Origin of the sequence: Streptomyces sp. NPDC008125, assembly GCF_042957125.1 — a bacterium.
Classification (GTDB): Bacteria; Actinomycetota; Actinomycetes; order Streptomycetales; family Streptomycetaceae; genus Streptomyces.
The window spans coordinates 169,580-212,026 of record NZ_JBIBHR010000016.1 but is presented as its reverse complement, the minus strand read 5'-3'; the positions used below and the strand labels follow the sequence as shown (position 1 = coordinate 212,026).

The window sequence follows — 42,447 nt, the reverse complement described above, 5'->3', positions numbered from 1 at the left end:
GCGGTGGCTGGTCTGGTGGAGGGGGTGGGTGCTGGTCTGGTGGGTGTGGTGCATGCGGCGGGTGCGGGTGACAACGGTTTGGTGGGTTCGATGGACGGGGTCCGGTTGGATGGGGTGTTGGGGGCGAAGGCGGATGGTGCGTGGTATTTGCATGAGTTGACGCGTGAGCGTGAGTTGGCGTTCTTCGTGTTGTTCTCGTCGGCGGGTGGGTCGGTTCTCGCGGCGGGGCAGGCGAATTATGCGGCGGCGAATGTGTTCCTGGACGCGTTGGCGGTGCAGCGTCGGTCGGAGGGGTTGGTGGCCACCTCGCTGGCGTACGGGCTGTGGGCGGGTGCGGGGATGGGGCAGTGGTTGGGTGAGGCGGATCTGGAGCGGATGAGGCGGCAGGGTCTTCCGGCGTTGGAGCCGGAGCAGGGCCTGGCGTTGTTCGACGCGGGTGTGGCGTCCGGGCGGGCTGCTCTGGTCCCGTTGCCGATCGACGTCGCCGCGCTGCGGACTCGTACCGACACCATCCCCGCCCTCCTCCGCGACCTCGCCCCTCCCACCACCAGGCGGCGACCCGCCGCCTCCAAGGCCGACGCGACGTCTCTCCGGCTGCGGTTCACGCAGGCCGATGAGGCCGCGCAGGAAGCGCTCCTGAGGGAACTCGTCCTGGAGCGGGCGGCGGCGCTCCTCGGACACGGCAGCGCGGACGCCCTCGACGTACGACGGGACTTCCTGGAGGCCGGGTTCGACTCGCTGAGTGCGATGGAACTCCGTAACGCCCTGATGAAGGACACCGGACTGAGGCTGCCTCCCATGGTGGTCTTCGACAGCAAGAGCCCGGCGGAGCTCGCCCGGCTGCTGCGTACGGAGCTCCTGGCGGCCGGCCCGCTCGCGACCGGCGACAGCGCCGGACCAGGGGCATCAGCGGATTCGTCCGAGGGGCCCGGCGGGGCGCAGAGCGCGACCGGAACCGGTGAGGCCGAGGCTCCCTCGGCCGACAGGCAGCCGGAGACGCTCCGCGACATGTTCCACGCCGCCGTCGTATCCGGCCGGGCGGACAAGGGATTCGCGCTCCTCCAGGCGGCCGCCGACGTCCGGCCGGGCTTCGGCTCGGTGGACGAGATCGACCGGCTCCCCGCAGCAGTCCGTCTCGCGGACGCTCCCGAGGGACCGCATCTCATCTGCCTCAGTACCCCCATGGCCACCGGCGGTGTCCACCAGCACGCGCGTCTGGTGTCCCACTTCGGAGGCCGGCACAGGATATCCGCGCTGCCCGTCCCCGGATTCCTCGCGGGCGAGAGCCTGCCCACGTCCTCCGACGCGGCGGTCCAGGCCCTCGCCCGGAGCGTGCTGGACACGGCGGACGGGAAGCCGTTCCTGCTGCTCGGCTACTCCTCCGGAGGCACCCTCGCCTACGCCACCGCCGGCCACCTGGAACGGGAATGCGGGGTGCGCCCGGCGGGCGTCATCCTGTTGGACACGTTCAAGGTCCACGACGGCGGCAGCGAGGGCGTGCCCCTCGACGGCCTCGCACTCGGCATGTTCGACAAGGAGGCGGTCTTCGGTCGGTTCGACAGCAGCAGGCTCTCCGCGATGGGCCGTTGGGTGGAACTGGTCCCGCAACTGCCGCTCCATCCGGTCGAGGCCCCGGTGCTTTTCGTCCAGTGCACCCAGTCCTTCGTCCCGGACGGGGACGACATGTCTCCCGATCTGCTCAGCGGCCGGGCCGAGCCCTGGGAGGCGGCCCACACCCTGCGGACCGTCCGTGCCAACCACTTCACCATCGTCGAGGACTGCGCCGATCAGACCGCACACGTCATCGACGCATGGCTGGCGTCGCAGAAGTCGGCGCCTGCCTCCGAGTGACTGACCGAGTGACCGAGTGCGGCCGTACCCAAGACGGCCCGCACCGAATCGAAGCGATCGAAGCGAAGCGAGGCGAAGTGACGTGACCGTGGCACCCAGCGCCAAGGGAACCCTGCCGTTCGGCGAACACGAGACCTGGTACCGGGTGACGGGCGACCTCCGCTCCGACCGGCCCACGCTCGTGGTCGTGCACGGAGGACCGGGATCCACCCACGACTATCTGCAGAACCTCTCCGACCTGGCCGACGACGGCTGGTCCGTCGTGCACTACGACCAGATCGGGAACGGCGGCTCGACTCATCTGCCCGACCGAGGAGCGGACTTCTGGACGGTGGACCTGTTCGCCGCCGAACTCGACAACCTGCTCACAGGTCTCGGGATCGCCGACAACTACGTACTGTTCGGGCAGTCCTGGGGCGGCATGCTCATCACGCATCACGCGGCCGCACGTCCCGCCGGTCTGCGTGGGCTCGTCATCGCCAACTCGCCCGCCTCCTATCCGCTCTGGCTCCAGGAGGCCAAGGTCCTCCGGGACCAGTTGCCGCCCGGTGTCAACGAGACGCTGCTGCGGCACGAGGCCGCCGGAACCACCGAGACGGACGAGTACCACACGGCCATGCGGACGTTCTACGAGCGACACGTATGCCGTCTCACGCCCTGGCCCCGCGACTATCTGGCCTCGTTCTACGAGGTGTACAACGACCCCACCGTCTACTACGCGATGAACGGCCCCAGCGAGTTCCACGTGAACGGCACGCTGCGCGACTGGTCGGTCATCGACCTCTGCCCCGATGTCGCCGTGCCCACGCTCCTGATATCCGGCCGTCACGACGAAGCGACCCCCGCGACCGTCCAGCCGTTCCAGGACCTCATTCGGGGAGCACGCTGGGAGGTGTTCGAGGAGTCCAGCCACCTTCCGCACCTGGAGGAACCGGAACACTTCCGTCAGGTCATGCGGACATTCCTCGACGAGGTGGACCCGCCCGTACGGCAGCCGGACCCCCGCGGAGCGTAAGTTCGTCGACGCGGATGACCACCAGGATTGTCCCGGCGTTGTCGGCGCGGCCGGGGTACGACCCCCGGCGAAGCGCCGGCCGTCCTCGCCGACGACAACGTCCTGGCGTCGGTGATCGCCGGGACCGGTGCGATCTCGGCCCATCCGGTGAATCCGACCGGCTGAATCCTTGCGCTGTCTCCGTATCCGGCGTCCAAACGTGCGTCTTACACGTGCGTCTGTGCCGGGTACGCTGCTGCCATGGGACATCGTGAGGATCTGCTCGAAGGTGCCAAGCGCTGCCTGTTGGAGAAGGGATACGCCCGGACGACGGCACGTGACATCGTGGCCGCCTCCGGGACCAACCTCGCCTCCATCGGCTACCACTACGGCTCCAAGGAGGCCCTTCTCAACCTCGCCTTCATCAAGGTGACGGAGGATTGGGGCGACCTGCTGACGCATGAACCCGAGGGTGCGGTCGGCGGCGAGGACGGCTCCCGGGACCCGCTCGACCAGTTCCTCCAGACCTGGGAACGGGTGATCGGCAGCTATGAGCGGACCCGGTCGGTATGGCAGCTCCAGATGGAGGTCATCTCCAGGATCGACACCGATCCCGAACTGCAGAAGGCGCTGGTCGGCCCGCAGCGCGCGGGCCGGAACGGCCTCGCGGAGACGATGCTGGGCATCGATCCGGAAAAGGAACCCGAGAAGGCGCGGGTGGCCGGGCTGTTCTGTCAGGCACTCCTCGCCGGGGTCATGGTCCAGTGGATGATGGACCGCGCCTCGGCTCCGTCGGCGCAGGATCTGACGGAAGGGCTGAAAGCCGTTCTGGCGGGCCGGGAGCGTTCCGCGGACCCGGTTGAAGGGGAGAGCGGAACCGCTCGTAGCGAGGTCCCGGCTGCAGGTTCCGCGGTTTCGTGAACCGCGCGTCCCCGGCCTCGACGACGACGAGCGGACGGCCCGCGTCGAAGCCCTGGAACGGTCCGCCCGTTACTCCCTGAACCGTCCGCCATGCCGGCCGGTTCCTTGGTGCGCACCCGCTCGCGAGGTGCCCTGGGAGGCCGTCGAGTACCTGGCCTCGCAGCTCGGTGTCTTGGATGCCTCGTGCGTGAAGCGGTACGCCGAGCGGCGCTCGACGGTGTACGAGCAGGCAGACGAGGCCCCGAGGCGTTTCACGTACCGGGGCTTCACGGACCGGAAGTGGGGCCGGGAGTTCCGCGGTTTCCTGTACGGGCGGGCGTGGACGCATGCCGAAGGCCCGGTGGCGCTGTTCCACCACGCGGTGACACGGCTGCGGAAGAACCGGCTGCTCCTGCCCGGGGCTCGGTGACGGCCCGGCAGGTGGCGGGGGCCCGTCCGGCGGCCGAGCGCCGGCTGTACGACGTGGTGGCCCGGGCGACGTAAACCGGGCCGATCCCGTGCTCGCGCCGGCTTCGGCGGAGCTGCTGGTGGTGCCGGGGGCAGGCGGGTCTCGGAGCGGGAGAGGGGTCGCGCACGCCGCCGGTGAAATCGACGGGAACGGCGATGGAGCGGGTGGAGGACTCCTCCGCGTTCGCGCTGGGCCGGGTGCACCTGTCGCGGGTGCCGGTGAACCGGCTGTCCGCGCCGGCCCTGTGTGGGCAGCTGAGCAAGGCGCGGACGATCGAGCGGCGCCGGAGTCGCGGCGGACCGCGCTGCTGACGGCGGCGCTGCGTCGGCTGGAGGCGCAGGCGGTCGACGACGCGCTGGACCCTGGACACCACCACCCCCGGCGCCGGCCGACTCGTCTTCCTTCGCCGTCCTCGCCGAGTTCATCCGTGAACCCGTCGTCCAGGGCACCCGCGGGGCCCTGGACGCCCACCGCGCCCGCGGGGTCGGCGGGCGCCCCATCGTCGCCACCGGGGAAGTCATCAAGGCGGCCCGCGCCCTGCTGCCTGACCCCGGCCGCTCCACCACCTCGATCGCCAAGCTCCTCGGCGTCTCCCCGGGCATCCTCCACCACCACATCCCCGACCTGCGCGAACCGCGCGTCGGCACCCTCCGCCGACAGCGCGGGGCCCGTACGGGACAGGCGGACCCCAGCAAGATCGTTTCCACCGGGTTTTTCTGTGACTCAACTACTCACACCCGGGGACGCCGGCGGTTCTCGACGCGTACGCAACCGTCCGGTTCGCTACGTGGGTGAGGTTCCGGGAGTCTCCGCGGAGGGCATCGGACCGTCCGCGGCCCGGGATTTTTCCGACGAGGCGGAATCGCTCCCCGCCATGGCCGTCCGGGGCGCCTCGACGGGTTCGTCGACCAGACCCGCCCGGGTCAGGACGACACCGGCCTGGAAACGGCTGATGGCGCCCTGTTCATCCATGATTTGAGCGATATGCCTACGACAGGTGCGGACCGATATGCCAAGTCGGCGGGCCACCATTTCGTCCTTGTGGCCCATTGCCATAAGGTGAACAATCGACTTCTTGAGTGCATCGATCGTGTGCGTGGTGTCCTTCGTGTCGGGAATGAGCGGGCATGCGGTGTTCCACAGGTTTTCGAAAGCGCCACAGGCGAACGCCACCATTGCCGGGTCCCGCACCGCGACCGTCTCCGTCGTGCCGCACTCCTCGGAGAAGGCCGGGGAGTGGGGCAGGACGAGGGTCTCGCGGTCGAAGGCGACGAGCGGATCGATCAGCTCGGCGCTGGTCCTGACCTCGGCCCCGTGCTGGGTCAGCTCCCGCACCAGTGCCCGGGTGACCAGGTCGCCCCGTATGGCGTGCTGGTAGATGAGCCGTGCCCGCACCCCGCGGTCCAACAAGCCCAGGGTGATGGTCCGGGCGGCCGGGAACAGCTGGCAAGGGCGGGCGCCGCTGGGCAGGACCAGGAGGAACTCACGCCGACAGCGGGCGCTCAGTTCGCTGACCAGCGTGTGCAAGGCCGTGACGCTCGTGGGGCCGCCCGCCGTCGAGGCAGGGGCCGTCGAGCCGGGCAGGCTCGCGTCGCGGCGGAATGGTGACTCCTCCCCGCCGAACCGTGGTGCGCCATGGTCCAGTGGTGCGCGCTTCCCGACCGAGTGGGATCTTCCGGCTGTCGGCATTCGCTGCTCCCCCTTGCGCCCGACAGATCGTGTCAGGCGTCGACTCTAAGATATCCAAAAATGGAGCGTAAATTCACTCCGGGGTGATCCGAGAGTACGGCCGTGCGGGGAGAGGGAATCGGAAGGCTTCGGAATGTTGACGAAAAAGAACGCAAAAGTGCTCGGGGAGGGTGGCGTCCGGTGATGTCGGGCCGGAAGGCCGCCTCGGCCAGGATTTGTCGTCAGGAAATCCGATTCTTCTCGCTCGGTCATGCAGCGTAGCCGAGCGGATTGGTCACCGAGTATCATTTGCTGAATCAATGCGTGTCATTTACTTTTCCTTTACTTGAGTTCGCGTCGTGACGCCGTTTGGGTATGCCACCTCCGGGAAGGGGTAGGACGATTACGACGACTGCTCTGGGCGGGCGGACGACTGCCGGCCGGGCCGCTTCGGCCCGGCAGGACGATCGCGGTGGGGGCGGAGCCGCGTCCCGCGTTGCAGTGCGGCCGCGTTCCCGGTCCAGTGCAGCCGCGTCCCGCGCTCCAAAAGCCGCCCGGAGGGCGTGCTGGCCCCGAGGGCCGAACCGGAAGTCCGCCCCTGTGAGGTCGAGCCCGCGACGGGGCCGCGGACGCCAGGCCCTGAGCACCGACCCCTTGACGCTGAACAGCACCCGGTCCCCGTGCCGTCGGGGCGTTGGCGCCGCCTCCGCCGGGAAGAGCACGGGGCCGTCCATGGTCGCCAGGTCACCGAACGCACGCGCGGCAACCACCTCCGGGGGTAGCGCGGAGTCGATCATTCCGGAACTTCCGACGCGGGACTCGGAAAGATCTGACGCGGCGGCGTGCGGGGCACCCGGGAGCGCCACTTCCGCGGATGCGCGCTCGGGGGGCGCGGAAGTCAGCCCGTCCCTCGGAGCGGACGGAGCGGACGTGTGGGACCGGACCTGCCCGGTCGGCCGGGCAGTCGCGGCCCGGCAGGACCGGCCAGGCTCCTCAGACCGCTTCGGTCGCGGAGACCGCGAGGTGCAGGTCCACCGGGAGGTCCTGTCGGCGCGTGATGTTGAGCTTGCGGTAGACGCGCGTCAGGTGTTGCTCGACGGTGCTGACGGTGATGTGCAGCTTCAGGGAGATTTCCCGGTTGGTGTACCCGCTCGCCGCGAGCGTGGCTACCCGGCGCTCGGAGTCGCTCAGCTTCGTGTCGAGATCGGAGCCGAACTCCTCCGGGGCGCCGCGTCCGCGCATCCGGTCCTCAGGGCCGAGTTCCGGGCTGAACTCCTCGCACAGGGCCTCGGCACCGCACTCCCGCGCCAGGTTCCACGCCTTGCGGATCACCGCGTCCGCCCGGGCGGAGTCGGAGACCGCCCGCAGGGCGCGGCTCAGCTCGGCGAGTGTACGCGCCAGCTCCACCCGGTCTCCGGACCGGCCGAGCTCGTCGACGGACTGGTTGAGCAGGGTGAGCCGCTGGCGCGGGTCCGCTGTCACAGCGCGCGAACGCAGGCTGATTCCGCGTACCCACGGCCGGCGCGCGTCCGGATCGGCGAACTGCTGGTCCACGAGACTCCGGGCCCGCTGCGTCTCACCGAGCCGGAACAGTACGTCGGCCGCGTCCGTCCGCCAGGGGAGTACCGCCGGCCGGTCCAGGCCCCAGCTCGCGGCGAGCCGACCTGCTTCGAGGAAGTCGCCCAGCGCGGCGTGCAGTTGCTGCGTCGCCATCAGGTAATGGCCGCGTGCGCGCAGGTAGGAGAGTCCGTGAGTGCTCTTGAACAGCGTGTCCGCGACGGGCTGGTGAAGCTGGCGGGCGGCCGCCGCATGGTCGCCCATGAGGGTGCGTGCCCGGATCAGGGTGGCTGCCGGGCTTCCGACGAACGCGCTGCTGCTCTGCTCCGGCAGGCAGTCGAGGGCTCTGCGTGCGTAGTCCTCGGCGGCGGACAGATCGCTCAGGCGCAGGAGCACCGCGGCGAGAGCCGAGGAGAACAGCGCCTGCCAGGCGGGGGCCTTCTGCCGCTCGGCTTCGGCGATCAGCTCGCGGCAGCAGGCGGCGGCCCGTTCGGGGTGACCGAAGTAGGTGAGAGACCTCAGCGCGCGCATCACCGGTTCGAGCGTGTCGTCGGTGAGGACGACCGTGTGCAAGAAGCGTTCGGCGGCCGAGGTCTCCAAGCTGCTGCAAACTTCCTGGTCGGGTGCCCCTCCGCCGGGCCCTCGTAGGTGCCCTGCCCGGGCCCCGGGCGTGTCCGCAGTCTCGTCCGGGCGCGTTCCGAATCCGGTCCGGTCCCTGCTCCCCGTGCTGCTCGCCACGGTCTCCCGGAGGATCCTGGACACCACCTCGCCCGCCTCGGCGACCCGGCCCTGGCAGGTGAGAAGTCCGGCCAGCGGCGCCAGACGCTCCGCGGCCAGGCGGCCGGCTCGGAGCACCGCGAGCGGGGCGGACAGGTGCTTCTCCGCCAGCCCCGGGTTGACCCGCCAGGTGACGGCCGCGAGCCGGGTCTTGATGTCGACCCGCTGCTGCTCGTCACCGCTCAGTTCGTGGGCGAGTTCGAGTGCTTGGGTGGCCCGGCCGAGATCGCTCTGCGTCAGCAGATCCTCGGTGGCCTCCCGTAGGACGTCCACGACCCAGGGAAAGGCGGTGAGCGATCCGCCCAGCCGGGCGGCGTCCAGCAGATGCCCCGCGACACCGGTGACGGATTCGCCTTCAAGGTGGAGGAGTTCGGCGGTACGCAGGTGCAGGTCGGCGAGCACCTTGGCCGGAACCTGGTCCAGGACGGCCGTCTGGGTGTGCGGGTGCGGGAAGCGGTGTCCTCGGAGGATGCCCGAGGCGGACAAGGAGGCGACCGACTGTGCTGCGCTGAAGGCCGTGACGCCCAGGAGCCTGCCCGCCCGCTCCGGCGTGTAGGCGTCGCCCAGCACGGCCAGCGCCGCGCCCAGGTCCAGCATGCGGGGGCCGCTGTGGCGCAGGCAGGTCAGCACTGCCTGTCCGAACAGCCCGCCCTGCTCGGGGCGGAATTCATCGGTGGTGGCGGGCGCGGAGCGGTGCTCCTCCAAGAGAGCGCGCAGCAGCAGGGGGTTGCCCCCGCTGATCGCGAGCAGCTCGCCCGAAAGCGCTTCGCGTGGCGTGGGTCCGGGGGCGGAGGCCGCGACGCGTCGGCAGCCCTCGGGGGTGAGCCGCCGTAGCCGGATGCGCCGCACGTTGCGGCTGCGCAGCAGCTCCGTCCCGAAGGAGGCGTCCTGGGTGTCCTGGTGCAGGGGCATCGTGAGCGCCAGCAGCACCCGGGTGGAGCGGCTGTGCCGGACGATGTGCAGCAGATAGCGCAAGGAGGCGATGTCCGCGTGGTGCACGTCGTCGACGGAGATCACGACCGGCCTCGTGGCACTCAGTCGCTCCAACGCCGCCTGAAACTCGCGCATCGCGCTCACCTGCGGTGCGCCGTCCGGTGCCGCGGAGACCTCGGGGAGGGCGCCGGCCGGCGCGTCGCCGGTCAGCTGTCGCATCAGACCCAGGGGGAGATCTCGCTCGGTCGGTGAACCGAACGCCCTCAGAACCAGATCGTCCTCGTCGGCCCATTCGGTGAGGGAGTCGATGAGCTCGCTCTTGCCGCATCCCGCGGCTCCCTCGATGACGACGACGCGGGCTGCGCCGCCCCGGCACTCACCGAGTGCGGTGCGCAGTGTCCAGACTTCCCGTTCTCTTTCGATATAGTCCACAAAATCCCCCGTTAATATGCTGCGTTGAGATGTGCTGTCATGAGGAGAATCGCCCTGATGCTGCACGTGTGGCGTATATGGAACGCGCGTGCGTACGGTGCACGCCCACGAGTGTGGCGCACGCTCAGTGCATCCTCTAGTGGCCACAAGCTGCACGCTCGGGGAGCGGGGAGCGGGGAGCGGGGAGCGATCCGAGGCGACCGGCCGACGCTGCGCGGCCCTGGTCGGCGTACTACTGGCCTTGTTCCTGACGGCCCGTGGGCGGCGGACGCCCCGCTGCCGCCACGTCCTTCCCGTGCCCGGCAACCGCACCCCCCCGGCTCCGATCACTGCCTGATCGTCGACCGGCGCGGCGCACCTCCCGCCGTCACGCTCCTCGGCGGTACACCGATCTCGTTGAGGAGTGCGGCCGGGTGTAGGGGAAGGAACGGCCGGCCGGTTGGGCGGTCGGTGAGCCGTAACCTTTCGCGGAAGTGCCCTCGTTCGGTGGTTGGCGCCGCATGGCTTCCGTCCTCGGCCACGACGGCATGAACCCGGTGGAGGTGTGCAAGGGTTCCCTGGAGCTGGGACCCGACGCGCGCGCCGCCGTCGAGGCCGCGACCGGCTCAGCGCCGAGCGTGGACTCGGGCTCCCGACGACGCTGATCTTCGACCACCCCGACCTGAAGGCGGTCGCGGCGCGTCCGGACCGGTTCCCGGCGCCCGACGCCGGGGCCGTGCCGGGGATGGCCGAACTGGCGCGGCTGGAAGTCGGGATCGGTGCGGAGGATGCCGACCGGGAGACCGGGCGGGAGGTGGCCGTCCGGCTGGAGGCGCTCCGGGCCGGGTCCGTCCTGCAGCTGCAGTGGCCGCCGCTACCAGCGCCTCGACGGCCACGGGTAACACGCCACTCGGCCTGGGGCCCGTCGGCCCGGGCCGACGGGCCCCAGGCCGAGTGGCGGGCGGCACGGCCCCCCGTCACGTCCGGGAGGTCCCGGCCGCCGCTGCGGAGGTACTCGGTGGCGGCTCCGAAGGAGCCGCTGTGTCCGCCGTGGCAGACCTCAGGGCAGCCAATCAGACGCTTCGCTGCGACCCGCAAGTACGACCGGAGCATGTTCCTCCGGGGCAAACCATGAGTTCACGACCACCGTTCACATTCGACGTCGAGGCGTGAGTCGGTGCGCACCCACACCTCGCCGTCGGCGGCCTCGGCCGGGGCGTCGACTCGTTCGAGACCGAGGAATTCGATCAACCCGAGCAGCTCGGCTCGTTCGGCTCGGTCATCGCCGACATCGTGCGAGTCGAAGAAGACGTAGTACTGGTCGCTCGGGTCCACGATGCCCGAATCCGCCCAGATGCGGGCTACTTCCGCGATCGCCGCGGCCTCGGTCGTGATCGCGGCGGCGCGAGTGGTGCCGCGGGTCTCCGGTGACGCGTCGACGTCGGCACGGTCCGAGAACCACTGGCCGAAGTGGTCGAGGCCGGGGTATCCGTTCTCGAAGAACAGCATCGCGCTCGGCATGTAGCGATTGGCCCTGTCCACCTTGAGATGTTCGGACCGGCCTTGGCCTCCCGCGTCGATCCGGCTTATCACGCCCTGACCGGGCATGAGCACCAGTCTCTGGCCCGCCCGTACGTCTTCGACGGTGTACGTGTCCGCATCCCGCCCGCGGAAGAACTCGGAGAACGCCACGTACGCTTCCTGAGGGTCGCTCAGCAAGACCTGCTGGTCGTTACCGTCACCGGCACCGAAGACGAACTGCTTGGGTCCGGGGTGGTACGGACGGGCCATGTGTGTCCTTCGTTCAGAGGCGAGATCCCTCAGCGTAGCCACGTCGGACCCCGGGTGCGCCATGCGCGTCGGCGGTCTGCCGCGCCACGGCCCCATCACCGCCCGCGACACCGGCCGGCCGCCTGCCGATCCGCCCGGATGCCCCGGCCGCGCCGAGCGCCGCGGACGTACGGCTCCGAGCGGCAACCGCGTACGCCGCCGACCTGTCACTCGTCCCGCCCCGAGGAGACAGCCCGCACTCACCGGTGGCACTGTGGACATACGGGATTGGGGTGGAGTTCACCGAAGGGGGAGCGATGGACGGTTCGTCGGCCGAGGCCGAAGTGGAGCGTGCGGGAGCGCCCGGAGTCCGTTCAGCGATCGCCCAGTCCGCTCCGGAGGTCTCCGTGGTCGCCCGCCTCGCCCATCTCCAAGGCGTGGTGGGGAACAGTGCCGTCGTCCGCCTGCTGGGTGAGCGGACCACTGTCGGGGGCGGGGCCGTTGGGGCAGTCGACTCTGCCCCCTTGGACCCTTGCTGAGGGACGGGCGCTTCGCCTACAACTGGTAGGCAATCAGCACGAGTCGGCGAGGAGGACCGCCTGTGCGCTCCGTTGATCGGGAGCACCGAAAGACCGATGAGCGGGTACCGGGCACGACGCGCCAGTCACGGCCGCCGACAACCCTGAACAGTGCATGGGTGCGCCACCTGCAGCGCGTGGCAGCGGCCGGTACGACCTCGTCGCACCCCGGAGCGGGCCCGCAGAGCGAGGCCGTCGGCCGGGCCCAGGTGCAACGGACCGCTGTGGACGGCAGTCCGCGCTCCCACCTGGCCGTCGAGCCCGCACGCACACCCGACCACGCGGGCGGCGGCCGTGCACACCCGCACTCCGGACCGGCGCCGGTCCAGCGAGCGGGCCAGGGTGCGGAGCCCGAAGACCCCGCTCCCCGGCAGGCCGGGCAATCCCCAGGGGGAGCGGACGTCATAGCCCGTCTGAGCGAGTCGATCGAACAGCACACGGTCCAGGAAAAGACGAAGAAGAACCCCTTCGCGCCGGGGACTTGGTGGCCCGAGCGCTGGATGGTCGAGGGTCCGGCCCGGCTCAGGAAGACTCTCGACCGGCGGGTGATGCGGGGCGAGCCGTTCAACAGCCAGGACCTGGCCGACATCAGGAAGCTTTCCGAGGTCAATCCGCAGTGGCTCGAAGAGGTGGGCATCGGCACCTACCAGCAGGCCGAGAGCTACACCGAGGGTGGCTTCAAGGACTGGCTCAGGCTCCCCGCGGGCAAGCGCGTACTCACCGCCACCCTGGCCGTGCGTGCCGACCATCCTGCCGTGCGTGAGGCGCGCCAGGCCCCGCCGATCTCGCCCGACTACACCCTCGGCCGGTTCATGCTCACCCGGGCCCCCGGTACCTCGCCGGAGGAGAGGAAGCTCCTGGAGCGGGAACGCGACCAGCAGATCCGGGAGACGGCCGTCGACACCCTGCACCCGGCCGGGATGGCAGCCGGTCGCCGGCATCCGGACGGCATCTCCGGGTCGGGCCCGACCGAGGGCAAGGGCGCAAGCGCGAGTGCATCCGATGCGTCCGATGTCACGTCTCGAGACGCGCAGGCCCGCGAGATTCTCACGAGGGTGCTCCTCGTTCTGCGGCACGGGCTGAAGCTGTACGACCCCGAGGCCGGCGCTCACGTGGCCGACTACGAGAAGGACGTCGTCCGCGCGCTCGCCCACGGCGGGCGCGTCAACATCCGTATTCCCGCCCTGAGGTCGGCCGACGAACCGGCCTACTCACTGCCTCACTTCCTCGGCGTGACCCAGGACGACCGTGCGAACACCCCTGCGCAGGGCGTCAGTGAACGCTCTTTCGCCACCCACCGCACCGCCATCGGCGCCAACAAGGGCGACAAGCCCGGCGCGTTCAAGGAGAAGGGCGGAATCGCGGCGTCGCTCACCAACGTCCTGTCCGTCGGTGCCGACCGTCCGGACCTGTGGGGCCAGAACATCTCCGGCGGCGGGCTCGGCTCCAAGGACTGGAACGGTGACGTGGTCCTGCCGAACGGTTCCCACGGCCACATGCTTCTGGTCCATCACCGGCCGACCATGAAGAAGGACGGTTCGCTCCAGATCGGCATCGAGACTCTCGCGCCGCATGCCGCCAGCCCGGTGGGCTATCAGCACGACTTCCGTTCCACCGAGGCCACCGCCAACCCGGAGTCGGTGCTGCACGGCCACAAGGGCGACAAGGTCGGCTCGGGTGGGCTGGGCAAGAACGAACGGCTGGTCCAGTTGGGGGAGATGGGCGGCGGGGACTGGCGTGTGTTCCTCGACGGGATCAAGACGGAGTGGGACGCCATGCTGGCTGCGACCGAGGACGGTTCCAAGGAGCGGCGAGCACTCTACGAAGAGCTGGTCGGCCCACGGGCCCAGCCGAAATCCTGACGGTGCGACCCAGGACCGACCCGGCCCGGAAACGGCGGACTTCGCCCCTTTCGCGGGCGGGCACCGGCCCGACCGGCTCGTCGAGCCGCGCCGCCGCACGAGGTCGGGCGCCGAGCGGTCGACGTTCCGTCGTCACGGGCCCGGCCTTCCGTGTGCTCCGGCCGGATCACCGTCCCGGGACCCGGAGGGGCGGGGAAGGGCGACCGGCGCTGCCGCGAAAGAGCCCGGCGGAACTGCGACGACGGTCAGAGGTGGCCCTGTTCCCGTCGCCGCGCGCGGCTGCCCGTACGGCCTGCACCACGCGGGCTGCGGTGGCCTCGTGCCGCCCTCCGATCGCGCCGACTAGGACTTGTCCGGGCGATCATGTTGCTGGTTAGGGTGCGAGCGTGGCCAAGACGAGCGTGGCGCAAGACGAGCGTGGCGCAAGACGAGCGTGGCCAAGACGAGCGTGAGCAACGAGACCAGCAGCGTGGTCTGCCTGTGGGTACGGGAAGGGATGGTGTCCCGTGGAGTGGTGTGGCGGATCTTGGCGGGGATGTGCGCCTGTTTTGGGCCGTGATGTGCGTCGGCTGCCTGTGCGCGCTCCCTGAACACGAAGGCAGCGACCGTGTAACTGTCCCGGGTGAGTGAGCCGGAAGTTCGATCCAAGTGGGTACACGGTGGCCTTGTCACAGCATGACCTACTTCGCCTGCTGGAGTCACTGCGTTCGGCGGATGGTCTTGAACTCGTGCGTGAAATCGCCCAGCGGGTGCTGCAGGAATTGATCGAGGCCGAGGCCCCGCGCACATCGGCGCGGAGTGGAACGAGCGGACAACCACGCGGACCGGCTGCCGCACCGGGCACCGGGACACGGTGACCACGCAGGCCGGCGACCTGGAACTCGTGATCCCGAAACTACGGGCCGGCAGCTTCTTCCCCAGCCTGCTCGAACGCCGGCACCGCATCGACCAGGCCCTCTACGCCGTCGTCGTGGAGGCATACGTCCACGGCGTTTCCACCCGCAACGTCGAAGACCTGATCGAAGCGCTCGGCTCGGACACCGGAATGTCGACGAGCGAGGTCTCGCGGATCTGCGGCGATCTCGACGAACAGCTCGACGCGTTCCGCACCCGCCCGCTGGACCACACCCGGTTCCCCTACGTGTATCTCGACGCGACCTACGTCAAGGCCTCGGCTACAGCAAGACTGAAGCGTTCTGGTCCACGTTCCTGCGCTCGTTGTGGGAGCGGGGCATGAGCGGGGTCCGCCTGGTCATCTCCGACAGCCGCAGCGGCCTGGTCAAAGCCATCCGCACGGTCATGCTCGGCGCCGCCTGGCAGCGCTGCCGGGTCCATTTCGTCCGCAATATCTTCTCCGTGATCCTCAAGGGAGCAGCCGAGATGGTCGCCGCCACGACCCGCACCCTCTTTGCCCAGCCCACCGCCGAAACCGTCCGCACCCACTTCGACACCCTCGCGGACATGCTCGGCGCACAGTTCCCCAAGGTCCAAGAGATGCTTCTGGACGCGAAAGAGGACCTGACCGCGTTCGCGGGCTTCCCCCACCAGCACTGGAAGAAGATCCAGTCGACGTCAGCGTCGCCAACGCCTTGGGCGCGGAGATCGCCACCCGCCATCTGCTCGAACTCGGCCACCGCAGGCTCGCGTTCGTCTCCGGATCGGTCGGCAGTGTCGACCGCCGCGAGGGACTGCGCGGATTCCGCGCCGCACTGGAGGAAGCGGGCCTCGACCCGGCCGACGCCGTCGTCTGGCCGGGCGCCGCCATGACCGAGTTCGGCGACAAGGACGCCGCCGAGCGCGGCCGCAACGCCGCCCGCGAACTCCTCTCCGGTCCTCGGCCACCCACCGCCTTCGTCGCCATCAACGACATGTGCACCATCGGAATCTGCCGGGGCATCAAGGACGCCGGACTCACGGCCGGCCCCGATGTCTCGGTGGTCGGCTTCGACGACATCCTTCTCGCCGACTTCTTCGAGCCGCCCCTGACCACGGTGCGCCAGCCGCTGCCGGAGATGGCCGCCGAGACATTCCAGCAGCTCCGCGCCCGGATCGAGGCCGAACCGGGCGCGGGCCGCTCGCTGCTGATCAGACCCCGCCTGGTGGTCCGGGAGTCCACCGGGCCGGTGCGGCAGGCGCCGGGCCGGGCCCCGGTGCAGGGAGCGACGGCCGCGACGCCGCGCTGACGGGGAGGGCTCGTGCGGCGGGGGAGGGTGCCGACCTCCGCGGTGCCCGAGGGGGCCTCGGACGCCGTGGCGACACCCTCATCGTGAACTGCCCGCCCCTTGAGGGCTGTCAGCCCTCGCGGGCCGACGGACTGAACACGCGGGGCGGGCGCACCGTCGTGCTCGGTCCGGGCGTCACACGCACCTGCCGCTGAGCCAGGATTTCAGTTCCTTCGGCCAGGTGGTGGCCATCGGCACCGAGGTGGTCGGCAGGCCGTACCGGTTCAGTCTGTTCAGCCAGGTCGCGTAGTTGCCGGAGGCAGCAGGGGCGGGCTCCTCCCAGTCGATCCCGTCGACCCAGCGCGGGTGGTTCCTGAGCGTGACACCAAGGCCCGCCGCCTCGATACGCTTCTCGAGTTCGGCCGTCAGGTCGACGTTGTCGCTCCCCGTGTAGATCATGATCGGCTGGGAGGCGATCCGTTCCTTGATGGGGGCGATGACCTCGTTCCACGCGGTCTCGCGGATGGTGGCGTCATTGTTGAGGAGTGACTGCCCGGCTTCTCCCTTGAGTTCCACGAGGGCGGCCATGTTCTGGCTCTTGGCGCTGTCGAGCCATTCCCGGAAGGTGTACACGGTCTCGCCCTTGTACGGGCCTTGGTCGATGGTCCGGCCCTTGAGCTGGTCGGTTCCGGTGGCCCACCAGATCGCGTTCACGTCGGCGTCCGGCCCCGTCAGACCTCGGGTCGACGTGTTGTGCCACATCACACCCTTGGTGCCGTCCTTGGTGAGCTGAAGGTCGGCCTCCACACCGGCCGCTCCCCAGCTCTTCTGCTGGGCAAGCCCTGCGGGGTGGTTCGGCTGGCGAACCTGGTCCCGCTCCCACGCATTGGGACCCGTCGGATAGCCGCCGTGCCCGAAGATCGTCGGGCAGACCGGCAGCCCTTCCGAGTGGCGCTCGATCGGACGCATCCGGTCGAAGGTCCAGCCCGTCTCGGTTTCCCAGCCGTGCAGGTCACCGGCGAGGGTTCCGTCCGCCCGGGCGGTGAAGGTGATGGTCTTCACCGTGCCCGACCGGAGGTCGGTGTAGCCGTAGACCGTGGCGAGGTCGTCGCGGCCGTCACCGTTGTAGTCGCCGGTGACGATCTTCATACGGGACCGTTCGTACCAGCCCGTCGGCCTGTTCAGGAGTTCGCGGCGATTGCCGAACTTACCTTCGGCGTCGAGGTCGAAGCCGATCAGAGCGTCGTGCCCGTCGGCGTAGTCGTACCAGGCGGCGATGGAGTCACGACCATCACCGTCGAAGTCACCGGAATGCACGGTCGCCCGGCTGAACGTCCAGCCGGTGGTGGACTCCCAGCCGCGGACCGGCTCGGCGAATCCGCCACCGGGCTCGCCCGTGAAGGACATCAGCGTCACGGTGCCGGAGGCATAGCCGTACAGCACACCCAGGTCGTCGCGGCCGTCGCCGTCGTAGTCGCCGGTGGCGAACTTCATGCGGCTGACCTGCCACCCGTCGGCTGCGGTGCGCGTGAAGGACGAGAAGGGACTGGCGAAACCGCCGTCGGTCCGGGCGAGGAACGTGAACAGCTTGTCGTCGCCGTTGCGGTAGTCGTACCAGACGGCGATGTCGTCGCGACCGTCACCGTCGAAGTCCCCGGCCTCGGCGGTGATGGCGTCGAAGGTCCAGTTGCCGGGGTCCGCCGTCCAGGAGGTGAGGCGGGTGCCGAATCTCCCGTCTCCCTTGCCGAGCCAGGTGAACAGGGAGACCTTGCCGTCGTCGTAGCCGTAGAAGGCGGCGACGTCACCCGTCCCGTCACCGTTGAAGTCACCGGTGACGTACTTCATGTGCTCGGCCCAGTAGTTGCCCTCGGTCGACTCCCACGCCTTGAGGGGCGCGGAGAGGCTGCCGTCGGGGCCGGCTGCGAAGGTGTGCATGGCGTCGCTGCCGTCCGAGTAGTCGTACCAGGACACCATGTCGCTGCGGCCGTCACGGTTGTAGTCGTGACGGGGGCCCTTCCCGGCAGCTGCCCGTACAGTGGCCACGCGTGCCCCGCCGTCTGCCGCGTCGGCGTTCTCGTGAGCCACGTCGCTGACCTGGGGAAGTTCGGTGACTCCGTCCGCGGCGCCCCCGGCCGGAGCGACCGCCACTGGCTCGCCGCGCACTTGGGCACTCGCATTGCCACCACCCGCCTGCAGACCGAGCAGGGCGCACACGACAACGGCACAGACCATGCCCGTGGGTCTCTTCATCCGGCTGTTCATCCCCCTGTGTTGCTGCCTGATGCTTCTGCCACTCGACGAAACGAACGCGCCCGCGCTCTGCGGACGCGCTCCCGCTCAGTCGCCTCAGGCGCGGCACCCGACCCCAGGGAGTGCGCGTATGGACGAGGGGGCGACATGTGCGGCGGGGCGACTCCGGTGCCGATTTGACCACCGCCCCGGCATCAAGTGCCAGCCGTTATCGAGCCCTTCGAATCAAGCCATGGCCGAAGAGCGACTGCACGCGACATCGACGACCGCGACCCGGATCGGTGACGTCGCCACAGCCGCCGTCCACCTGGGCCAAGGCGATACCCGCGCACTCTGGGGCGATGTCGCAGGCGTGGTCGCAGGTGGCTTCGTAGGACTGGCGTGTGAAGCGGCAGTGGGTTACTTCGCTGCCCCCACTCTGGGAGCATCCCTGGGAGCTGCAGCCGGTTGCTACGCACTCTCGTGGAGTGCAGGGCAAATAGCATCTACCGCCGTTAGCGGATAAACGAAATCCGGGGCGGGAGAGGAAGCACTCCTCTCCCGCCCCGGGCGCGGAAGGGAGTTCAACATGCCAGAGCCACATGCCGGATGGACGATGGAGCGGCGTGCCTCCTACAGGCGATATCTTCAGTTCACTGGCGCTTTCGAAGCTGTAGGCGTCGCCTTTTCCATCTTCCTGATTTCCTCCGGAAATAGCGGAGGATGGGTACTTCTGGGCATTATTGTATGCACGTCGATTGTTGGTTACTTTTCCATTCGGAGGAGGATGAAAAACCAACTCTGACGAGAGCAGCCGCAGATGCCGAGTGTGAAGCGGCCCGCGCCGTCGCCCGGGAGCAGGCCAAGCTGGAGCGCGAGGCCGTGGCCGTCGCCGCCACGGCGCGTCAGGTGCTGGCGTGCGAGGGCTGCGGGCGGGCCGGGGCCGGCGGGCTGTGCGAGGCGTGCGGTTGCCGTCGGGAGACCGAGGCGCTCACCGTACGGACTGCGCAGCTCGTCCCGGCGCGGTCGCTCGCCCCGTCGGCCAGTGCCTCTGATGCCGCGGCCCTCGATGCCAGGGTCCGTACGGCCATCGGCCGCAAGGCCGCCGCCGAGTGGTCGGAGTTCCTGGAGATCTCCGACCCGGACGACCTCGACGCCGACCAGGCCCGCGCGGAGCTCGCGGCCGCGCTCGCCGCCCACAGCACCGTCCAGCAGATCGCCGACCAGGCCAAGGCCAGCGCACTGGCCGCGTTCGGCCGGACCGACGAAGCCGACACCGAAGCCGACCGGGCCTACCGGACCGAGCAGGGTCGCCGCTGGTTTCAACCCCACCGGCGAAGCCGCCGTCGCCGCCGCGACGAAAGCCTCCACCACCGCCCGGAACCGCGTCGCCCACCACCTGCTGACAATGCGCCCGGAGCAGATGCGCGAGCAGGCCGTCGCGGGGCACCGCCCAGGCCCGGGCCGCGTCGTGGACGAACCGGCTGCCGGAGCTCGCCGCCCGCGCCCTCGACGGTGACGCCTGCGGGATGGTGATCGCATGACCACCGGGTCGGCGCTGAGCGGCGTCGACCTCGCGCGCCAGCCCTACCGCCGCCGGCGAGGAGGACGCCTCGGGCCCGAACTCCGCTCCAGAAGACTTCATCAGTCTTCTAGCACTCGACGGCCTCCAGCAGTTCGCCCTCGCGGAGGGCGCTCACCACCAGCACCGCTCGCGCCCCCTCCCTCTCCGCGTACCGGGTGGCGCAGCCGAGACGCGGACCCTCCTGCCCCGTCGACGGGAAGAAGCGGGATCAGGCGTAGTCGGGGATGTTGCGGGCCGCCCAGTCCGCGAGGGCGTGAGCGCACTCCGCGACGGATTCCCGCCAGGACTTGGCGGCTCCCTCGCCGGCGTCGTCACTGACGTGCTTGACGATGTGCAGGGACACGCCGGCCTGGTGTGCGGCTGTCGCCAAGGCGTAGCCCTCCATGTCGACCAGGGGCGCGTGCGCGGCCAGGCGGGCGCGGGCGGCCTCGTCGTCGATGAAGGAGTCCCCGGTGGCCAGGGTGGGACCGTCAGGGTCGCCCACTGTCAGGGGTGCGCCGTAGATCTCCCCGGTCAGGGAGAGCAAGGTGTCGCTGTCCAGGTCGTGCTGCATGACCGTGCCGATGACGTGGGTACCGGTCCAGTCCGGGCGCAGGGCTCCGGCGGTGCCGAGGTTGACGACGTGCGACGGCCTCGGGCCTCGGCCGAGCACCGCGGCGAGCGAGCTCGCCGCGTTGACCTTGCCCATGCCCGTCAGCAGGACGGGCAAGGAGGTGTCGAGACACTGGGCCTCTTCCTTGACCGCGAGAACGAGCAAGGGACGAGTGCCGGTGATCTCTCCCGTGAGTTGCATGGGATCAGCGTATGAGTCGGCTCTCGATGCCCGCTCCCCGGGGGCGGGCATCTCCGCGGCGACCACACACCTACGGGCCGGTGTCGCCTCGAAGACGGGTGGAACGTCCGGGCTCGGCGGGCGGGCGATCACGAAGCCCCTCGGTGCTGCTTGCCGACCCACGCTCCTGGACACCCGTATGAGAACACGGTCCCGGCCACGGTGGCACCCATCGCCCGCACGCTCGGCACCGCCTCCGAGCCGGCCCCGCGGTCCGACGCCAGGGACTTCGGCCACGGGAACCAGAGGCAGCCCTCCGCCGACGCGCAGTCCGATACCCGTTACGATGGAGGGAGACAGAACGTTCTGCCTTGACGCGAGAAGGTGAGATGCTCTTTTATGGGCAGGACCGGATGTCCATCCGACATGGGGGGCGCCGGACCGGCCCACCCGGACGCCCGGGGCGGGGGCCGTACTAGAGCGGTCGGCCGCGCTGCGGTGCCAGGCGCTGCGGACGGCGAACCGCTCGGTCCGCTCCGGCGGCACATCAGGCGCGGCAAGCGGGCTCCCGTACGTGACGGATGACGCGGGCTCTTGCCATCCGTCCCGGAGCGAAGTCGGTTGGGCGGGGAAACCCACAGGAGGACGGACACGTGAACTCTGCATCACCCGAAGGGCGGGGCGCTCCTGTCGGGCGGCGCGTCTTCCTGGGCACGCTCGCGCTCGGCGCGCTCGGCGTCGTCGCCGCCCCCGCGCTGCAGCGGGACACGGAAGCGCTGGCCGGACTGGATCCCACCGGGCTGACGGGGCTCCTTCCGAACGGAGGGGGCTTCCGCTACTACTCGGTCACCTCGTCGGTTCCGCACAAGAACGCCGAAACCTACCGGCTCACCGTCGACGGGCTGGTCGACCGCCCGGCCTCCTACACCCTGACCGATCTCCGGGCGCTGCCTCAGACCCGTACGGTGCGCGACATCCAGTGCGTCACCGGGTGGCGTGTCCCGAGCACCCCCTTCGAAGGGGTGCGCCTGTCGCACCTGCTGGACGCCGCGGGAGTACGCTCCTCGGCCGGCGCGGTGCACTTCACCTGCTTCGACGGCGCCTACTCGGAGAGCCTCACCCTGGAACAGGCGCGCCGCGCGGACGTCATCGTCGCCCTGCGCATGCAGGACAAGGACATCGCCCACTCCCACGGCGGGCCGGTCCGCCTCTATGTGGCGCCGATGTACTTCTACAAGTCCGCCAAGTGGCTCTCCGGCATCACGGTCACGAAGGACGTGGAACCGGGCTTCTGGGAGGGACGCGGTTACGACATCGACGCCTGGGTGGGCCGATCGAACGGACGGGACGATGAGCCGACAGCCTGAGCTCCGACCGGCGGCGAAGCAACAGGGGCCCGCCCCGCGCCTGCGGCGATTCAGCCCCGCCGAGCGCTGGGCGCATCGCGCGACGGCCGTGCTGATGGGCGTCTGCGGGACGACGGCGGCCTTCCTGTACCTGCCCGCGCTCGCCGAACTCGTCGGTCGCCGCGCCCTCGTGGTCACCGTCCACCAGTGGTCAGGAGTCGCTCTGCCCGTCCCGGTCCTGATCGCGCTCGCCTCCCGGGCACTGCGCGCCGACCTGAGCCGGCTGAACCGATTCGGCCCGCACGACCGCCGGTGGCTGCGCGCGGCCCTGCGCCGGGACGGGCGGCCGTCCTCCCGCCCGGCGGACAAGTTCAACGCCGGGCAGAAGCTCTACGCGGCCTGGGTCGCGGGTGCCACGCTCGTCATGCTCGGTACCGGGCTGATGATGTGGTTCACCCACCTCACCCCGCTGATCTGGCGCACCGGGGCCACTTTCGTGCACGACTGGCTGGCCCTCACCCTCGCCATCGTCGTCGGCGGACACATCGGCAAGGCCATGGGCGATGCGGAGGCCCGCCGGGGCATGCGTACCGGTTCGGTCGCGCGGGAGTGGGCCGAGCGGGAGCACCCGCTCTGGCACCAGCAGCCCGACCGGGAGCAACCGCGCTGACGGCAGCCGGTCAGGCGGACCGGGTTTTCAGGATTCCTTCGACGGCCTGCAGGAAGGTCTCGGAGACCAGCCGGGGGTCGGAGAGGCAGCCGGAGGCCATGGCACCGTCCCGGAGCAGGACGAGGTGCCGGCCGGCGGCTTCGGCCGGTGTGGCACCGGTCCCGGCCAGCAGTCCCGTGACGGTGTCCAGGAACCACTGCCGGTGGGCCAGGACGGCCCGGTGCACCGGGTGTTCCGGATCGGGGTATTCCGCCGCCGCGTTGAGGAACGCGCAACCCCGGAATCCGGGGGAGCGGATGCCCGCGGTGATGGTCCGGCAGACGGCCCGGATCTTGTCGGCCGCCGACTCCTCGCCCGCCTGAGCGGCCTCGGCCTGCGCCCGGAGCTGCCGGTCGGCCTCACCGAGGTACGCGAGGATGAGTTCCTCCTTGCCCTGGAAGTGCCGGTACAGCGTGGCACGGGTGACCTGCGCCTCCGCCACGATCCGGTCGACGCCGACGGAGTGGATGCCCTCCGCGTAGAAGATCCTGGTCGCCGTGGAGAGCAGCCGCGCTCGCGCCTCCGACGTACCGGGTTCTCTCGTTCTCTGGCTCATGCGCACAGGTTAGCGAACCGCGGTGGAGAACGATCGGTCTCGGGTGGTCTGTGCCGTCGGTGGTGTCCCTCTTCGGGAAAGTCCCTGAGCGGATGCCGCTTCCCGTGGGGGCGTCACGCGCGCAGGCAGAAGGGGTGACCGGCCGGCTCGCGCAGGACGCGTGAGCGTTCAGGGGTGGGCTGGTGGTGCTCCTTGGTGGCACCGAGTCCGACTGCCTCGTGCTCGGCGGTGTCCAGATCGTCGACGCCGCCCGCGCCCGCTTCGCCGCTCACGGCTTCGCGCGGACGTCCATGCCCGACATCGTCGAAGCCTCCGGACTGTCCGTCGGGGCGATCTACCGGTACTTCAAGGGCAAGGACGAGATCGTCGCCGCCATCTGTGAGCAGGCCGGCCAGGCGCTCCCTGCGGAGCTGACCGCCGAGTCCGTCCATGACTTCCTCCAGCACATCCGCACCATGGCGCGCGAGAAGGGTCACGCCCGGCTCGTCGCCCAGATCTACGCCGAGGCCGCCGTCGCTCCGGGCCTCGCCACCCTGGTCCACTGCCAACTCCAGGAGATGCGCGAGGCCGTCGCCGCTCTGCTGCCCGACCGCGATCCCGTGCACGCGGCCCGCGTCGCCGAAGCCTTCGTGGCGCTCTGCCACGGCTACACCCAGCAACTCGCGGTACGGGGCGACCTCGACCCCGCCCCGTACGCCGCAGCCCTCGTCGCGATCGCCGAGTCGTGAGCGAACCGGACGCAACCGTCCCGCGCGTGACGGCTGCCGTGCCCCACCATCTTCCTGTCGTGCACGTCTTCCCGCGGGCCCTGCGAATCCTCGGGGCCGCTGTTCATACCGGCTGCCGCTGGATGTGAGCTCGCCGGTCCCGCGAGAAACTCGCGCGCCTGTCGCAGTCCCGGCCGGGTGGTGTGCCCGTGCGCACACCACCTGGCCCGAGAGCCGGTCCATGGAGCCGGCTTCGGCGGCGTGATCCGGCCCGTCGCCACCGGACGGCGCGGAGAGACGTGGCGCCGGGTGGCCGGGACCCAGCCGGTCCTGTCGGTCAGCCGGAGCCGGGGCGACCTCTGTATTGACAGTACGCCGTCATGTCGGTGTGATGAGTGGGAGCGCTCCCACTCGTGAAATGCCTTACCCCCCACCGAGGAGACGCACATGCAGATGCTTCCCCCGCGATTACTGCGCAGGCCCTGGACAGTGGCCGTAGCAGCCCTCGCGCTGGCCTTGTCCTTCTTCGTCGTCGTGCCCGCCAGCGGCTCGGCCATGGCCGACGGATGCCGGGTCGACTACACGGTCGACGAGTGGACCGGTGGCTATACCGCTCAGGTACGAGTCACCCATACCGGTCCCGCGCTCAGTGGTTGGCAGCTGGCGTGGACGTACGGCGGCGACCAGCACGTCACCTCCGCCTGGAACGCGACCGTCGCACAGACCGGCCACGCCGTGACCGCCACCAACACGGCCTGGAACGGAGGGCTGGCCGACGGCGGTACCGTCGACTTCGGCCTCCAGGGGACCTGGCAGTCGGCGCACCCGGTGCCCACGGATTTCACTCTCAACGGGTTGTCCTGCGGCGGTGACGGCACCTCACCGCCGACGACCCCCTCCCCGACCGCGACCCCGTCACCCACCACGACGCCGTCCCCGACCGCGACGCCGCCTTCCGCTGAGTGCGGTGGTGCCGCCGTCTGTGACGGCTTCGAGGACCAGGCAGGGCCGGCCCCCTCAGGGAACTGGCGTTTCACCGCGCCCGACTGCCAGGGCACGGGCACGGCCGCCGTCGATACGGGGGTCGCGCACAGCGGCACGCGATCGCTGCGGGTGGACGGGCGGGCAGGCTACTGCAACCACGCCTTCGTGGCCGCGACCGCCGACCTCTCGTCGGTCGGACCGGTGCTGTACGTCCGCATGTGGGTACGGCACACCACCGCACTCCCGGCCGCACACGTCGCTTTCGTGTCGATGCCGGACAGCTCCCAGGGCGGCAAGGCGCTGCGGATCGGCGGCCAGAACGGCGCCCTGCAGTGGAACCGGGAAATCGACGACGCCACGCTCCCGGCGCAGAGCCCGGTCGGGGTGGGGCTGAGCAGGGCCCTGCCGACGGGTAGTTGGCAGTGCCTGCGGTTCGCGGTCAACACCTCGACAACCGGACTCGACACCTGGCTCGGCGACGAGCTGGTGCCGGGACTGCATGCCGACGGCGTACCGACGCAGGACGTCGACGCGCAGTGGCTCTCCCGGACCACCGCGCCGAAACCCACCGCCCTGCGGCTGGGCTGGGAGAGTTACGGAACCGGCGACGACACCCTGTGGTTCGACGACGTGGTCGCCGGCTCCTCGCCGGTCGGCTGCTGACGACCGGCGCGAAGCCGGTTTCGGGCAGGAGACGTTTCAGCGCCCGGTGCGCAGGCGAATGGCCTGCGTCCAGGCGTTGGAACGCCCCGGAGAGGCGGTCTTGCACGCGGGGGCGTAGCAACGCCAGAACCAGTTGCCGTTTCTCCGCCGCCGAATGTCGATCTCGGTACCGCGGCACCGGCCGCATCGCGGGGGCGGGCGAAGGTCTCCGCGTGCTCGTGCGCGAGCAGCCTGCGGGCGAAGTACGCGCCGCCAGGTGCGGCGGTCCCACCCGGACGATGTCGCCGGTCCTGTGGCGCTTCTCCCGCGCCACCCCCAGCAGCGCGTTGTCCACGGCGATATGGGTCGCCGACACCAGCAGCACCCGCCGTCCCTGCGCGATCAGGTCACCGATGGCGCGCTTGAGGACGGTGGTCGTCCCCGTGCCGGGCGGCCCCCACACCAGGTGGACGCCTTCGCCGAGGCACGCGCGGTAGGCGTCCGCCCGGCCGGGACGGAGGGGCAGCTCGTGCCAGGCCGGTGGGGCCGACGGTTCCGCTCGATACGAGTGCGCGCCGGTGATCTCCGGTCAGTGGCGACCGGTGGACAGGGTGATGAGGAACTGCCCGCCGCCCTGCTCGATGCCGGCGGTCACCGGCAGCCCCGGTACCAGCCGGGAGAATCGGTCCACCAGCCAGTCCGCCGCCTCCTGGGCGTCCTTCCTGGTCGGACAGCGGCCCACCATCTCGCGGCCCCCCTTGCGCTCCAGCCTCCCGGCTACGGTGATGAGCGGCGCGGGTTCGACCACGTACAGGTGTTCCGGCCAGGCGATGACCACCTTCACGGCGCCCTTGCGGGTGTTGCATCCGCGGTGCGCGAGCCGCTCGGCGACCTTGGCCTTCCGGTCGGCGGTCCGGCTGTCGACGCTGGGCCCCCGCGGGTCGTTCACCGACTCGTCGGGGTCGACCGCTTCATCACACACCCAGCATCGCCAGCCGTCGCGCTCGGCCACATCATCAAGAAGACTCATCCGAGCAAACTAGCCTGCCTGCCGGCACCCCGCGTACCGGGGTCCCGTCGATTGCGGCGGTGTGCCGGCCGTTTGGCCGGGGGCCGGCAGACGGCCGCCGGGAGCGGACCCCGGCCCCGGCGATCGGGCGCCACGGTCATCGGGTGGTCAACTGGGCTGCTGGCCATCGGCATGGCGGGGCGTGTCTCCCCGGGGCGCCTTGAGGTAGGTGGTTCTTATCTGCACCACGCTCCTTGATCAAGGCGGTGTCAGTGGGGGTGGGTAGGTTCTGGAGGCGCGGTGCGGTCGGCATCCGGGGAATCCAGCTCCAGAGAGCAGCTGCCTCCCTGGCTCTGTCCGGGGGTGGTCCTCGTAGGTCGAGGACCCATCCGACGGCCAGGCATCGTTGAGGGCCAAGAGTGGATCCCGTCAGCGCCGGCCGCACCGTGCCAGCTGTGATGCCTTGTCGGCCCGGAGCGCTAATGTGCTCCGGGACTCAACGAGGAGATGACGTGGCTGAGCCGAGCTGGCAGCTCATGCAGGAAGACCGCCTGGTCGGGACGTTGGTCGAGAAGGAAGTCGACATGTTCTGGACGGACTGTCACTTCGCGCCAGGGCCCGGTTGGGACGATCTCCGTCCCCTCTTCGAGGCCTCCCGCGACGCCTGGCGAAGCGGCGATGAAGAGGCTGCGGTCGAAGCCGACGAAGCGATCTATGCGCAAGGACTCGTTCTCGCGCCGCTTGACGGCGGGGCGCCGCTCACGGAGTTCCTCCTTCGTATCAATGGTGACAAGGCTCGCTTCCGCTACTGAGATCACGTCATGCCCTCAGGGCTGCTGATCTGTCCGGGAGCCGCTGCTGGCAGTGGTCCGCGGTCTCGGGATGCCGAGGTCCACGGTGGGTCGGCGGCTCCAGCGTTTGGTCTCTTCCTTCTTGGCCTGGAGGAAGGTCAGTGTGAGGTCGAGACCTTCGACTTCGCCGGTCCACCCCTCGGCTTCGGCACGTAGTCGCCGTGCCTGGAGGTCTTCCTCAAGTTCGTCGAGTCTGGCCAGCATCTTGGGGTTCACGTGCAGCATCGGACAGCGGATGCAGGCGTGCTCGTGCTGGCACGGTGTGCCGTAGGGACGCGCGCAAGAGCCCAGTTCGACCTTGCGCTTGTCGAAGTGCTCCTCGAACTCCGTCCATTCGTCGGCGGTGGCCGGACGGTACTCTTCCTCCAGCCTGATAGCCCGACGGTTCTGCAGGTGCACCTGGTAGTGGTTGATCACGTCCTCTTCGAATACGGCGACGTAGCCGCGGGTGGTTTGGATGTTGAGGTGGCCGAGCAAAGCCGCGCCGATATGGATCGGCAGGCCGCTGTTGACGAGCTCGGTCGTGAAGATCCTCCGGAAGTCGTGCGGGGTGAACTTCATCCCGCGGAAGCCGGGGTGCTCCTCGGCGAGCGCCTCGCAGCGTCGTTCGAGCATCTGCTGGACGGTGCCGGTGCCGATCACGGAGCGGCTGGAGCCCAGTTGGCGCTGGAACAGGAAGGGCATCGGTGCGCTGAACACCTTGTCGTGCGGGTCGAACCGGCGGAGCTGCGGGATGGGCCGGCCGTCCTTGGTGTGTCGTCGGATGACGGAGGCGATCACGTGGAACAGCTCTGGGGACATCGGGATGACCCGTTCCCTGTCGGTCTTGGACGGGGCGACGACGAGAAGGGCGATGACCTCACCGTTGGACCGCTGGTATTGACGGATGCTCAGGTGGGTGAGCTCGCAGAGCTCCTCGATGCGGACGCCGGAGTGGCGCAGGGTCTCGACGCAGGCCAGTCCCAGAAGGCGTTCTCCTCCTCGGCGGTGACGTTGATCATCTCGTCGGTGGCTTCGTCGGCGACACGGAGCGGCGCCTCGCCGTGCCGTTGGAGCCTTCGGTCGCTGTCGGTGATCACTCGCCGGTAGGAGCGGTTGTTGAGGATGAAGGACTCGTCGGCCTCCGCCTGGGCGGCTCGGTCGAGAAGGGCCCGGGTGTGGTCGTAGCGGGTCTCGACGTGATCGACGAGCACGGGCAGCAGAGGCTGGCGCTGGCGGGTGCGGTCGGCCGTGCGCTCGTTGATCCTCCGCCGGCGCTTGCCCAGACCGCGGAGTTCGGAGGGCGGGACCGGGCAGGGCGCGACCCACTTGGCCCAGCGCTCGGGCTCCTCGGCCGCCCAGGTGTGCAGGTCGTAGTAGAAGCTGCGGACGCTGATGACGATGCCGTCCTGGCCTGCGCGAGGTGTGCCGTCGTCCTTGACGGTGATCATCTGCCGCCAGGTCTGGTAGACCTTCGGGTCGATTCGCAGGTCGGCCTGGTCGGGGTTGATGCGTTCGATCTTCTCCCAGAAGTGGTGGACGACCGCCAGCACGAGGTTAACCAGGGTGGCGTAGTCCGTGTCCGCACGGCGGCGGGTGCAGTAGTCGAGCAGTAGCTCCCGGACGGCACGGTTGCGGATCGGGTAGCGGTCGACGAGTTCCTCGACACTCTGCTGACCTCGGTGCAGGGCCTGGCGCATCGTGGCGGGGACGGCGGGAGGGAAGTGCCCCATGTCGTGGAGCACTTGCCAGGCGGCCCGACCCGGGAACAGGTTGGCGTCCTTCTTCCCTTGCCGTAGCACGGACGAGCGGACCTTGCGGGTCTCGTGCGCGTGGTGCAGAAGGGACTCGGGGGTCAGGTCGGCCAGCGCGATGTCCTGAACGGTGAGCAGGCAGCAGACGTCGTAGAGAGCGCGTCGCTTGTGCTGCCATCCCATCTCGTGGGCCTCGACGGCGTCGGCGTACTTGTCGAGCAGCGGGTCGTCCTGGGCGGTGACGAATACGTCGGAGTAGTTGTTGAACGTGTGGCGGTAGAAGGACAGCAGGGAGGGACGGATCGCGCGCAGGCTGAACAGCGAGCGGACCCCTGTGGTCAGGCTCTGGCCGGTGGTGCGGCTGCTGCCGAGAGTGCTGGCAGAGATCTCGCCGCGACCGAGCGGGTTGTTGTCCCAGCGCTCCTGCCAGGTCTCGCCGGTGAAGGTGTCCAGGTAGTCCAGGACTGCGGCCGTGGCCGCTCCGCGCTGGACTTGGGTGACGCGGGCGCCGTCCCAGGTGTCTATGGCGAGGTCGGCGATCCGGGAGGTCGTCGCCCGGGCGAGGCTCCCGAACGGGCGCGGAACCTTGGTCGCGACGGCGGGTGCGGCCTGCATCTGGCTGGAGACGAAGCGGCTGGGGAAGTGCAGCCCTTCGGCGACGGGGCCGTGCCGGCGGCTGACGCCCGTGGTGCGGAGCGAGGTCTCAGGCACCGAACACCGCCGCGATGTCGGCCGGGTCGTAGCCGGTGGGGTAGCTGGGCTGGACCCGGGGACGCGCGTAGTGCTCGGCGAGCTTGTCGAAGATCTCTTCCACCCGGACCGCGAGGTATCGGCTGGTGGTCTGGATGTTGGCATGGCGCAGGATCGCCTGGACCTCGGCAAGGGTGAGCTTGCCACCGTTGGCCATCCGGGAGGCCGCGGTGTGCCGGAGGTCGTGCAGGGTCCAGTTGGTGCCCAGGGCGGTGTTCGCGCGCTGGATGACCCGGCGCATCGCCGAGTAGGTCAGCGGCCGGTCGGTGCCGCGACGGGCTCGCCAGATCGGCTCGTCCGCCGCCGCTATCCCGGTCTCGTCGATGTAGGACGCCAAGCGCAGGAAAGCGGCAGGGGAAGCCGGGATGACCTCGCGGTCACGGGTTCCCTTGGAGATGACGTAGAACCGCTGTCCGGCCCAGTCGATGTCGCCGATCCGTACGCCGAGAAGCTCCTCGGCGCGGGCGCCGCTGGAGACGTAGAACTCCAGCAGAGCACGGTCGCGTTCGCAGCCCATCTTGTCGAACAACTCGTCCCAGAGCCGGTCCGGGATCGCTCGCGGAGGCCGGTCCGGCACCTTCTGCCGCAGCCGGGCGCGACCGAGGATCGGCTTCGGCTCCAGTGGGCTGAGGTGACCCAAGGCCCGCCGCCGCTGGGCGGACGCCGGCACCGGGTTGACGACGGGTCCGTTGCCCTGGTGGACGTGGAACTCGTAGAAGCCGCTGATCACCGACAGCGCATGGTTGATGGTCCGCGGCGCATAGCCCACACCGAGCATCGGCTTGCCGGTCTTCAGGTTCACCGATCCAGGAGGCGGTGTTGTGGCCGACTTCCGCTTGCGCTGAGGGTTCGGCGCCGTGCGCAACCACCCAGTGAGCAAAGCGACTTCACTCTCAGTGGCCCTGTCCCAGGCGACGTCGAGCAGCCACAGCAGCCGGAACCACCGCAGCATTCCGTAGCCGTAGCTGCGGCCGGTGTGCGGGCTGGTGTCACTCAGCGCAAGGTCGCACAGGTAGGCGGTCACTGGCTCGATCTCCTTTCCGGATGGGTCGGTCACGACGAACGGTGGGTGCGTGCCCTGGGCAGGGCCGAGGGCCCCAAGGCGGGGGATCTCTGCCCGCCCGTCCATGAGCGCGTGGCGTAGGTCCATCTTCAGCTCCTTGATCACGATGGCTGGGCGCCATGATCGCGGAGCGGACGGTGGTGCAGATAACTGAGCAGTGAGAAGCCGTCGTCCCGAGTGATGACCTGGCCCGTCGTGTCTCCGAACGCTCAGAGGGAGCCGCGAAGAAGGCCGGCTGAGGGTGCGGAGGAATCGAGCGGTACGGGCGTTGCCTGCGCGGGGCCGCCCTCCGCTCCGGGAAGTGCGGGGATGCGCGACTCGGAGGGGCCGGCCTCGGGTGCGTGGGAGGTGGCCGTGGACTGCTGCGGCGGGCCGTGCCGAGGCTCCCGGCCCGGGCCGATCACGCAGAGGGTCGCGCCGAGCCCCATGAGGGGCGCGCGAGAACGGCGGCTACGACGACGAGAACTACGACGACGATCACCACCGTAAGTACGGACCAAACTGATGAGACGTCAACCGGGTCCTGGTGGCCCTTCACCGTTCCCTGGCCGCATGCGCGCGCTCCGAGAAGGGGGGGCGGGGAATGCGCACGACAGCTGCAGCTGACGAAAGCCCTTCTGCCGCGCCGCATCCGGTGCCCACCCCGACCCTGGCGCGGTCGGCCCGCCGAGGCGATCCCTCTGCCCGTGAGCTGTCCGCCGGCCGCCGTTCCGGGCGGAGGGCAACGTGCTGTGGGGCCGGTGCGCGTACGCATCGACCCCACAGTCACAACGCCGGAGTGCGCCGGCTACCGGGTCAGACCAGGTCGAACCGGTCGAGGTTCATGACCTTGGTCCAGGCGGCGACGAAGTCCGTCACGAACTTCTGCCGCGCGTCGTCGCTCGCGTAGACCTCGGCGAGCGCGCGGAGTTCGGAGTTGGAGCCGAAGACCAGGTCGGCGCGGGTGCCGGTCCACTTGACCTGGCCGCTCGCGTCACGGGCCTCGAACTCGTCCTGCGCCGACGACGTCGACTTCCAGGTGGTGCCCAGGTCGAGCAGGTTCACGAAGAAGTCGTTGGTCAGCGTCCCCGGGCGGTCGGTGAGGACGCCGTGCTTCGAGCCGCCGGAGTTGGCGCCCAGCACGCGCAGACCGCCGACCAGGACGGTGGTCTCCGGGGCGCTCAGCGTCAGCAGGTTGGCCCGGTCGAGGAGCAGGTACTCCGCGGGAAGGCGACTGCCCTTGCCGGTGTAGTTGCGGAAGCCGTCGTACGCGGGCTCCAGGGCGGCGAAGGACTCGATGTCCGTCTGGTCCTGCGTGGCGTCGACCCGGCCCGCGGTGAACGGCACCTCCACCTCGACGCCGGCGTCCTTGGCCGCCTGCTCGACGGCCGCGCCGCCCGCGAGGACGATCAGGTCGGCCAGCGAGACCTGCTTGCCGTCCTTCGCGTTGAAGGAAGCCTGGACGCCTTCCAGGACGCGCAGGACCTGGGCCAGCTCGTCCGGGTCGTTCGCCTCCCAGCCGCGCTGCGGCTCCAGACGGATGCGGGCACCGTTGGCGCCGCCGCGCTTGTCGCTGCCGCGGAAGGTCGCGGCCGAGGCCCAGGCGGCCGAGACCAGCTGTGCCACCGTCAGGTCCGTGGCGAGCACCTGCTCCTTGAGCGAGGCGATGTCCGCGGCGTCCAGCAGCTCACCGGTGCGCGCGGGCAGCGGGTCCTGCCAGAGCAGCACCTCGGAGGGAACCTCCGGGCCCAAGTAGCGCTGGATCGGGCCCATGTCACGGTGCGTCAGCTTGTACCAGGCGCGCGCGAAGGCGTCCGCGAACTCCTCCGGGTTCTCGTGGAAGCGGCGCGAGATCTGCTCGTAGGCCGGGTCGAAGCGAAGCGACAGGTCGGTGGTGAGCATCTGCGGCTTCTGCTTCTTCGACGCGTCGTGCGCGTGCGGGACGGTCGCCTCGGCGTCCTTGGCGATCCACTGGTGCGCCCCGGCCGGGGACTTGGTCAGCTCGTACTCGTACGCGAAGAGGTTGTGGAAGAACTCGTTGCCCCACTGCGTCGGGGTGCTGGTCCAGGTCACCTCCAGACCGCTGGTGATGGCGTCCCCGCCCTTGCCCGTCTTGTAGGTGCTGCGCCAGCCGAGGCCCTGCTCCTCCAGCGGGGCACCCTCGGGGTCCGCGCCGACGCTCTCGGCCGGGCCCGCGCCGTGCGTCTTGCCGAAGGTGTGGCCACCGGCGATGAGGGCGACGGTCTCCTCGTCGTTCATCGCCATCCGGCGGAAGGTCTCGCGGATGTCGCGGGCGGCCGCGATCGGGTCCGGGTTGCCGTTGGGGCCTTCGGGGTTGACGTAGATCAGGCCCATCTGGACCGCGCCGAGCGGGCTCTCCAGCTCGCGGTCGCCGGTGTAGCGCTCGTCGTCGAGCCAGGTGGTCTCCGGGCCCCAGTAGACGTCCTCCTCCGACTCCCAGACGTCCTCGCGGCCACCGGCGAAGCCGAAGGTCTCGAAGCCCATGGTCTCCAGAGCGACGTTGCCGGTGAGGATCAGCAGGTCGGCCCAGGACAGCGACTGGCCGTACTTCTTCTTGACGGGCCAGAGCAGACGGCGGGCCTTGTCCAGGTTGCCGTTGTCCGGCCAGCTGTTCAGCGGGGCGAAGCGCTGCTGACCGGCGCCCGCACCACCACGGCCGTCGCTGATGCGGTACGTGCCGGCGCTGTGCCAGGCCATCCGGATCATCAGCGGTCCGTAGTTGCCGAAGTCGGCCGGCCACCAGTCCTGCGACGTGGTGAGGACCTCGGCGATGTCCCGCTTCACCGCGGGCAGGTCGAGCGTCCGGAACGCGGCCGCGTAGTCGAAGTCCGCACCGAGCGGGTTCGCCACGGCGGGGTTCTTGGCCAGGATCTTCAGGTTGAGGCGGTCCGGCCACCACTGGCGGTTCCCGCCGCCCTGGGTGGGGTGCGGCGCGCGGCCGTGGGCAACGGGGCAGCCGCCCGCCTGCGCCTCGGGCACCTCGGGGATGGCCGTCTCGGGCGAGTCCGGGGTGACGGGATCGAAGACATGCGACTCGTGGTTCTCGGTCATGGCAATCCTTCCGGACCCGGCGGGTCGTGGGGGCGCTGAACGGGGAGGAGGATTCGGGCCGTGCAGAAGGGGAACGCTGTGTGCCAGGTCTCGCCGCGGACCGCCCGGACGCCTCACGGACCACCGGACCGGCGGTCCCGGGCGGTGCGACCGGAAAGGCGCTCGGTCGGTACTGCGCGCTCGACCGGCGGTGTCCATCTGCGTGTCTCTGCTGCCGTACCGGAGTCTTCCTGTCTCTTGGATGTCGCCGGGATCGATCCTACGATGGACTTCGTCCAAGTCAAGAAGTGCGCTAAAACCACAACGGCCGGGGCGTGGCGTCGACGGACCCTTCCGGAGACCGCGCGCCCCCCGCGAAGCGGAGCAGGTGAAACGGGATGAGCGACCTCCTCCAACGGCTGCGGGACCGTGGCTGGCGGCTGACCTCGCAGCGACGCGTCGTCGCGGAGGTACTCGACGGCGACCACGTGCACCTCACGGCGGACGAAGTGCATCTTCGGGCAGCCGCGCGACTGCCCGAGATCTCCCGCGCGACCGTGTACAACACGCTGGGTGAACTCGTCGTGCTCGGTGAGGTGCTGGAGGTCTCCACCGTGGGCAGGGCCAAGCGTTACGACCCGAACGCGCGCCGCCCCCACCAGCACCTGGTGTGCTCCGGCTGCGGCACGGTCCGCGACGTCCACCCCGGCGGTGATGCCCTCGGCGACCTGCCCGAGGCCGAGCGGTTCGGGTTCGCCGTCGGCTCGGTGGAGATCACCTACCGGGGGCTGTGCCCGGCCTGCGCCTGACCGCGGCGGGATCCCCGCCGGGACGCGGCGGGACTACTGCGGGGAGCGGAGTACGAGCAGGGTGATCTCGCTGGGGGCGAAGACGCGGAACGGCGGGCCCCAGAAGCCGGTGCCGCGGCTGGTGTAGAGGAGGGTGCGGGCGCCGTGGCGGGTGAGACCGGCGAGGGCCGGCTGGTCGAGGCGGACCAGGTGGTGGAAGGGCCAGATCTGGCCGCCGTGGGTGTGGCCGGAGAGCTGGAGGTCCACGCCGTGGGCTGCCGCCCGGTCGACGAACTTGGGCTGGTGGGCGAGGAGGAGGACGGGGAGATCGGGGTCGGCCCCGTCGAGGGCGCCGTCGAGGTGGGCGCGGTGGCCCGCCAGTCCTGAGGACTCGGCGGTGACGTCGTCGACGCCGGCGACCACGAGGGTGTCGCCGCCGCGGTCGAGCAGCAGATGACGGTTGCGCAGCGGCTCCCAGCCCAGCTCGTCCATCATGTCGACCCAGCCCTGGGCCTCGCTGTAGTACTCGTGGTTGCCGGTGACGTAGACACGGGCCCGCGTCGCCCGCACCGTGCCCAGCGGGGCGGCTTGGGCGCGACGGCGTTCGGCCGTGCCGTCCGCGATGTCGCCGGTGTGGCAGACCAGGTCGGCCTCCAGGGAGTTCACCGTCTCGCAGACCCGTGCCGACCAGCGGGCGCGGTCGAGGGGCCCGTAGTGGGTGTCGGTGATCAGGGCGACCCGGGTACCGTCCAACCCGGCCCCCAGGCGCGGGAGTTCCACGTCGAGCCTGCGTATGCGCGGAACGCGGCGGGCCTCGGCGTACCCCCAGACCAGCAGTACGGCGGTCGTGCCGAGGACGGCCCAGGTGACGATGCGCGCCCGGTCCTGCCCCTCGCCGACGCCGGCCAGGACCAGCGCGAGCCGCAGCAGGGCGCCGAGCAGCACGGACCAGGTGAACAGGATCCAGATGCCGCCCAGGAGCGAGTCACCGACGATCGCCGCCCGGTCCCGCTGGCGCCGGCCGTGACCGCGCACCATCGCGAGCGGCATGGTGACCAGGCCGAGGACGAAGAGCGCGGTGCCGGTCAGCGCGACGGCGCGCGGCCAGTGCTGACCGCTGTACAGCAGGACCCAGCACGGCACGGCCCACAGCAGGACGGGGGCGATCAGGGGGACGTAGCGCATCACGCGTTGCAGGCGGCTCCGTGGTGGCTCTTGCGCCGCACCCGCGGTGGCGGATCGGGTCTCGCTCGTCTCGGTCATGCTTCTCCTCCTGAGGTTCGGTCCGGCGGATCACGCCGTGGCGGAGCCGGGTGGCGGCCACTCCGGCCGATCGTGCCGTACCGGAGCCGGGTGGTGGCCACGGCGCAGTCGTCGTACCCGCCATCCGCCCCGGCCTCGTATGATCCGTCGCCCGCGCCCTGGTCCGGCTCCGGCCTCAACCGCCGAAGCCCCGTGGAGAACATATTCTCCGTAGCGCGGAAAGGGGCCCGCCGCCGGGGCTCCGGGGAGCGGTCACGCGGGGATGGACATGGTCGCGACAGGGCCTGCAGGGTGAGTGTGGGCAGAATTCGCAGCGCGGCCCGTATCGCTTCGTCGGAGAACCGGCGCACTCTGGCCGGCTCCGGGACCACGCCGAGCTGGTTCGGGTGTTCGCCTCCCCGAACACCCTCACATGCCCCTGTCTCTCCAACCACCTGACAGTCGTGTGCAGTTCCCCTGCCTCAGGTCACTCCGCCCGGGGGTGCCGAGGGGCGAGCTCTCGCCCGATGATCCCCTTGGCCTCCGTGTGCAGCCAGACCAGTAGGGCGTTCGCCCTCGACTCCATCGTCACGTCACGACCGTAGGCGCCGGCCCTGACCGGCCGGGCAGAGTACATGACCGGGTCATCGGACGAGGAGGTCCGGCGGTACCCGTAGGTCGAGTGGCCGCAGTTGACAGGCGCTCACCGCCGCCGACGCGTGCCGCCGCACACCGGGGCGCCGGCCGCGGAACGCGCGACGCCCGAGTGTGGAGCCGAGCGGACCGGCCGGGGCCCAGGGCGGAATCGGGCGCTTCCCGCAGCTTCGACCGATTGAGGCACGATCCTCAAATCGCCCTCCTCGCAGGTGCATTGACGCTCCACATCGACGGTGATTCACTTCGTGGCTGAGAGAGCGCTCTCAGAGTTCAGGGGCCGGCAGGAGGCCCCACTCATTCACGCCATTTCACCCCATGCAGGGAGAGCCGTGACCATCATTCCCTCTCGTCGTAGTGTGCTGCGCGGGGCAGCCGCTGCCTCGGTGCCGCTGATCGGCGGAGTCTGCTCAGGACCGGCGTTCGCGTCGGGCGCCGCGTCCGGCAAGCACGGGACCGGCCATGACTCCGGCAAGCACGGAACCGGCCACGCCTCCTCCGCGCTCGGCCCGAACGTCCTGGTCTTCGACCCGTCCATGGGTGACGCCTCGATCCAGGCCGAGGTCGACGCCGTGTTCGCCGTCCAGGAATCGAACCAGTTCGGCGACGAGCGCTTCGCCCTGGCCTTCAAGCCGGGTACCTACAACGTCGACATCAACGTCGGCTTCTACACGCACGTCCTGGGCCTCGGAGCGAGCCCCTCCGACGTGGTGATCAACGGTCATGTCACCGTCGACGCGCAGTGGTTCGACGGAAACGGCACCCAGAACTTCTGGCGGGCCGCGGAGAACCTGACCATCGTGCCGCCGGACGGACTGGAGCGCTGGGCCGTCTCCCAAGCCGCTCCGATGCGCCGCGTCCACGTCAAGGGGAACATGACCCTGATGCCGAGCCCGCCCGGCAACCAGTGGTCCAGCGGCGGCTTCCTGGCCGACAGCAAGGTGGACGGACAGGTCGATTCCGGCTCCCAGCAGCAGTGGCTGTCGCGCAACGACACCTTCGGCAGCTGGACCGGCTCCAACTGGAACATGGTGTTCGTCGGCACCGACGGCGCCCCCGCGCAGTCCTTCCCGGCCCCGCCCATGACCACCGTCGACCGCACCCCCGTGGTGCGCGAGAAGCCGTTCCTCACCGTGGACCGCCACGGTTCCTACCAGGTCTTCGTGCCCGCGCTGCGCACCAACAGCACCGGCACGACCTGGGAGCACGGCCGGGCGCGGGGGCGGAACATACCGCTGTCGCACTTCCATGTGGCCCGGCCCGGCGACTCCGCCGCCGAGATCAACCAGGCCCTCGCCCGCGGCAAGCACCTCCTGGTCACGCCGGGCATCTACGACATCTCCGCCCCGCTGCGCGTGAACCGCGCCGGAACCGTGGTCCTCGGCCTCGGCCTGGCCACCCTGCGCTCCACCCGCGGCAACACCCTGATCGAGGTCGCGGACGTCGACGGCGTCACCCTCGCCGGGCTGCTGTTCGAGGCGGCCTCCAAGCACACCCCGGTGCTGCTGCGCGTCGGCCACGGCCGGAGCCGGCAGCGGCACAGCGCCGACCCGACGGTGCTGTTCGACACCGTCGCCCGGATCGGCGGCGCGGTGGCCGGCGGCGCGGGGATCAGCGTCCAGATCGACAGCAACGACGTGATCTGCGACCACCTCTGGCTCTGGCGCGCCGACCACGGCCTCGACGGGACCGTCGGCTGGACGGTCAACCCCGCCGACACCGGGATCGTGGTGAACGGTGACCGCGTCACCGCGTACGGGCTCTTCGTCGAGCACTACCAGAAGTACGAGGTGCTGTGGCAGGGCGAGCACGGCCGCACCTACTTCTTCCAGAACGAGCACCCGTACGACGTGCCCACCCAGTCGGCCTGGCGGCACGGCTCCACCCTCGGCTATGCCGCCTACAAGGTCGGCGACGACGTGCGCGAGCACCACGCCTGGGGCCTGGGCAGCTACTGCTTCTTCAACCTCGGCGCGAACATCTACACCGACGCCGCCTACGAGGTCCCGAACACCCCTGGCGTCGTCTTCACCGACCTGATGACGGTCTGCCTCAACGACGCGGCGGGCGGCGGCATCCTGCACTGCATCGACAAGGCCGGCGACCCGGTCCAGAACGGCTTCGGGACGTACTTCATGAAGTCGTACTCCAACGGAGTCGTGGGCGTCTGACGCCCGATACGCGGCGACGACGGCACCGGTGGGAGCCGCGTCGGCCGTGAGCGGGTGAGGCAGGGTGGGTGGCGCGGCGGTCGCACCGACCGCCGCGCCGCTCGCGTGCGCCCGGGCGGCTCGTCGGCCGTGTGCGCGCCTCGGCGGACAACGGCCCTGCGGTGCGGGCCGCCGGGGAGCCACCGGTCCGTGTATCGGTAACAAGATGTACACACCGAGGCGTTGATCCTCGCCGGTGATGATCATAGGCTCGGTCGCCGTCGGCTCTTTGACATGTTCGCGACTGTCCGGGGTGTGTGCAGCGCTTCGAGGCGCGCCCCGGGCGGGGGGACGGGAGCCGGCAGCGATCGGCACCACCTGCAGCATGGCTCACCACCCCACCGGAGGAGCATGTGAGAGCACGTCGAGCGTCAGTCCTGGCAGCCTCGGTCCTCGTCACCACCCTCGCCCTGACCGGCGCCTTCGCCGGTCCCGTCACCCTTGCCGCGGCGGCCGCGCCGACCTCGGTCGCCGGCGCCCCCACCACCGCGAACGCAGGCGTCACCCACGAGGAGAACGACCGCGTCCCCGAGGGCGCCGTGTGGACGCAGCGGTACTTCCCGTCGTCGGACCACTCCGGCACCGAACTCCACGCGGACGTCCTGCTGCCCGAGGGGCTGCCGGAGGGCGCGCACGTCCCCGTCATCCTCTCCGTCGGCCCCTACTTCGGGCACTCCGGGCAGACCGACCCCGAGGGCTGGAGCCACACCGGTCCCTCGTCCCGCTTCCAGGACTTCATCGAAGGCACGGACCTGTTCGCCCACGGCTACGCCTTCGTCATGGTGGACCTGCGCGGCTTCGGCGGCTCCACCGGCTGCCTCGACTGGGCGGGCCCCGGTGAACAGGCCGACGTCCGCGCCGCCGTCGACTGGGCGGCCGGCCAGCCGTGGTCCACCGGCTCCGTGGGCATGTACGGGAAGTCCTACGACGCGTCCACCGGCCTTATCGGCAACGACCTCGACCAGCGAGCGCTGAAGGCGGTCGTCGCGCAGGAACCCGTCTGGGACATGTACCAGTACATCTACTCCAACGGGGTGCCCCGGCCCAACGTCACCGGAACCGCAGACGCCTACAACTCCATAGCCACCCTTGACCCGTTGGCGGACGACGACGCCCACTACCGGGCCAACGCGGCCTACGAGCAAGCCCACCCGGAGTGCCTCGCGCAGAACTCCGCCGGCTACCGGACGACCGATCAGTTCGGCAGCTACTGGACCGCCCGCGACCTGGCGAAGAAGGCCAAGGGCACCGACACCCCGCTCTTCGTCACCCAGGGCTTCATCGAGAACAACACCAAGCCCGAGGAGATCGAGGAGTACCTCGACAACCACAAGGGTCCCGAGCGGGGCTGGCTCGGCCAGTGGGAACACGTCCGCGGCGGAGACCGTACCGCCGACGGCCGCCTCTCCATGGGGCGCGAAGGGTGGTACGACGAGACCCTCTCCTTCTACGACCAGTACCTCAAGGGCAAGCGGCCCACCGTCGCGTACCCGGCCTATTCCGTGGAGGACTCCACGGGCGCCTGGCGCGCCCAGCGCACCTGGCCCGGTGAGTCCCGCACGGTGAACATCGCTCTCGGCAGCGGTGCGTACGTGGACGACGGCGGCGCGTCGGCACGCGGGGCGGCAGCCCTGGACGGCGGCCCGGCACTGCGGTCCGCCGCGCAGCCGTCCGGCCGGTGGGACCTGGAGCACGCCCCCGCCCTGGACCCGGCGGCGCCGAAGACACTGGCCGCCGAGGCGGCCGGACTCCAGGCCGCGGGTGAGGTGACCTCCAGCTTCTTCGTCCGCTCCGAACCGGTCGCGAAGCCCGTACGCCTCACGTCCACCCCAAAGCTCTCGCTGACCGCGAGGGGTGAGGGCAACGTCATGGTGAAGCTGTACGACGTCGCCCCGGACGGCAAGGCGGTCATGTTCGACGAGCAGGTGTCCCTGGTGGATACGGGCCGGCTGACCGTCGATCTCAAGGCCACCGACTGGACGCTGGCGGCCGGACACGTCCTGGCCGTGGAGATCGGCTCCATCCAGACCGGCTCGTGGCGGGACACCCCGTCCGGCGAGACGATCAAGGTGACGGGCGCCCGGCTCACCCTGGCGCTGGACGACCCGGCGGACGACATCGCGACGGCCGGCGCCCGCTCGCCGTTCCTCGACACCTACCTGCGCCAGTACACGGTGCAACTTCCCGCGGCGGAGGGCTCGTTCCGGCTGACTTCGGGACGCTGAACCGAGTCTCACCGGGCCGGGCCGCCACTCGGCGGGGACGGCGGGCGGGGGACCTTCCAGGCCCCCGCCCGCCGTGCCGTACCGCCGTGGGGCTCATCTCACAGGTACGCCGGGGACACCGCCGCGGTCAGTACGGGGTGCGGGCGGCCCGAGCCGTCGGCCGGTACCTCGTACAGATCCGCGCCGAAGTCGCCCGGCAGCGCGTAGGTCACCGTGGTGTCGTCCTCCCAGACCGCCTGGTCGTCCACGCTGCGGGTCTCGGCGAGCGGGTGGTCGGCGAGCGTGTCCAGGTCGAGGACGTGCAGGCGCCAGGGGGCATCGGCGGGCAGCCCGGCGTCCCGGCTCTTGTAGGCGATGCGGGTGCCGTCGGGCGAGAGCGAGGGGCACTCCACATTGGCCCGGAGGGTCGTGAGCGTACGTTCCCGAAGATCACCCCGGACCAGGTACGTACGCCCCTTCGTCGCGAGGGTCGCGTAGAAGTGCCGGTCGTCCGCGTCGAAGGTGACGCCCCAGAAGTTGACGTCGGCGGCGCGGTAGGGCCGGCCGTCCTTGCGGATCGCGAACTCCTCCAGGCTCGGGACGAGTTCGCCCGTTCGGGTGTCGAGGATCGCGGCGCGGGTGGAGAAGTTCGTCCCCGCGTAGCTGTCGCCCCCCACGAAGGCCGTCCAGGTGGCCAGCCGGCCGCTGGGGGAGACGCGGGCGCGGGACGGTATGCCGGGGACCGGGTAGTGCGCCCTCTCCTTCAGGTTCCGGTCGAGGATCGTGGCCCGGTAGGTGTCCTGGAGCGCCCCGTGGACCGCCTGGAGGCATACTCCCGTGCCCGAAGCAGCGTAGAAGCGGAGGCACTTGACGCCCGAGGCGGTACGGGCGCCGGTGGGCGCCGCGACCGGGACGCTCGTCAGCTCGTCGCGGTGCGGCCCCCACGCCATGTTCCGGAAGACGATCCGGTGCCGGTCCGCGAGCGTGACCCGGCCGGCCGCGACGGTCGGCCCGCCCGGCTTCGCCACGTCGAGCCGGTCCGAACGGGCGGCGGCGTGCAGCACGGAGGCGGCTGCGACGACCGCGAGCACGGTGACCGCGCAGACGAGGACGGCGAGTCTGGTGCGCGGGCGCGTCATGCGGGAACCTTCACGGTCGGGCCGGTACGGAGGGAGAACGCGGCGCACACGGCGAGCGCGACGGCCGCGGCGAGCAGCGCGGTGCGGTCGCCCCACGCGGTCCAGGCCGCGCCGAAGGCCAGCGAGCACGCGAACCGCGCGAACGCCTGCCCGGTCTGGATCAGGGCGAGGCCGGAGGAGCGCAGCTCCTCGGGCACGCTCTGCGAGGCCGCCGCCATCAGGACCCCGTCCGTGGCCGCGTAGAAGGCGCCGTGCAGGACGAGCACCGCGTACGGGAGCGCCGCGCCGTGCCACGACGAGAGCAGCAGCCCG

General features: G+C 70.3%; 32 protein-coding genes and 2 pseudogenes (1 of these 34 running past the window's edge). 18 read left to right on the top strand and 16 right to left on the bottom strand.

Features of this window, described 5'->3' with window-relative positions; genetic code table 11:
- Positions 1-3 precede the first annotated feature (3 nt).
- The 5 genes from ACFZAX_RS26085 to ACFZAX_RS26065 all read left to right on the top strand — a co-directional run bounded on the left by ACFZAX_RS26085 (position 4) and on the right by ACFZAX_RS26065 (position 4,525).
- Complete coding sequence (locus tag ACFZAX_RS26085; RefSeq protein WP_390964660.1) at positions 4-1,851, top strand: KR domain-containing protein; 1,848 nt, start codon at positions 4-6, stop codon at positions 1,849-1,851.
- Between the two features lie 82 nt (positions 1,852-1,933).
- Positions 1,934-2,866, top strand: a complete 933-nt coding sequence (locus ACFZAX_RS26080; RefSeq protein WP_390964649.1) for a proline iminopeptidase-family hydrolase — start codon at positions 1,934-1,936, stop codon at positions 2,864-2,866.
- A 240-nt stretch (positions 2,867-3,106) separates the two neighbouring features.
- Positions 3,107-3,766, top strand: a complete 660-nt coding sequence (locus ACFZAX_RS26075) for a TetR family transcriptional regulator (RefSeq protein ID WP_390964647.1) — start codon at positions 3,107-3,109, stop codon at positions 3,764-3,766.
- A gap of 127 nt (positions 3,767-3,893) precedes the next feature.
- Positions 3,894-4,175 (top strand): DUF4158 domain-containing protein, encoded by a 282-nt coding sequence (locus tag ACFZAX_RS26070; protein ID WP_390964646.1) that lies wholly within the window; start codon positions 3,894-3,896, stop codon positions 4,173-4,175.
- 194 nt (positions 4,176-4,369) lie between these two features.
- Positions 4,370-4,525, top strand: coding sequence for a hypothetical protein (locus tag ACFZAX_RS26065; protein WP_390964645.1), 156 nt, complete (start codon positions 4,370-4,372; stop codon positions 4,523-4,525).
- Between the two features lie 472 nt (positions 4,526-4,997).
- Here ACFZAX_RS26065 and ACFZAX_RS26060 read toward each other — a convergent pair whose 3' ends face one another.
- Together ACFZAX_RS26060 and ACFZAX_RS26055 are read right to left on the bottom strand one after the other, a co-directional pair.
- Complete coding sequence (locus ACFZAX_RS26060; protein WP_390964644.1) at positions 4,998-5,741, bottom strand: hypothetical protein; 744 nt, start codon at positions 5,739-5,741, stop codon at positions 4,998-5,000.
- A 1,134-nt stretch (positions 5,742-6,875) separates the two neighbouring features.
- A complete protein-coding gene (locus ACFZAX_RS26055) occupies positions 6,876-9,581 on the bottom strand; it encodes an AAA family ATPase (RefSeq protein ID WP_390964642.1) in 2,706 nt (901 codons plus the stop codon).
- Positions 9,582-10,081: 500 nt separating this feature from the next.
- On the opposite strand from ACFZAX_RS26055, the gene ACFZAX_RS26050 reads away from it, so the two are divergent.
- On the top strand, positions 10,082-10,225 hold the full coding sequence (locus ACFZAX_RS26050; protein ID WP_390964641.1) for a hypothetical protein: 144 nt from the start codon (positions 10,082-10,084) through the stop codon (positions 10,223-10,225).
- Positions 10,226-10,697: 472 nt separating this feature from the next.
- Here ACFZAX_RS26050 and ACFZAX_RS26045 read toward each other — a convergent pair whose 3' ends face one another.
- Positions 10,698-11,351, bottom strand: a complete 654-nt coding sequence (locus ACFZAX_RS26045) for a hypothetical protein (protein WP_390964640.1) — start codon at positions 11,349-11,351, stop codon at positions 10,698-10,700.
- 676 nt (positions 11,352-12,027) lie between these two features.
- Here ACFZAX_RS26045 and ACFZAX_RS26040 point away from each other — a divergent pair.
- The 3 genes and pseudogenes from ACFZAX_RS26040 (at position 12,028) to ACFZAX_RS26030 (ending at position 15,953) form a co-directional block, all read left to right on the top strand.
- Positions 12,028-13,770 (top strand): PE-PGRS family protein, encoded by a 1,743-nt coding sequence (locus ACFZAX_RS26040; protein WP_390964638.1) that lies wholly within the window; start codon positions 12,028-12,030, stop codon positions 13,768-13,770.
- A gap of 659 nt (positions 13,771-14,429) precedes the next feature.
- Positions 14,430-15,345: pseudogene (locus tag ACFZAX_RS26035) on the top strand (transposase); the annotation flags it as partial.
- Positions 15,346-15,359: 14 nt separating this feature from the next.
- Positions 15,360-15,953: a substrate-binding domain-containing protein gene (locus ACFZAX_RS26030; protein ID WP_390964634.1), complete on the top strand. Its 594-nt coding sequence runs from the start codon at positions 15,360-15,362 to the stop codon at positions 15,951-15,953.
- 174 nt (positions 15,954-16,127) lie between these two features.
- On the opposite strand, the gene ACFZAX_RS26025 is transcribed toward ACFZAX_RS26030, so the two are convergent.
- The gene (locus tag ACFZAX_RS26025; protein ID WP_390964632.1) at positions 16,128-18,182 is read right to left on the bottom strand and encodes an FG-GAP-like repeat-containing protein; all 2,055 of its coding nucleotides are present in this window, start codon (positions 18,180-18,182) and stop codon (positions 16,128-16,130) included.
- Between the two features lie 726 nt (positions 18,183-18,908).
- Here ACFZAX_RS26025 and ACFZAX_RS26020 point away from each other — a divergent pair.
- On the top strand, positions 18,909-19,697 hold the full coding sequence (locus ACFZAX_RS26020) for a hypothetical protein (RefSeq protein ID WP_390964631.1): 789 nt from the start codon (positions 18,909-18,911) through the stop codon (positions 19,695-19,697).
- A 257-nt stretch (positions 19,698-19,954) separates the two neighbouring features.
- Here ACFZAX_RS26020 and ACFZAX_RS26015 read toward each other — a convergent pair whose 3' ends face one another.
- Positions 19,955-20,539, bottom strand: coding sequence for a nucleosidase (locus ACFZAX_RS26015; RefSeq protein WP_390964630.1), 585 nt, complete (start codon positions 20,537-20,539; stop codon positions 19,955-19,957).
- Between the two features lie 632 nt (positions 20,540-21,171).
- Here ACFZAX_RS26015 and ACFZAX_RS26010 point away from each other — a divergent pair.
- Both ACFZAX_RS26010 and ACFZAX_RS26005 read left to right on the top strand, forming a co-directional pair.
- A complete protein-coding gene (locus tag ACFZAX_RS26010) occupies positions 21,172-21,885 on the top strand; it encodes a molybdopterin-dependent oxidoreductase (RefSeq protein ID WP_390964629.1) in 714 nt (237 codons plus the stop codon).
- Positions 21,869-22,534 carry a cytochrome b/b6 domain-containing protein gene (locus tag ACFZAX_RS26005; RefSeq protein ID WP_390964627.1) on the top strand — a complete coding sequence of 222 codons (666 nt, stop codon included), beginning with the start codon at positions 21,869-21,871 and terminating at the stop codon, positions 22,532-22,534. The genes ACFZAX_RS26010 and ACFZAX_RS26005 overlap by 17 nt, the downstream gene beginning before the upstream one ends.
- Positions 22,535-22,544: 10 nt before the next feature.
- On the opposite strand, the gene ACFZAX_RS26000 is transcribed toward ACFZAX_RS26005, so the two are convergent.
- Together ACFZAX_RS26000 and ACFZAX_RS25995 are read right to left on the bottom strand one after the other, a co-directional pair.
- The gene (locus ACFZAX_RS26000) at positions 22,545-23,129 is read right to left on the bottom strand and encodes a TetR family transcriptional regulator (RefSeq protein WP_390964626.1); all 585 of its coding nucleotides are present in this window, start codon (positions 23,127-23,129) and stop codon (positions 22,545-22,547) included.
- Positions 23,130-23,242: 113 nt separating this feature from the next.
- Complete coding sequence (locus tag ACFZAX_RS25995; RefSeq protein ID WP_390964659.1) at positions 23,243-23,365, bottom strand: VOC family protein; 123 nt, start codon at positions 23,363-23,365, stop codon at positions 23,243-23,245.
- Between ACFZAX_RS25995 and ACFZAX_RS25990 the strand changes: the two genes are divergently transcribed.
- Together ACFZAX_RS25990 and ACFZAX_RS25985 are read left to right on the top strand one after the other, a co-directional pair.
- Positions 23,312-23,857, top strand: coding sequence for a TetR family transcriptional regulator (locus ACFZAX_RS25990; protein WP_390964624.1), 546 nt, complete (start codon positions 23,312-23,314; stop codon positions 23,855-23,857). The genes ACFZAX_RS25995 and ACFZAX_RS25990 overlap by 54 nt on opposite strands.
- Positions 23,858-24,283: 426 nt before the next feature.
- A complete protein-coding gene (locus ACFZAX_RS25985) occupies positions 24,284-25,483 on the top strand; it encodes a cellulose binding domain-containing protein (protein WP_390964622.1) in 1,200 nt (399 codons plus the stop codon).
- A gap of 262 nt (positions 25,484-25,745) precedes the next feature.
- Here the strand turns inward: ACFZAX_RS25985 and ACFZAX_RS25980 are convergent.
- Positions 25,746-25,988: pseudogene (locus tag ACFZAX_RS25980) on the bottom strand (AAA domain-containing protein); the annotation flags it as partial.
- A gap of 63 nt (positions 25,989-26,051) precedes the next feature.
- A complete protein-coding gene (locus tag ACFZAX_RS25975) occupies positions 26,052-26,492 on the bottom strand; it encodes a hypothetical protein (protein ID WP_390964620.1) in 441 nt (146 codons plus the stop codon).
- Between the two features lie 491 nt (positions 26,493-26,983).
- Between ACFZAX_RS25975 and ACFZAX_RS25970 the strand changes: the two genes are divergently transcribed.
- On the top strand, positions 26,984-27,283 hold the full coding sequence (locus tag ACFZAX_RS25970; protein WP_390964618.1) for a hypothetical protein: 300 nt from the start codon (positions 26,984-26,986) through the stop codon (positions 27,281-27,283).
- A gap of 15 nt (positions 27,284-27,298) precedes the next feature.
- Here ACFZAX_RS25970 and ACFZAX_RS25965 read toward each other — a convergent pair whose 3' ends face one another.
- From ACFZAX_RS25965 to katG, 4 genes are all read right to left on the bottom strand, one after another.
- A complete protein-coding gene (locus ACFZAX_RS25965) occupies positions 27,299-28,243 on the bottom strand; it encodes a tyrosine-type recombinase/integrase (RefSeq protein WP_390964658.1) in 945 nt (314 codons plus the stop codon).
- On the bottom strand, positions 28,213-29,766 hold the full coding sequence (locus ACFZAX_RS25960; protein ID WP_390964616.1) for a hypothetical protein: 1,554 nt from the start codon (positions 29,764-29,766) through the stop codon (positions 28,213-28,215). Before ACFZAX_RS25960 ends, ACFZAX_RS25965 begins: the two co-directional genes overlap by 31 nt.
- Entirely contained in the window at positions 29,759-30,955 is a 1,197-nt protein-coding gene (locus ACFZAX_RS25955; RefSeq protein WP_390964615.1) for a tyrosine-type recombinase/integrase, read from the bottom strand. Before ACFZAX_RS25955 ends, ACFZAX_RS25960 begins: the two co-directional genes overlap by 8 nt.
- Before the next feature lie 708 nt (positions 30,956-31,663).
- Entirely contained in the window at positions 31,664-33,919 is a 2,256-nt protein-coding gene (gene katG, locus ACFZAX_RS25950) for a catalase/peroxidase HPI (protein ID WP_390964613.1), read from the bottom strand.
- 377 nt (positions 33,920-34,296) lie between these two features.
- Here katG and ACFZAX_RS25945 point away from each other — a divergent pair, with 377 nt between their 5' ends.
- Positions 34,297-34,707, top strand: a complete 411-nt coding sequence (locus tag ACFZAX_RS25945; RefSeq protein ID WP_390964611.1) for a transcriptional repressor — start codon at positions 34,297-34,299, stop codon at positions 34,705-34,707.
- A gap of 33 nt (positions 34,708-34,740) precedes the next feature.
- Here ACFZAX_RS25945 and ACFZAX_RS25940 read toward each other — a convergent pair whose 3' ends face one another.
- Positions 34,741-35,949 carry a metallophosphoesterase gene (locus ACFZAX_RS25940; RefSeq protein ID WP_390964609.1) on the bottom strand — a complete coding sequence of 403 codons (1,209 nt, stop codon included), beginning with the start codon at positions 35,947-35,949 and terminating at the stop codon, positions 34,741-34,743.
- A 965-nt stretch (positions 35,950-36,914) separates the two neighbouring features.
- On the opposite strand from ACFZAX_RS25940, the gene ACFZAX_RS25935 reads away from it, so the two are divergent.
- Together ACFZAX_RS25935 and ACFZAX_RS25930 are read left to right on the top strand one after the other, a co-directional pair.
- Positions 36,915-38,753 carry an adenylyl cyclase gene (locus ACFZAX_RS25935; RefSeq protein ID WP_390964607.1) on the top strand — a complete coding sequence of 613 codons (1,839 nt, stop codon included), beginning with the start codon at positions 36,915-36,917 and terminating at the stop codon, positions 38,751-38,753.
- 392 nt (positions 38,754-39,145) lie between these two features.
- On the top strand, positions 39,146-41,017 hold the full coding sequence (locus ACFZAX_RS25930; protein WP_390964605.1) for a CocE/NonD family hydrolase: 1,872 nt from the start codon (positions 39,146-39,148) through the stop codon (positions 41,015-41,017).
- Positions 41,018-41,115: 98 nt separating this feature from the next.
- On the opposite strand, the gene ACFZAX_RS25925 is transcribed toward ACFZAX_RS25930, so the two are convergent.
- Both ACFZAX_RS25925 and ACFZAX_RS25920 read right to left on the bottom strand, forming a co-directional pair.
- Positions 41,116-42,135, bottom strand: a complete 1,020-nt coding sequence (locus ACFZAX_RS25925; protein WP_390964604.1) for a TolB family protein — start codon at positions 42,133-42,135, stop codon at positions 41,116-41,118.
- Positions 42,132-42,447, bottom strand: partial view of an MFS transporter gene (locus ACFZAX_RS25920; protein ID WP_390964602.1) — the 3' portion only. The gene runs 1,019 nt beyond the window's last position; 316 of the gene's 1,335 nt are visible here — the last part of the coding sequence; its start codon lies beyond the right edge, outside the window; the stop codon is at positions 42,132-42,134. The genes ACFZAX_RS25925 and ACFZAX_RS25920 overlap by 4 nt, the downstream gene beginning before the upstream one ends.

Excerpts from the sequence above, each read along its gene's own strand:
- ACFZAX_RS26075 (WP_390964647.1), top strand. The coding sequence starts at position 3,107 with ATGGGACATCGTGAGGATCTGCTCGAAGGTGCCAAGCGCTGCCTGTTG.
- ACFZAX_RS26065 (WP_390964645.1), top strand. The coding sequence starts at position 4,370 with ATGGAGCGGGTGGAGGACTCCTCCGCGTTCGCGCTGGGCCGGGTGCAC.
- ACFZAX_RS26050 (WP_390964641.1), top strand. The coding sequence starts at position 10,082 with ATGGCTTCCGTCCTCGGCCACGACGGCATGAACCCGGTGGAGGTGTGC.
- ACFZAX_RS26045 (WP_390964640.1), bottom strand. The coding sequence starts at position 11,351 with ATGGCCCGTCCGTACCACCCCGGACCCAAGCAGTTCGTCTTCGGTGCC.
- ACFZAX_RS26025 (WP_390964632.1), bottom strand. The coding sequence starts at position 18,182 with ATGAAGAGACCCACGGGCATGGTCTGTGCCGTTGTCGTGTGCGCCCTG.
- ACFZAX_RS26020 (WP_390964631.1), top strand. The coding sequence starts at position 18,909 with ATGCACGTCGATTGTTGGTTACTTTTCCATTCGGAGGAGGATGAAAAA.
- ACFZAX_RS26015 (WP_390964630.1), bottom strand. The coding sequence starts at position 20,539 with ATGCAACTCACGGGAGAGATCACCGGCACTCGTCCCTTGCTCGTTCTC.
- ACFZAX_RS26005 (WP_390964627.1), top strand. The coding sequence starts at position 21,869 with ATGAGCCGACAGCCTGAGCTCCGACCGGCGGCGAAGCAACAGGGGCCC.
- ACFZAX_RS26000 (WP_390964626.1), bottom strand. The coding sequence starts at position 23,129 with ATGAGCCAGAGAACGAGAGAACCCGGTACGTCGGAGGCGCGAGCGCGG.
- ACFZAX_RS25985 (WP_390964622.1), top strand. The coding sequence starts at position 24,284 with ATGCAGATGCTTCCCCCGCGATTACTGCGCAGGCCCTGGACAGTGGCC.
- ACFZAX_RS25975 (WP_390964620.1), bottom strand. The coding sequence starts at position 26,492 with ATGAGTCTTCTTGATGATGTGGCCGAGCGCGACGGCTGGCGATGCTGG.
- ACFZAX_RS25955 (WP_390964615.1), bottom strand. The coding sequence starts at position 30,955 with ATGGACCTACGCCACGCGCTCATGGACGGGCGGGCAGAGATCCCCCGC.
- katG (WP_390964613.1), bottom strand. The coding sequence starts at position 33,919 with ATGACCGAGAACCACGAGTCGCATGTCTTCGATCCCGTCACCCCGGAC.
- ACFZAX_RS25945 (WP_390964611.1), top strand. The coding sequence starts at position 34,297 with ATGAGCGACCTCCTCCAACGGCTGCGGGACCGTGGCTGGCGGCTGACC.
- ACFZAX_RS25940 (WP_390964609.1), bottom strand. The coding sequence starts at position 35,949 with ATGACCGAGACGAGCGAGACCCGATCCGCCACCGCGGGTGCGGCGCAA.
- ACFZAX_RS25925 (WP_390964604.1), bottom strand. The coding sequence starts at position 42,135 with ATGACGCGCCCGCGCACCAGACTCGCCGTCCTCGTCTGCGCGGTCACC.